General features: G+C 53.6%; 55 protein-coding genes (2 of these 55 only partly in view). 43 read left to right on the forward strand and 12 right to left on the reverse strand.

Going from position 1 to position 56799, the window contains the following annotated elements:
• Together HUO07_RS01640 and HUO07_RS01645 are read left to right on the forward strand one after the other, a co-directional pair.
• Window positions 1-136, forward strand: the final stretch of a protein-coding gene (locus HUO07_RS01640; protein WP_176302105.1) for a YihY/virulence factor BrkB family protein. 764 nt of this gene lie to the left of the window's left edge; only the last 136 of its 900 coding nucleotides appear in the window; the start codon falls outside the window, past its left edge; the stop codon is at window positions 134-136.
• 27 nt (window positions 137-163) lie between these two features.
• Window positions 164-439 carry an acylphosphatase gene (locus HUO07_RS01645; RefSeq protein WP_101147265.1) on the forward strand — a complete coding sequence of 92 codons (276 nt, stop codon included), beginning with the start codon at window positions 164-166 and terminating at the stop codon, window positions 437-439.
• A 48-nt stretch (window positions 440-487) separates the two neighbouring features.
• Here HUO07_RS01645 and HUO07_RS01650 read toward each other — a convergent pair whose 3' ends face one another.
• Window positions 488-1426 (reverse strand): D-2-hydroxyacid dehydrogenase, encoded by a 939-nt coding sequence (locus HUO07_RS01650; protein WP_176302106.1) that lies wholly within the window; start codon window positions 1424-1426, stop codon window positions 488-490.
• Window positions 1427-1662: 236 nt separating this feature from the next.
• Here HUO07_RS01650 and HUO07_RS01655 point away from each other — a divergent pair, with 236 nt between their 5' ends.
• The 13 genes from HUO07_RS01655 (at window position 1663) to HUO07_RS01715 (ending at window position 12669) form a co-directional block, all read left to right on the forward strand.
• Window positions 1663-1962, forward strand: a complete 300-nt coding sequence (locus tag HUO07_RS01655) for an FmdB family zinc ribbon protein (protein WP_008957987.1) — start codon at window positions 1663-1665, stop codon at window positions 1960-1962.
• Between the two features lie 65 nt (window positions 1963-2027).
• Window positions 2028-3809: an aspartate--tRNA ligase gene (aspS, locus tag HUO07_RS01660; protein WP_176302107.1), complete on the forward strand. Its 1782-nt coding sequence runs from the start codon at window positions 2028-2030 to the stop codon at window positions 3807-3809.
• 76 nt (window positions 3810-3885) lie between these two features.
• A complete protein-coding gene (ruvC, locus tag HUO07_RS01665) occupies window positions 3886-4449 on the forward strand; it encodes a crossover junction endodeoxyribonuclease RuvC (protein WP_101147268.1) in 564 nt (187 codons plus the stop codon).
• A gap of 112 nt (window positions 4450-4561) precedes the next feature.
• Window positions 4562-5170, forward strand: coding sequence for a Holliday junction branch migration protein RuvA (gene ruvA / locus HUO07_RS01670; protein ID WP_176302108.1), 609 nt, complete (start codon window positions 4562-4564; stop codon window positions 5168-5170).
• A 66-nt stretch (window positions 5171-5236) separates the two neighbouring features.
• On the forward strand, window positions 5237-6274 hold the full coding sequence (gene ruvB, locus HUO07_RS01675; RefSeq protein WP_176302109.1) for a Holliday junction branch migration DNA helicase RuvB: 1038 nt from the start codon (window positions 5237-5239) through the stop codon (window positions 6272-6274).
• A complete protein-coding gene (gene ybgC, locus HUO07_RS01680) occupies window positions 6271-6684 on the forward strand; it encodes a tol-pal system-associated acyl-CoA thioesterase (protein ID WP_176302110.1) in 414 nt (137 codons plus the stop codon). The genes ruvB and ybgC overlap by 4 nt, the downstream gene beginning before the upstream one ends.
• 58 nt (window positions 6685-6742) lie before the next feature.
• Window positions 6743-7438 carry a protein TolQ gene (gene tolQ / locus HUO07_RS01685; RefSeq protein ID WP_176302111.1) on the forward strand — a complete coding sequence of 232 codons (696 nt, stop codon included), beginning with the start codon at window positions 6743-6745 and terminating at the stop codon, window positions 7436-7438.
• A gap of 11 nt (window positions 7439-7449) precedes the next feature.
• The gene (gene tolR / locus HUO07_RS01690; protein ID WP_176302112.1) at window positions 7450-7887 is read left to right on the forward strand and encodes a protein TolR; all 438 of its coding nucleotides are present in this window, start codon (window positions 7450-7452) and stop codon (window positions 7885-7887) included.
• A gap of 13 nt (window positions 7888-7900) precedes the next feature.
• Window positions 7901-9070 (forward strand): cell envelope integrity protein TolA, encoded by a 1170-nt coding sequence (gene tolA, locus HUO07_RS01695; RefSeq protein ID WP_246286397.1) that lies wholly within the window; start codon window positions 7901-7903, stop codon window positions 9068-9070.
• Complete coding sequence (gene tolB / locus HUO07_RS01700) at window positions 9070-10356, forward strand: Tol-Pal system beta propeller repeat protein TolB (protein ID WP_176302113.1); 1287 nt, start codon at window positions 9070-9072, stop codon at window positions 10354-10356. The genes tolA and tolB overlap by 1 nt, the downstream gene beginning before the upstream one ends.
• A gap of 54 nt (window positions 10357-10410) precedes the next feature.
• Entirely contained in the window at window positions 10411-10956 is a 546-nt protein-coding gene (pal, locus tag HUO07_RS01705; protein WP_008957977.1) for a peptidoglycan-associated lipoprotein Pal, read from the forward strand.
• An 80-nt stretch (window positions 10957-11036) separates the two neighbouring features.
• Window positions 11037-11837, forward strand: coding sequence for a tol-pal system protein YbgF (gene ybgF, locus HUO07_RS01710; RefSeq protein ID WP_176302114.1), 801 nt, complete (start codon window positions 11037-11039; stop codon window positions 11835-11837).
• 70 nt (window positions 11838-11907) lie between these two features.
• Entirely contained in the window at window positions 11908-12669 is a 762-nt protein-coding gene (locus HUO07_RS01715) for a YciK family oxidoreductase (protein ID WP_176302115.1), read from the forward strand.
• A 44-nt stretch (window positions 12670-12713) separates the two neighbouring features.
• On the opposite strand, the gene HUO07_RS01720 is transcribed toward HUO07_RS01715, so the two are convergent.
• Window positions 12714-13382, reverse strand: coding sequence for an HAD-IA family hydrolase (locus HUO07_RS01720; protein WP_176302116.1), 669 nt, complete (start codon window positions 13380-13382; stop codon window positions 12714-12716).
• A complete protein-coding gene (gene ubiG / locus HUO07_RS01725) occupies window positions 13383-14126 on the reverse strand; it encodes a bifunctional 2-polyprenyl-6-hydroxyphenol methylase/3-demethylubiquinol 3-O-methyltransferase UbiG (RefSeq protein WP_176302117.1) in 744 nt (247 codons plus the stop codon). It lies immediately after the preceding gene.
• 148 nt (window positions 14127-14274) lie between these two features.
• Here ubiG and galU point away from each other — a divergent pair, with 148 nt between their 5' ends.
• The 7 genes from galU (at window position 14275) to HUO07_RS01760 (ending at window position 24579) form a co-directional block, all read left to right on the forward strand.
• Window positions 14275-15165 carry a UTP--glucose-1-phosphate uridylyltransferase GalU gene (gene galU / locus HUO07_RS01730; RefSeq protein WP_176302118.1) on the forward strand — a complete coding sequence of 297 codons (891 nt, stop codon included), beginning with the start codon at window positions 14275-14277 and terminating at the stop codon, window positions 15163-15165.
• Window positions 15166-15168: 3 nt separating this feature from the next.
• A complete protein-coding gene (locus HUO07_RS01735; protein ID WP_176302119.1) occupies window positions 15169-16461 on the forward strand; it encodes a nucleotide sugar dehydrogenase in 1293 nt (430 codons plus the stop codon).
• A 9-nt stretch (window positions 16462-16470) separates the two neighbouring features.
• Window positions 16471-17292, forward strand: a complete 822-nt coding sequence (locus tag HUO07_RS01740) for a GumC domain-containing protein (RefSeq protein ID WP_176302120.1) — start codon at window positions 16471-16473, stop codon at window positions 17290-17292.
• 148 nt (window positions 17293-17440) lie between these two features.
• A complete protein-coding gene (gene tamA, locus HUO07_RS01745; RefSeq protein WP_176302121.1) occupies window positions 17441-19294 on the forward strand; it encodes an autotransporter assembly complex protein TamA in 1854 nt (617 codons plus the stop codon).
• A gap of 9 nt (window positions 19295-19303) precedes the next feature.
• Entirely contained in the window at window positions 19304-23347 is a 4044-nt protein-coding gene (gene tamB, locus HUO07_RS01750) for an autotransporter assembly complex protein TamB (RefSeq protein ID WP_176302122.1), read from the forward strand.
• Between the two features lie 11 nt (window positions 23348-23358).
• Window positions 23359-23985, forward strand: a complete 627-nt coding sequence (msrA, locus tag HUO07_RS01755; protein WP_176302123.1) for a peptide-methionine (S)-S-oxide reductase MsrA — start codon at window positions 23359-23361, stop codon at window positions 23983-23985.
• Between the two features lie 63 nt (window positions 23986-24048).
• Window positions 24049-24579, forward strand: a complete 531-nt coding sequence (locus HUO07_RS01760) for a c-type cytochrome (RefSeq protein WP_176302124.1) — start codon at window positions 24049-24051, stop codon at window positions 24577-24579.
• A gap of 27 nt (window positions 24580-24606) precedes the next feature.
• Here HUO07_RS01760 and can read toward each other — a convergent pair whose 3' ends face one another.
• Complete coding sequence (gene can / locus HUO07_RS01765; RefSeq protein ID WP_176302125.1) at window positions 24607-25254, reverse strand: carbonate dehydratase; 648 nt, start codon at window positions 25252-25254, stop codon at window positions 24607-24609.
• Between the two features lie 186 nt (window positions 25255-25440).
• Here can and gorA point away from each other — a divergent pair, with 186 nt between their 5' ends.
• From gorA to HUO07_RS01785, 4 genes are all read left to right on the forward strand, one after another.
• The gene (gorA, locus tag HUO07_RS01770; protein ID WP_176302126.1) at window positions 25441-26823 is read left to right on the forward strand and encodes a glutathione-disulfide reductase; all 1383 of its coding nucleotides are present in this window, start codon (window positions 25441-25443) and stop codon (window positions 26821-26823) included.
• A gap of 276 nt (window positions 26824-27099) precedes the next feature.
• Entirely contained in the window at window positions 27100-27678 is a 579-nt protein-coding gene (gene ectA / locus HUO07_RS01775) for a diaminobutyrate acetyltransferase (protein ID WP_008957963.1), read from the forward strand.
• 109 nt (window positions 27679-27787) lie between these two features.
• Window positions 27788-29056 carry a diaminobutyrate--2-oxoglutarate transaminase gene (gene ectB / locus HUO07_RS01780; RefSeq protein ID WP_176302127.1) on the forward strand — a complete coding sequence of 423 codons (1269 nt, stop codon included), beginning with the start codon at window positions 27788-27790 and terminating at the stop codon, window positions 29054-29056.
• A gap of 90 nt (window positions 29057-29146) precedes the next feature.
• Window positions 29147-29536 carry an ectoine synthase gene (locus HUO07_RS01785; protein ID WP_008957961.1) on the forward strand — a complete coding sequence of 130 codons (390 nt, stop codon included), beginning with the start codon at window positions 29147-29149 and terminating at the stop codon, window positions 29534-29536.
• Between the two features lie 100 nt (window positions 29537-29636).
• Here the strand turns inward: HUO07_RS01785 and HUO07_RS01790 are convergent, their stop codons facing one another.
• Window positions 29637-30185, reverse strand: coding sequence for a DUF3833 domain-containing protein (locus tag HUO07_RS01790; RefSeq protein ID WP_176302128.1), 549 nt, complete (start codon window positions 30183-30185; stop codon window positions 29637-29639).
• Between the two features lie 228 nt (window positions 30186-30413).
• Here HUO07_RS01790 and HUO07_RS01795 point away from each other — a divergent pair, with 228 nt between their 5' ends.
• Genes HUO07_RS01795 through yidD form a run of 6 tightly spaced genes read left to right on the forward strand, consistent with a single transcriptional unit; the run spans window position 30414 to window position 35157 of the window.
• The gene (locus HUO07_RS01795) at window positions 30414-31250 is read left to right on the forward strand and encodes an ATP-dependent zinc protease family protein (RefSeq protein ID WP_176302129.1); all 837 of its coding nucleotides are present in this window, start codon (window positions 30414-30416) and stop codon (window positions 31248-31250) included.
• A 37-nt stretch (window positions 31251-31287) separates the two neighbouring features.
• Window positions 31288-32811: an inactive transglutaminase family protein gene (locus HUO07_RS01800; RefSeq protein WP_176302130.1), complete on the forward strand. Its 1524-nt coding sequence runs from the start codon at window positions 31288-31290 to the stop codon at window positions 32809-32811.
• Entirely contained in the window at window positions 32808-33806 is a 999-nt protein-coding gene (locus HUO07_RS01805; protein WP_176302131.1) for an alpha-L-glutamate ligase-like protein, read from the forward strand. The genes HUO07_RS01800 and HUO07_RS01805 overlap by 4 nt, the downstream gene beginning before the upstream one ends.
• A 58-nt stretch (window positions 33807-33864) precedes the next feature.
• Entirely contained in the window at window positions 33865-34305 is a 441-nt protein-coding gene (locus HUO07_RS01810) for a transcriptional repressor (RefSeq protein WP_008957956.1), read from the forward strand.
• Between the two features lie 28 nt (window positions 34306-34333).
• Entirely contained in the window at window positions 34334-34810 is a 477-nt protein-coding gene (hisI, locus tag HUO07_RS01815) for a phosphoribosyl-AMP cyclohydrolase (RefSeq protein WP_176302132.1), read from the forward strand.
• Between the two features lie 17 nt (window positions 34811-34827).
• Window positions 34828-35157 carry a membrane protein insertion efficiency factor YidD gene (gene yidD, locus HUO07_RS01820; RefSeq protein ID WP_176302133.1) on the forward strand — a complete coding sequence of 110 codons (330 nt, stop codon included), beginning with the start codon at window positions 34828-34830 and terminating at the stop codon, window positions 35155-35157.
• Here the strand turns inward: yidD and HUO07_RS01825 are convergent.
• Together HUO07_RS01825 and HUO07_RS01830 are read right to left on the reverse strand one after the other, a co-directional pair.
• Window positions 35154-35570, reverse strand: coding sequence for a SufE family protein (locus tag HUO07_RS01825; protein ID WP_176302134.1), 417 nt, complete (start codon window positions 35568-35570; stop codon window positions 35154-35156). The genes yidD and HUO07_RS01825 overlap by 4 nt on opposite strands.
• Window positions 35571-35620: 50 nt before the next feature.
• Complete coding sequence (locus HUO07_RS01830; RefSeq protein WP_176302135.1) at window positions 35621-36790, reverse strand: tyrosine-type recombinase/integrase; 1170 nt, start codon at window positions 36788-36790, stop codon at window positions 35621-35623.
• Window positions 36791-36990: 200 nt separating this feature from the next.
• Between HUO07_RS01830 and HUO07_RS01835 the strand changes: the two genes are divergently transcribed.
• Window positions 36991-38031, forward strand: coding sequence for a DNA-binding protein (locus tag HUO07_RS01835; RefSeq protein ID WP_176302136.1), 1041 nt, complete (start codon window positions 36991-36993; stop codon window positions 38029-38031).
• 75 nt (window positions 38032-38106) lie between these two features.
• Here HUO07_RS01835 and HUO07_RS01840 read toward each other — a convergent pair whose 3' ends face one another.
• Both HUO07_RS01840 and nfuA read right to left on the reverse strand, forming a co-directional pair.
• Window positions 38107-39795, reverse strand: a complete 1689-nt coding sequence (locus HUO07_RS01840; RefSeq protein WP_340162484.1) for a BCCT family transporter — start codon at window positions 39793-39795, stop codon at window positions 38107-38109.
• Window positions 39796-40009: 214 nt separating this feature from the next.
• The gene (nfuA, locus tag HUO07_RS01845; protein ID WP_176302137.1) at window positions 40010-40633 is read right to left on the reverse strand and encodes a Fe-S biogenesis protein NfuA; all 624 of its coding nucleotides are present in this window, start codon (window positions 40631-40633) and stop codon (window positions 40010-40012) included.
• A gap of 293 nt (window positions 40634-40926) precedes the next feature.
• Between nfuA and metH the strand changes: the two genes are divergently transcribed.
• From metH to HUO07_RS01865, 4 genes are all read left to right on the forward strand, one after another.
• The gene (gene metH / locus HUO07_RS01850; RefSeq protein WP_176302138.1) at window positions 40927-44622 is read left to right on the forward strand and encodes a methionine synthase; all 3696 of its coding nucleotides are present in this window, start codon (window positions 40927-40929) and stop codon (window positions 44620-44622) included.
• A gap of 54 nt (window positions 44623-44676) precedes the next feature.
• Complete coding sequence (locus HUO07_RS01855) at window positions 44677-45948, forward strand: MATE family efflux transporter (RefSeq protein WP_176302271.1); 1272 nt, start codon at window positions 44677-44679, stop codon at window positions 45946-45948.
• Between the two features lie 221 nt (window positions 45949-46169).
• Window positions 46170-47822: a nitrite/sulfite reductase gene (locus HUO07_RS01860; protein ID WP_176302139.1), complete on the forward strand. Its 1653-nt coding sequence runs from the start codon at window positions 46170-46172 to the stop codon at window positions 47820-47822.
• Window positions 47815-48363 carry a DUF934 domain-containing protein gene (locus HUO07_RS01865; protein ID WP_176302140.1) on the forward strand — a complete coding sequence of 183 codons (549 nt, stop codon included), beginning with the start codon at window positions 47815-47817 and terminating at the stop codon, window positions 48361-48363. Before HUO07_RS01860 ends, HUO07_RS01865 begins: the two co-directional genes overlap by 8 nt.
• A gap of 70 nt (window positions 48364-48433) precedes the next feature.
• Here HUO07_RS01865 and smrA read toward each other — a convergent pair whose 3' ends face one another.
• Entirely contained in the window at window positions 48434-49024 is a 591-nt protein-coding gene (gene smrA, locus HUO07_RS01870; RefSeq protein WP_176302141.1) for a DNA endonuclease SmrA, read from the reverse strand.
• A gap of 215 nt (window positions 49025-49239) precedes the next feature.
• Here smrA and HUO07_RS01875 point away from each other — a divergent pair, with 215 nt between their 5' ends.
• The 3 genes from HUO07_RS01875 to HUO07_RS01885 are packed head-to-tail and all read left to right on the forward strand — an operon-like array spanning window position 49240 to window position 50787.
• Window positions 49240-49719, forward strand: coding sequence for a gamma-glutamylcyclotransferase family protein (locus HUO07_RS01875; RefSeq protein ID WP_217908750.1), 480 nt, complete (start codon window positions 49240-49242; stop codon window positions 49717-49719).
• Window positions 49720-49777: 58 nt separating this feature from the next.
• On the forward strand, window positions 49778-50401 hold the full coding sequence (wrbA, locus tag HUO07_RS01880) for an NAD(P)H:quinone oxidoreductase (protein WP_176302142.1): 624 nt from the start codon (window positions 49778-49780) through the stop codon (window positions 50399-50401).
• The gene (locus HUO07_RS01885; protein WP_176302143.1) at window positions 50398-50787 is read left to right on the forward strand and encodes a DUF2069 domain-containing protein; all 390 of its coding nucleotides are present in this window, start codon (window positions 50398-50400) and stop codon (window positions 50785-50787) included. The genes wrbA and HUO07_RS01885 overlap by 4 nt, the downstream gene beginning before the upstream one ends.
• Window positions 50788-50794: 7 nt before the next feature.
• Here the strand turns inward: HUO07_RS01885 and HUO07_RS01890 are convergent, their stop codons facing one another.
• Complete coding sequence (locus HUO07_RS01890; protein ID WP_176302144.1) at window positions 50795-51481, reverse strand: cytochrome b/b6 domain-containing protein; 687 nt, start codon at window positions 51479-51481, stop codon at window positions 50795-50797.
• A gap of 237 nt (window positions 51482-51718) precedes the next feature.
• Here HUO07_RS01890 and pdxH point away from each other — a divergent pair, with 237 nt between their 5' ends.
• Complete coding sequence (pdxH, locus tag HUO07_RS01895) at window positions 51719-52363, forward strand: pyridoxamine 5'-phosphate oxidase (protein ID WP_176302145.1); 645 nt, start codon at window positions 51719-51721, stop codon at window positions 52361-52363.
• Window positions 52364-52426: 63 nt separating this feature from the next.
• Here pdxH and HUO07_RS01900 read toward each other — a convergent pair whose 3' ends face one another.
• Window positions 52427-55174 carry a GNAT family N-acetyltransferase gene (locus HUO07_RS01900; RefSeq protein WP_176302146.1) on the reverse strand — a complete coding sequence of 916 codons (2748 nt, stop codon included), beginning with the start codon at window positions 55172-55174 and terminating at the stop codon, window positions 52427-52429.
• 103 nt (window positions 55175-55277) lie between these two features.
• On the opposite strand from HUO07_RS01900, the gene HUO07_RS01905 reads away from it, so the two are divergent.
• Entirely contained in the window at window positions 55278-56219 is a 942-nt protein-coding gene (locus HUO07_RS01905) for a histone deacetylase family protein (protein WP_176302147.1), read from the forward strand.
• Between the two features lie 96 nt (window positions 56220-56315).
• Window positions 56316-56799, forward strand: partial view of a helix-turn-helix domain-containing protein gene (locus tag HUO07_RS01910; protein WP_008957936.1) — the 5' portion only. The gene runs 149 nt beyond the window's last position; the window shows 484 of its 633 coding nt (coding positions 1-484); it begins with the start codon at window positions 56316-56318; its stop codon lies beyond the right edge, outside the window.

Raw genomic sequence — 56799 nt, forward strand, 5'->3', positions numbered from 1 at the left:
GATCTTACTATGGGTCTACTACAGTTCGCTGATACTGTTGTTCGGCGCGGCATTTACACGCTCCTTACTACTACGCCGTGGTCGTCCACTGGTACCGCGTAATAGCGCAGTGCTAATTAAGCATGAGTTTGTGTAATAGTGTGTATGGTACGAGGAGGAAAGGATGACTGACTGCTGTGTACGTGCCTTGGTCACTGGTAAAGTGCAAGGTGTCTGGTATCGCCGTGCTACTCAAGAGAAAGCGCTTCAGCAGAGCCTTACCGGTTACGCTAAAAACCTGCCTGATGGGCGTGTCGAAGTGTTGATGTGTGGCCACTCCGATGCCATCAAGCTGCTGAGCGAGTGGCTATGGCAAGGCCCGGAGGGCGCGCAAGTTACCCACGTCGAACTTGAGGTTTTGGATAATTGCCACGCCCCTAGCCATTTTGCTACGCACTAGGGCCTAAGAAGGCCCTAGTGCTATCACATAATGCGCTAATACTTTTATTTAAGCACTTTTCCATTCACGGATATTATTCGCCGTCAGGCTGACAATATTCTGGCGTGCTTCCGGTGTAATCCAGGCGTTGTGGGGTGTTACGATTAAGTTGAGCGGCTCGTTAAGTGCATCGAGCAGTGGATGGCCGTCTCTGGGCGGTTCTGCAGGCAGTACATCAACGCCCAAGCCGCCCAGCTTGCCACTACGCAGCGCCTCTAGTGCAGCGACTTCGTCGATAACTCCGCCGCGGGCGCAGTTAATCAGCAGTAGTGATGGCTTTGCACTGGCCAGACGCTGTCGATTAATCAAATGCTTAGTGGCGTCACTAAGGGGGCAGTGAAGGCTGATCACGTCTGCTTCTGGGAGCAGGTCATCCAGCGCAGGGCGCTTATCATTGGCTTCATTACCCGGCCTGGCGGCGAAGGTCACGCGCATGCCAAACGCCTCCGCTAGGCGTGCCACTTCTGTGCCTAGTTCACCTTGCCCTACCATGACTAAATGTTTATCCGACAATTGCAGTGTCGGGTAGTCCTGCAAACAGAAAAAGGCGCTACGCTGCCATTCGCCTGCCGCGACATCACGCTGATAAAGCGGAAGTCGATTGGCTAATGTCAGCATCAGCATCAAGGTATGCTGGGAAACACTGGCGGTGCCGTAAGCCGCGACGTTTTTAACCTCGATACTCTGCTCTTTTGCCGTTTCAAGATCGATGTTATTAAGCCCCGTAGCGAGCACACATATCAGCTTGAGTTTAGGCAATTGCTGCAACGTTTCAGCGTCTAGCACCACCTTGTTAACAATGGCGATGTCGGCATTCGCTAGGCGTTCAAGTGCCTGCTGGGTGGTGCTTTGCTCAAACACCTCAAGATGTGTGACTGACTCTTTAATAGCGCTTAAGTTGATCCCAGGGCCGAGGCTTTGCGCGTCCAGTATTACTGCATGAGACATTTTATTCTCTCCATTAACTGCCGAAGGCTGCATAACCTTGCTCGGCAGGGGTCACAAAAGGGTATAATGGCGGCGCTTATCAACCGCAGCCTTGGAATTTATCCCGACTGGCCACATATTGGCAGCTTGGCAGCGTTTGTGTTCGCCACTGTTCTTTTCTTTCAGCACTTGGTCTTATAGGACTGGGTCTGTCAGTACTGAATCTGTCAGGGTTGAGCTTTTTAGGAGCCAATAACATGCCCATCTATGAATATGAGTGCAAGGCCTGTGGCCATCGCCTGGAAAAATTGCAAAAAATTAGTGCCGATCCGTTGAAGGATTGCCCTACATGCCAAAGCGATGGCTTGGAACGGCTGGTCTCGGCCGCGGGTTTCCGCTTGGCCGGCGGCGGTTGGTACGAAACCGATTTCAAAACGGGTAGCAAAAAGAACCTGGTTGCTGACGGTAAAACTGCATCCACAGAGACCGCTAAATCAAGTGATTCCAGCGCTACTCCCAAGAGCGTTACTCCCAGTGACAAAGGCGCCGCAGCATAACTGCGGCAGTCAGGGTCGGGACGCCCGCGACACATTAATTGCCACGTAACAGAACAGGATTTGACATGCGCAGCCATTATTGCGGCCAGCTAAACGAAACTTTGGTGGATCAAACGGTTACGGTATGCGGATGGGTTCATCGCCGCCGCGACCACGGTGGGGTAATTTTCCTCGACATGCGCGATCGGGATGGCATCGCTCAGTTCGTGGTCGACCCTGACACCGCCGAGGCGTTCGCCATTGCCGACCGTGCCCGCAGTGAGTATGTCCTGCGTATCACTGGACGTGTTCGGCTGCGCCCTGAAGGTACTCAAAATGCCACCATGCCCACAGGCATGATTGAAGTATTGGCGAAAGAGGTGGAAGTACTCAACACTGCGATTACACCGCCTTTCCAACTGGATGAGCATGGCAAGGTAGGCGAAGAGGTGCGCTTAAAGCACCGTTATATCGACCTTCGCCGCCCGGATATGATTGAGAAGCTGCGCTTGCGTTCAAGCATTTCTCATAACGTACGTGCTTATCTTGAAAGCCAGGGCTTCCTGGATATCGAAACGCCGGTACTCACCCGTGCCACGCCTGAAGGGGCCCGCGATTACCTAGTGCCAAGCCGCACTCACGCGGGAAGTTTCTTTGCGCTTCCCCAGTCACCACAGCTCTTTAAGCAGCTGTTGATGGTGGCCGGTTTTGACCGCTATTACCAAATCGCCAAGTGCTTCCGCGATGAAGATCTGCGCGCCGACCGTCAGCCTGAGTTCACTCAGATTGATATTGAAGCGTCGTTCGTGGAAGAGAACGACATCATGGGCATTACTGAATCCATGATTCGTCAACTGTTCCAAGATGTGCTTAACGCTGAATTGCCTGAATTCCCGCGTATGACCTGGCAGGAAGCGATGGATCGTTTCGGCTCTGATAAGCCGGATCTACGTATTCCGCTAGAATTGACCAATGTCGACGACCTGATGCAGCAAGTCGATTTTAAAGTCTTCTCTGGCCCCGCCAGCGCTGATGATGGTCGTGTCGCGGCGCTGAAAGTACCCGGTGGCGCTAAGCTGTCGCGTAAAGAGATCGACGAATACACCAAGTTTGTCGGCATCTACGGTGCCAAGGGTTTGGCGTGGATCAAGGTCAACGAGCGCGCTAAAGGGCTTGACGGTCTGCAGTCGCCGATCGTTAAGTTCATGGAAAATATCGTTGAAGAGTTGCTCGATCGGGTAGGCGCTGAAGATGGCGATATCATCTTCTTTGGTGCGGATAAGACCCGTATCGTCAACGAAGCCATTGGCGCGCTGCGCGTCAAGCTGGGCGCTGACCTTGAGCTCTACACTCAGGAATGGGCACCGCTGTGGGTCGTCGACTTCCCAATGTTTGAAGCTGACGACAATGGCCGCCTTAGCCCGCTTCACCACCCCTTTACCGCGCCTTCTTGCAGCCCGGAAGAGCTAAAGGCCGACCCAGCGAGCGCACTTTCGCGCGCTTACGATATGGTGCTCAACGGTACCGAATTGGGCGGCGGCTCTATTCGTATCCACGACCAAACCATGCAGAGCACTGTGTTCGAGATCCTCGGCATTGGTGAAGAAGAAGCTCAAGAAAAATTTGGCTTCTTGCTGGATGCGCTTCAGTACGGCGCGCCGCCTCATGGTGGCTTAGCCTTTGGTTTGGACCGCCTCGTCATGCTGATGGTGGGTGCTAAGACTATTCGTGAAGTCATCGCCTTCCCGAAAACCCAAAGCGCTGCTTGCTTAATGACGAATGCCCCAGGCGAAGTCAGTCCTGAACAGTTAAAAGATTTAAACATCCGTCTACGCCAGAAGGCCAAGCCGGAAGCAGCCACCGAATAACGTGGCTGGTTAAGTGCCTAACACCGACGCCCCGGCGTCGGTGTTTTTGTATAAAGCCCCAACGAGTTTCGACGACATGGATGAGAAAAAGCCTGCTAATCCTGTCCGTATCCTAGGTATTGACCCAGGGTCACGCGTGACAGGGTATGGGGTAATCGACGTGGTCGGTGTGAAGCCCTGCTACGTGGCAAGTGGTTGTATTCGCACGGCGGAAGGGGCGCTAGAACAACGGCTGGCACAGATTTATGCCGGTCTTAGCGAAGTCGTCGGTTTGCATCGGCCCAACCAAGTGGCTATTGAGCGCGTGTTTATGGCCAAAAACCCTGATTCGGCGCTCAAGCTGGGCCAGGCGCGGGGTGCGGCGCTTGTCTGCATGGCCAATCATGGATTGAGCCTTGCCGAGTACGCCGCGCGGCAGATTAAACAAGCAGTGACAGGCCAGGGCGGCGCGGACAAAGAGCAAGTCCAGCATATGGTGACCGCTATTCTGCAGCTTTCCGCTACTCCTCAGGCTGATGCGGCGGATGCGCTAGCGATTGCATTAACGCATGCCTTTAGTGGTTCTGTCTTTAGCAGCCATGGCCTACCCGCCGCGCCAACACGGGCCCGTCGTCGCTCTACCGGTCGCTGGCGGCTGTAGCGGTTGCTCTGCGTGTGGCTGAACTACTGGTCACCTGTACAGAGTCGCTTTATAGTAAACGTCTGTTTTCACCCTCTTGTTTTATCATTTCAACACCTGTGCGAGCGACTTTATGATTGGACGTCTAAGTGGCCAGTTACTGGCAAAGCACCCCCCCTGGATTGTGATCGACGTTCATGGTGTAGGCTATGAGCTGGAAACCTCGATGAATACGCTGGTAGCACTGCCTGCCGTCGGTGAAAGCGTTTCATTATTTACTCATCTAACAATTCGTGACGATGCCCATTTGTTATATGGGTTTGGTAGAGAGCACGAGCGGGCGCTTTTCCGTGCGCTGATCAAAGTTAATGGGGTGGGGCCCAAGCTGGCGTTAGCGATTTTATCAGGTATGGATGAAGACGCCTTTATGCGCTGTGTGCGTGATGATGACAGCAAGGCGCTGACAACGCTTCCGGGGGTGGGCAAGAAAACCGCCGAGCGGCTGATTATCGAAATGCGTGACCGCTTCCCCGAATGGGAAGATGGCAGTAACGCACTACTGCCTCTAGAGGCCGCTAATGGCCGAGCATCCGCCCGTGATAGCCTTGCCGATGCAGAAGCCGCCTTAGTCAGCTTGGGGTACAAGCTGACTGAGGCATCCAAAATGCTCGCCGACATTGACCCTAATCAGTCCACCGAAGCACTGATTAAAGCCGCGCTCACCCAACGCATGAGCGGCTAAGCGAGCTCGTATTAGAAAACGTCAATCGACACTGTCATTTTGTAATCGTTATTAAGAAGAGCACTTATGCTAGAACACGATCGGCTGATCGCCGCTGAGCCCGAACAGGGGGAGGTGCGTATTGATTATGCAATTCGCCCTAAGCGGCTGGATGACTATATTGGCCAGCCGCGTGTCCGCGAGCAGTTGGAAATCTTTATTGGCGCTGCACGGCTGCGTGAAGAGAGCCTGGACCACACGTTGGTATTTGGTCCGCCTGGGTTAGGTAAAACGACACTCGCGCATATTATTGCCACCGAGATGGGGGTCGGAATGAAGTCGACCTCTGGCCCGGTGTTGGAGCGGGCGGGGGATCTCGCTGCCATGCTGACCAATCTTGAGCCTGGCGATGTGCTTTTTATCGATGAAATTCACCGTTTGTCGCCGGTGGTCGAGGAAGTGCTTTACCCCGCCATGGAAGATTTCCAACTGGATATTATGATTGGCGAAGGGCCCGCGGCACGTTCTATTAAGCTGGATCTTCCTCGCTTTACGCTGGTGGGGGCAACCACCCGGGCCGGTTTGTTGACCTCTCCGCTTCGTGACCGGTTTGGGATCGTCCAGCGGCTCGAGTTTTATAACCTCGAAGAACTGACCGAAATTGTTTCTCGCTCAGCGCGATTGCTGGGTGTAGAAACCAGCCAAGAAGGGGCGATTGAAGTTGCCCGCCGCTCGCGTGGAACGCCGCGAATCGCTAACCGGCTGCTACGGCGTGTACGTGATTACGCAGAGATGAAAGGTAACGGCGTTGTGGATGTCGCCATGGCCGATGCCGCACTCAATATGCTCAATGTTGATCACCACGGCCTGGATCATATGGATCGGCGGTTACTGCTGGCCATGATCGATAAATTCGATGGTGGGCCGGTGGGGATTGATTCGCTATCAGCTGCTATCAGTGAAGAGCGCGATACGATCGAGGATGTCATTGAGCCCTATCTGATTCAGCAGGGCTTGATAATGCGCACGCCACGCGGGCGCGTCGTCACTCGTCAGGCGTGGCTGCACTTTGAACGTGTGCCCCACGAGCAGGCGACCGACATGGAAGGGGAGCGCCGTCCGTGAGTGATTTAGCTAACAATAGTTATCGCCTGCCGCTGCGTGTTTATATGGAAGATACTGACGCAGGCGGCATTGTCTACTACGTTAACTACTTGAAGTTTATGGAGCGAGCGCGTAGCGAATGGCTGCGCCAATTGGAGCTAAATCAGCAAACGCTGCTAGACGAAGGCACACAGCTAGTGGTATACCGCTTGGCCTGTCACTACGCTAAACCGGCTTGCCTCGATGACATGCTGGAGATTAGTACTCATGTCACTGACATTGGGCGTTGTCGAATGACATTTGAACAGCAAGTTTGGCGTAATGAGGAACTCCTCTGCTCAGCGACAGTCGAGATAGCCTGCTTGAGCGTCGAGCGTATGCGACCTAAAGCATGGCCAGAATCGCTTAATAGTTTGATACGGGCCTCTTAACCAAGAGGTCATTCACTGCGTCGGCAATACCGACCCTAATAGATTGATGAGGGCACCTGTGAACGATAACACCATGTCCATTCCCCACTTAATAATGAATGCCAGCACCGTGGTGCAGCTGGTTATGTTGCTACTGTTGGTGGGGTCGATCCTCTCTTGGGTGGTGATTTTCCAGCGTAGTATTGCAATGCGTCGTGCCAAGCAAGAGTACAACCAGTTTGAGGAGTCTTTTTGGTCGGGTGTCGACTTAAATGAACTCTACCGTGAAATTCCCGCTGATGATCCACGCCATGGTGCCGAGCATATTTTTCAAGCAGGGTTTCGCGAGTTTAACCGCTTAATGCCTAAAACCCGGGATGCAGATACCGTATTGGAAGGCGTGCAACGCAGCATGCGCGTTGCCTGGTCGCGTGAAGAAGATCGTCTAACCCAACATCTGGTGTTTCTGGCGACGGTTGCTTCTGCCAGCCCCTATATCGGTCTTTTCGGTACCGTATGGGGCATCATGGGGTCATTCCAAGCACTGTCACTGACCCAACAAGCGACGCTCGCAACGGTTGCTCCCTGGATTGCGGAAGCATTGATCGCAACGGCTATGGGTCTGTTTGCGGCTATCCCGGCGGTGATTTTTTATAATCGACTGTCCAATACATCTTCTCGCTTACTCGGCAAATATGAAGATTTTGCCGAGGAGTTCCACGCTATCCTGCACCGTAATTTACAAGGTCGTGATGGCAAGCCAAGCGCGGGTTAAGGGAGACAGCCATGCAAGGACCTTTCAATCGCAGTGGTAAAGGCAAACCAATGGCGGAGATCAATGTGGTCCCTTTCATTGACGTCATGCTGGTACTACTCGTTGTGTTTATGATTACGGCGCCCATGTTAACCCAGGGCGTACAAGTTGAATTGCCACAAGTCACCTCTCAACCTATAGAGACGCAGGAAGATAATGACCCCATTGTCATTTCGGTTGATAGCGAGGGTGCGTATTTCATCACGTTGGGGGAAGACTCCAACTCAGTCTCGCTGGACGAGATGGCCGCGCGGGTAACCACGATCTTAGAGCGACGCCCCGGCACGCCAGTAATGGTGCGTGGTGACCGCAATGTGGCCTATGGACAAATTGTTGTCTTGATGAGCACGTTACAAGGCGCTGGTGTGGCTAACGTGGGGCTGCTTTCTGAGCCGCCGCAAGATGGGTAAGGGCAGCGCGCACATGGCAGTAAATTCACCACGTGATCCTCAAGATGTCGGCTATAAGTGGCCGACTGTTCTGGCGATAGCCGTGCACGTTGCGATTGTCGTGTTTAGCTTAATCAGTTTGCCGACCCGCAACGCGGAGCCCGATAGCTCTTCGATTGTTCAGGCGACGCTGGTGAGTACGGAAACGTTTACCGATCAGGCTCAGCAGGCAACGGAACAACAAGCGGCGATGAATGCACCGGCTGAAGCGCCTACTGAGCCCGATGCACCAGAAGAGCCGTCGGCCAGTGAACAGCAAGCCGCTGCCGAACAGCAAGCGGCCGAAGAAGAAGCTGCCCAGCAGGCAGCCGAAGAGGAAGCGCAAGCATTAGAAGCCGCGCGCGAGGCAGCTGAAGCAGAGGCAGCGCGCCGGGCTCAAGAAGTGGCAGAGCAGGCTGAGCAACAAGCCGCTGAAGCTGCCGAACGTGAGGCCGAGGCGGAAGCCGCTGCTGAGCGTCAACGTGAAGTCGAAGAGGCGCGCCGCCAGCAAGAGGCTGCCGAGCAGCAACGCCAGGAAGAGGCCGAAGCTGAACGCCAGCGTGAAGCAGAGGAACAGCAGCGCCGCGAAGCGGAAGAAGCCGAACGTGAGCGTGAAGCGGCAGAACAACAGCGCCAGGAAGAAGCAGAAGCCGAGCGTCAACGTGAAGCAGAAGAAGAGCGTCTTCGTGAAGAGGAGGCGGCTCAACGAGAGCGCGAGGCAGAAGCTCAGCGTCAACGCGAAGCGGAAGAGCAGCAGCGCCGCGAAGCCGAAGCGGAGCGCCAACGCCAGGCCGCAGAAGCAGCAGAGGAGGCTATGCAGCGACAGCTGGCGGGTGAGGCAGAAGCCGCGGCCAATGCTCAGCAGGCCGAGCAGGCAGCCAACAGCTTTATTAATATTGTCCGTCGCGCTGTTGAACAGGCGTGGTTGATTCCTGCCGGTGCAAGTGATTCGATGAGTGCTACCCTACAAGTGAGGCTAGGACCGTCTGGAGAAGTATTGGCAACATCGGTCGTGACATCCAGCGGCGATAGTGCTTTTGACCGGTCTGTGATGCAGGCCGTGGAACATGCTGCACCGTTTGGTGAATTGCGAGATTTACCAGCCGATCAGCAGCGTAATTTACGTCAGTTTAATCTGCGATTTACTCCGGGGGATGTTCGCTGATGCAAAGCTTGAGCAAAGTGTGGTTGTTCTGTGTGCTGCTGCTAGTCAACACTGTGGCGAGTGCCGATTTAACCATTGAAATCACGCGAGGTAGCGACCAAGCGTTGCCTATCGGCGTAGTACCGTTCGCCGGTTCAGACGGAATGCCCGAAGATGTTGCACAGATTGTCCAAGATGATCTTGAGCGTAGTGGCTATTTTGACCCGCTAGAGCGTAGCGCGATGTTTGAACAGCCCAATCAATCTGAGGATGTTCAATTCGATACTTGGCGTTCATTAGACGTACGCTACTTAGTTGTAGGTAGGGCAGAGCAGACCAACGGCGGTTTTGAAATTCAGTTTGAGCTGATGGATATTAGCGGTCAGCGACGGATGATTGGCGAAACCGTGACGGTGAGAGGTAATGACCTGCGCGGCGCCGCTCACTATATCAGTGACCAAATCTTTGAAGCGATTACTGATATTCGTGGTGCGTTTTCAACTAAAATTGCCTATGTCACCGCACAAGGTATTGGAGACAACATGCAGTTCGGCCTGTACGTTGCCGACGCTGATGGGCGCCGCAGCGAGCAGGTATTGACCTCGGACGAACCCATCATGTCGCCCGCATGGTCACCTGATGGCACTAAGCTTGCTTATGTCTCGTTTGAAACTGAGCGCCCAGCTATTTACATTCAGGATGTAGCAACGGGACAGCGGATAAAAGCAACGTCATTTGATGGTATCAATGGCGCGCCAGCGTGGTCACCTGATGGTCGTCGTATCGCGATGTCTCTTTCCAAAGACGGCCAGCCAGAAATTTATATTATGGATGTGGCTAACCGCTCAGTAGAGCGTATTACCAATAACAACAGCATTGATACTGAGCCTGCTTGGTCACCCGATGGTCGTCGCTTGCTGTTTACCTCTGATCGTAGTGGTGGCCCCCAGCTTTACCAGTACTCAATGGGCGGTGGAGAAGCCGAACGCTTGACGTTTACGGGTAATTACAATGCGCGCGGTCGCTACTCACCAGATGGCGAGCAGATATTCTTGATCCACCGTTCAAGCAATGGTTATCAAGTGGCAAAGCAAGATCTAAGCGGTAACCGCTTGGTCGTACTTAGTGAATCAACAAGAGATGAATCTCCTAGTGTTGCGCCGAACGGGACCATGGTAATCTTCGCTACCCAACAGGGTAATAGTGGGGTGCTAAGTGCTGTTTCTGCCGATGGCCGCTCATCCTTTAGACTGCCATCAGCACAAGGCGATGTACGTGACCCAGCTTGGTCACCCTTCTTAAATTGATCAACGACATTGATTAATATCGAAATTTTTAGTTTTCAGGCAAGGAGTCTGATTATGCAACTTAAACCGTTGGCTCGCTCATTAGCAGCAGCGCTATCTATCGTGGTAATCGCTGGCTGTTCCAGCACCGGCGGAACCCAGGACGGTGACTCGTACGGTAGCCAGGATGGCAGTACTACCGGTTCCAGCACCTCTGGTACAGGTACGGGAAGTCAATATGGTTCTTCCTCAGGCTCTGGTTCTAGCTCAGGCCAGCAGGCTGATTCGCGTATTCCAGAAGTACGCACTATCTATTTCGATTACGACCGCGATACGATCAAGAGCGAGTATGAGTCTGTCGTAATGTCGCATGCACGTTACTTACGTGCCAACCCGAGTGCTCAGGTGGTTCTGCACGGGCATACGGATGAGCGCGGCACTCGTGAATACAACATGGCGCTGGGTGAGCGTCGTGCTAACGCTGTAGAGCGCTTCCTGAACATTCAGGGTGTGTCTCCTTCACAAATGAGCGTTGTTAGCTATGGTGAAGAGCGTCCGGCCGTTAATGGCCAGGACGAGAGCGCCTACTCGCAGAACCGTCGTGTTGTATTTAACTACTGAGCATTTAACGATTGAATGCTTAACCACTGATGAATTCGGCGTGCGGCTTATCGCACGCCGTTTACGTCTACGGAGTCATCATGAATCACAGTCTCAAGCGTTACGTTGAGAGGCTGTGCGGTGCGGGAGCCTTAGCGCTTCCGCTGTCCGTATTGCCTTTAATGGCCGTCGCTCAACAGCCGCTCGTCCAAGATCTTTCCAACTCTGGCTCTTCCAACAGCAGCTTCTATCAGCAGACGCAACGTCAGGAAGCCTCCAGCGGTAATCTGGTGTTATTTAACCAGGTACAGGAGCATCAGCAGGAAATCCAGCAGCTGCGCGGTCAGATTGAAGAGTTGCGTCATCAGTTAGAGCAGCTACGTCGTCAATCACAGCAGCAGTATCTCGATATTGAAGACCGGCTGATGAGCAGTGGGCCAACGCAGATTGAGCAATCTACCCCAGCGGTTGAACCCGAAGCTGCCGAGGAAGTGGTTAACGCGCCTTCAACTAGCAATGTGAGTGAAGAGGCGCAAGCCGATTACCAAGCGGCCTTTGCACATGTTCAAGCACGCCGTTTTGAGGAAGCTATCGCGGCGTTTGAAACCTTTGTCAATGATCATCCTGATACCAGTTTAACGGCCAATGGCCACTATTGGCTGGGTGAGCTGTATTCGGCTGAAGGTGAATTGGACGCTGCTGACCAAGCGTTTAGCCGTGTCATTGACGAGTATAGCGGTAGCAGCAAAGTACCTGATGCGATCTATAAGTTAGGTTTAGTGAAAGCGCGTCAAGGCGAAGCGGAACGTAGCCGTGAGTTACTTGAGCGAGTGCGTGACGACTACCCGCAAAGCAGCGCCGCGGGCCTTGCCAGTGACTTTTTACGCCAGTCAGCAAGTTAAATTTTGCTCTTTATAGCTTTTATGAATAGTTTTTATGAACAGCTTCTAAGAATCGTTTCAAGGAATCAGGATGAGCTGCAAGATCGACTATCAACCAGCGCCTAACCTATTGGAAAATCGCATCGTGTTGGTAACCGGCGCAGGAGACGGGATTGGCCGTGCGGCAGCGTTAAGCTATGCCCAGCATGGAGCCACCGTGATTCTATTGGGGCGCACCATTGCCAAATTAGAGCGTGTTTACGATGAAATTGAAGCGGCAGGCGGGCCTCAGCCAGCGATTTTTCCGCTCAATTTTGAAGGCGCTACCCTCAAAGATTTTCATGATATGGCCGAAACGCTGGATCAGGAGTTTGGCCGCTTAGATGGCTTGCTGCATAACGCTGGGCTATTAGGTCGCATTACGCCATTTGAGCAATATAACCCTGAGCTATGGCAGCAGGTGATGCAGGTCAATATCAATGGGCCTATCTGGATGACCCAAGCGTTATTACCACTACTGCAACAGTCTGAAGATGCCTCGATAATCTTCACTTCCTCTAGCGTTGGCCGTAAAGGGCGAGCCTACTGGGGGGCTTATTCTGTCTCTAAATTTGCCACTGAAGGCTTTGTCGAGGTATTGGCTGATGAGCTGAATAATCAGTCACATATTCGGGTGAATTCACTTAACCCCGGCGCCACACGCACCCAAATGCGGCGTACGGCGTTTCCTGGTGAAGATCCCTTCACACTGCGTACGCCAGAAGAGATTATGCCGACCTACCTGTGGCTAATGGGGCCAGACAGCGCAGGCACCAGCGGGCAAAAGCTAGATGCCCAACCTCCCCGCACATAACCGTTTGTTTTGAAAACCGCGTCGATGCCCGCCATCATGCTTGTCTAGAGCTTGAACTCGCCTAGGGCATCGACCAGCGCTGCACACTCTTCAAACCAAATATCAGCGGGCCACTGCTGGTAGTCATCCTCTTCGCTGATATAGCCATAGCCAACCGCGACGGCGGTCATACCGGCGGCGACGGCGGCCTCCATATCCCGTACATGGTCACCGATGTACCAGCAATGTTTAGGGTCAACGCCAAGGCGTCGGGCAGCTTCCCAAAGCGGTTCAGGCGCTGGCTTTTTAACGCTGAGATCATCCGCACATAGCAGTGCGCCAGGCTGTAGCAGCAGAGCTTCTAGTAGCGGCAAGGTATAGCGGCGCGGTTTGTTGGTGACAATCCCCCAAGGCCGCTGATCGCCGTGCCACTCTTGTAGCCACGCATCAAGCGGCGAAAAAACCCGGCTGTGTACCGCTACAGCTTGCTCATAAGCATCAAGTAGAAACTGGCGTGCTTGAGTGTGTCCCTCAGCAGAGGCCTCTAAGCCCAGCGCTAGCGTAACCAGCGCACTGCCGCCATTAGAGACTTGGCGGCGAATTACCTCAAAGGGTAGCGGCGCTAACCCATGGTGAGCACGCAGTGCATTGGTCGCTTCTGCCAAATCGGGGGCCGTATCTACCAACGTTCCGTCCAGGTCGAAAAGTATTGCTTGAGGTGCTTGCATCGACATTTAATCGCTTACCTTGCGGCAGTACATCATGTAATTGACCGAGACATCATGGCTGACCAAGCGGTAGTGGCGGGTAAGCGGGTTGTAGGTTAGTCCCGTCTGTTCACGCACTTCTAAACCGCTGTGGCGAGACCAAGCCGCCATTTCTGAAGGGCGAATAAATTTTGCATAGTTATGCGTGCCTCGTGGCAGCAGCTTAAGCACATATTCGGCGCCTAAAATAGCGAACGCGTATGACTTGGCAGTCCGGTTTAACGTAGAGAAAAACACATAACCACCCGGACGCACGAGGGCGCTGCAAGCACGAATGACAGAAGCAGGATCCGGCACGTGCTCCAGCATTTCCATGCAAGTCACCACATCGTAAAGACCAGGCTTCTGAGCGGCCATGGCCTCCACACTGATATGTTGGTAATCAACTTTTACGCCACGCTCTTCGGCGTGCAACCGGGCCACTGCTAACGGCGCTTCACCAAGATCAATGCCCGTTACCGTCGCACCGCGGTGGGCCATTGACTCGCTTAGAATGCCGCCGCCACAGCCTACATCAAGCACTTTTTTACCCGCCAGCCCCGCACGCGCATCAATAAAGTCAAGACGTAAGGGATTAATATCATGAAGGGGTTTGAATTCACCCTGCGGATCCCACCAGCGGCTAGCAAGAGCCTCAAATTTGGCGACTTCTGCTGCATCGACATTGTCTTGATAGTGATGAGCAATGCTATCCTGTGGTGTCGCTTGCATAGTGTGACTCCCATAACTTTTGAACATTTAGCAAAATATTGACGTGTAGCCACTTGTTCGCCGTTGCGAGGTGGTATCCATCCACGCCTTCAGTATTATGGACATTCTAACCACTCCTGTGTCGGAACGCATGAAAAGGACCTCTTCTATGATTCGTAAAGCCGTACTTCCTGTTGCCGGGTTTGGTACCCGCTGCTTGCCAGCGTCTAAGGCTATTCCCAAGGAGATGATTACGATTGTCGATAGGCCGGTGATCCAGTATGTCGTTGAAGAGGCAATTGCCGCTGGTATCCGTGAGATTGTGCTGGTCACTAGTAGCAATAAAAGCGCTATCGAAAATCACTTCGATACCCATGCTGAGCTGGAAGCTAGCTTGGAAAAAAAGGGAAAACATGAGCTTCTGACAATGTTGCGCAATATAGTGCCTGACGACGTCAGCATTATTAGCATTCGTCAGGGCGTGCCGTTAGGGCTAGGCCATGCAGTGCTCTGTGCCCGTCCCATCCTTGGCGACGATGAACCTTTTGCGGTGCTATTGCCCGATGTGTTGGTCGATAACAGTGCCAACTCAGCAACGGACTTGGCCGGTATGTTAGCGGCCTATGATCAGCATCAAACGGCTCAATTAATGGTAGAAGAAGTCGCCTGGGAGCAGGTAGAAAAATATGGCATCGTGGCGCCAGCAGGGGATGTACCTGCAGCGAACGCGTCAGCCGATTTAGCCGGCATGGTGGAAAAACCCAAGCGTGATGCTGCACCCTCGAATTTAGCGGTCATAGGCCGTTATGCGCTACCAGGCCATATTTTCTCCATATTAGAAAAAACACCGCCCGGTGCCGGTGGTGAAATTCAGTTGACCGATGCGCTGGAAACACTACGAGAACAGATGGGCGTCCAGGCATATCGTATGCAAGGGGTTACCTACGACTGTGGGCAGCCCTTAGGTTACCTTGAAGCCACACTCGCCTATGCGCGCCGTCATCCTGAGTTTGGAGAAGCTTTCCAAGCCCTGCTGTCACGATACCACCAGGGAGAGTAACGCATGCGGGTGTTACTTTACGGCAGCGAATTAAGCGCAGCGACGGCAGCCGCTGCGCTGGCTTGGGTGGGGCATCAGGTTCAGTGGTTACCCCACGCTGATGCGCCTTGGTCAGTGCTTTCTGAGGTGGACTGGTTACGCAGTGAACCTCATTTAATGACACATCTTGAGCAGGGCTTAGCTGAGGGTACTCTGCAGCTCATTGAGCAAATAGATGATGCCGCCATTCCAGAGGTGATTTGGATGGCGTTATCACCCTCACAGCGCAGTTCGGCCAGCGCACTACTTGAGAACCCGTTATTCGCGGATCAGCACGATATTGTGCTGGTTAATAACTCGACGTTTCCAGTAGGTGAGACCGAGCGCCTGCATACGTTAATGGGTGCTCAGCACTCCAGTGTGGCACTGCCCGATACGTTAGAAGAAGGCCGTGCATGGGACTCTTTCACACGCCCAACCCGACGCTTGCTAGGCTGCGATGATGCGACGGGAGAGCAAGTCACCAGAGAGCTGTTACGCGCCTTTAATCGGCGTAGCGAAGTGTTTCAGTGTATGCCTCGCCGCGCTGCGGAGTTAACCAAGCTGGCCATTAACGGCATGTTGGCCACGCGTATCAGTTATATGAATGAAATCGCCGGTTTGGCTGATACTCTAGGCGTGGATGTAGAACATGTCCGCCAGGGGATGGGAGCCGATTCGCGTATCGGGTTTGAGTACCTGTACCCTGGGTGCGGTTTTGGAGGCCCTAATTTCTCCCGCGATTTGATTCGCTTGGCCGATGTGCAGCTGCAGAGTGGCCGGTATTCAGCGCTGCTTGAGCAGGTAATGGATATTAACGAACAGAAAAAAGAAACGCTGTTCCGCAAGCTGTGGTCCCATTTTTCCGGCGAAATGGCCGGAAAAACCGTGGCGATTTGGGGAGCTGCGTTCAAGCCCGGCACTGCACGCATCGACCACGCGCCCGTATTAACACTGCTTGAAGCACTTTGGGCGCAGGGAGTTAAGGTTCAGCTACACGACCCAGCCGCCGTACCAGCTCTCCATGCCCTGGTAGGCGAGCGCGAGGATTTACGCACCTTTACCCATGACCCCTACCAAGCCTGTGCGGGCGCCGATGTACTGATGCTGGTAACAGAATGGAAAACCTATTGGAACCCAGACTGGCATCGGCTGGGCTCGTTATTAAACGCTAAGCTCGTATTAGATGGACGCAATATTTACGATCCTGAATTTGTTGCCAGCTGTGGATTAATGTACCGCGGGATAGGCCGTCGTGCTGACCCAAAGACTCTCTGAGGAACTGTTATGCCAGACGCCACTGCATCCTCTCGTATCGTACCCGATGTGGATCAAAGCTTGACGGCGCAGCATTTGCGCCACCGAAAGGGGCCTACTTTGTGGCCGCTATGGCTATGCTTGTTATTAATCATTGCCCTACTGGGTGCGGCGGCGGCTGGACTTTGGTACGAACGTGAACGACTGTTAAATGAGTTACATCGGGTAAGTGGCGAAGTGTCCAATGTTCATGCTCGCTTGGATTCGGATGACACCGATGTACAAGATACGATAACCTTTGTACAAGCTCAGATGTCGACGCTCTTTCAAGAGCAAGAGCAGCTGTCCATTGCACTGACCGATACTCGCGAAGAGTTGTACAGTTTGCTAACAATGAATGAGGACATGGCCTCTAGTGATTCGATCAATTCATTGCTGCAGCAGTTGAACCAGCTTAATGAGCAAGCTGAGTTGCGCGACAGTCAGTTGTTGGCGATGCGGGAATCATTGAATGCCCTGGAACAGGCTGGTACCTCAGGACGGCAAAACTTGATTGAGGAAGTGTCCCATCTTGAGCAACTGACCGAACAACGCCTGTCCGTACTGGACAGTCAGATCAGTAACATTAGTAGTGATTGGGAAGAGCAGTTATCAGCGCAAAGAAGCGCCATTGAGTCGCGCTTCTTTGCGCTGGAGGCTTCTATTGCTGAGGTTGAAGCGTCACCGGATCAAGATGCTTTGACGGCATTAGAGCAGGAATGGTCGGAACGTTTGAATGCACTAGAGAGTGATGTTCGACAAGTCCGTCAGGCACAGCTTGCCTTTAGTGCCCAGTTAGAAATGCTACGTTAAAAAGGTAGCCAAGATAGTAGGGTAGTCAGGATAGTTGTATAGCGTTGATACATTCTAGTGCCGAAGAATATTCTACAAGTCGTTGAAATAACTAGGTGTTGAAATGACTAGGTAATGAAGCCGCTGATTTAGGTTAGGATAAAAATGTATGGGAAGACAACGGCGATGGACTTCAGCCACCGGTCGCACAGTGTTGGTAGTACTACCACTGTTATACGCATCACACGGGGCATGGGCGTTAGAGGCGAACATCACGGGTGTTTCCGATGAGGTCGAAAGTAATATTCAAGCCTATCTGCAGAACGTAGAGGCTGAGCAATACACCGAAGCACGTTTAGAAGGTGAGGTTCGTCAACGTACTGAAGAAGCCATGCGTGTGTATGGTTATTATGAGCCTGATATAACCTTTGAGCACACTGGCGACGAGAGAGTCTCGCTTGAGATTGAACCAGGGCCTCAAATTGAAATTGAAATTTTATCGATTAATGTCGAAGGCGACGCCAGTAACGACCCACCGTTTCAACAAGCAATAGAAGACTTCCCACTGGAAGAGGGCGACGCACTGCGGCATGCTCCGTGGGAGCGGCTGCGTGGTCAGTTTTCTGGTTTGGCTATCGAGCGCGGTTACTTTGACTGGGGCTTTACGGATCGGCGTATGGAAGTCCGACCGTATTTACAAAGTGCGCGCCTCTATATGAATTTTGACAGTGGCCCACGCTACCAGTTTGGAAAGACTTCAATAACGGGTAGCCACATTGAGATTGACCGATTACTCCGTATACAGCCGTTTGAAAGAGGCGATCCCTATCTAGCGCAAACGCTGGCTGACTATAACCAATCGCTTTCAGAAACCGGCTGGTTTAGCTCAGTGTCAGTGCGGCCGCGGCTTGAAACAGCGCAAGAGCTGGCGATGTCTCCGTCTGGTGGTGGAGACGCCTGGTGGAGCGAGGCGACTGCTTCCCAGCCAGAGCGCCCACGAGTCACCGGTGCGGCTTTAACCAGTGCTCTAAGCATCAATAAGCCCAGTGATACGCAGTTACCTATTGATGTCAGTGTAGAGCCTGCTGATCGCCACCAGTTTGAAGTCGGCATTGGCTACGCAACCGATGTGGGGCCCCGTCTGCGTTTTGGTTGGGAGCAACCATGGATCAATCGCTATGGTCATAGTCTTGACCATGACCTCTATGTATCCTCCCCAGAGCAGCGGTTTACCGGGGTATATAACGTTCCGCTAGAAGACCCGCTGCGCGATAGCTACCGGCTGCAATACGGTATCCGTAATATTGACGATAGCGATACCCAATCATTAGAAGGCACCGTTGAAGTAGCTCGGCGCTGGGAGTTTGATAACGATTGGGTTCAAACTCTGTACTTCCGTACCACTTACGAAGACTTCGAGCAGGGGGGCGACGCCGATCAAGTATGGCTGTTTTATCCAGGTATTCAGTGGTCACGAACTCGAACACGTCCTCAGCGCTTTCCGTTGTGGGGCGACCGTCAGCAGCTCTCTTTAGAGTACTCGGATAAGGTTTGGGGGTCGGATGCGCAGTTCACACGCGTTACGGCCGATACGGAATGGATTCGCACTATTGGCAATGATAACCGCTTCCTGGCGCGGGTTAGTTTAGGCGCCATCGAAACCGATGACTTTGCCAAAATCCCACCTTCGTTACGCTTTTTTGCCGGTGGCGACCGCAGTGTGCGCGGCTACTCCTATGAAAGCCTTTCGCCACGTAATGAAGAAGGGCGGCTCCGGGGCGGCCAGCAACTGCTGACTTCGACCCTTGAGTATCAACGGCGTGTTACGGGGGATTGGTGGGCAGCCACCTTCGTGGACAATGGTAATGCGTTTGATAACTGGGGGCCTAACGATTTGAAAACAGGCGCCGGCGCCGGGGTGCGCTGGGTTTCACCGGTCGGGCCAATTCGCTTTGATATCGCACATCCTTTTGACCACGAAGACGATTGGCGTTTGCACTTTTCCATCGGCCCGGAATTCTAGGAGAGAGATTTGCCTCAGGTTGAAACAGCGACATCTGATAAGCGCCAGCGACTATCACCCAAATACCGTACCTGGCTTCTGTTGTGGAGCCTTTTACGCCTGATTATCGTATTGCCAATTTGGCTGTTAGGGATTGCGGCGCTGCTTGTTGGGGTAGCGTTATCGCCCTGGGGCACTGGTGTGTTGCTCTCGCAGGGGGAGCAACGAGACTTATTCACCTATGCACACCATGAAGGTGGGCTGCTTGATCATTTTCTGATCGAAGATTTTCAACTGCAGCTGGGGGAAACCCGTATTACTGTGGATGAATTTGAGCTTGCGTGGGCGGATGACTGCGTCCTGTCGGGCCGGTTATGCATCGACACCCTCCGCGTGGTAGGCGCAGATGTTCGTTTAGGCGCATCGGGCGAACAGGAGCCGCCGCCAGAAGAAGAGGGGGCGCCACTCGCTATTCGTTTCCCTTTCCCGATCGAGCTACGTTCGCTACAGCTTGACGATGTCAGCCTGCGTCTTGCCAGCGGCACCGAGGTCGCGTGGCGCTCGTTAAGCTCAGCGGCTGTTGCCGAAGGCAACCAAGTGCGACTTGAGCCGACCCGCCTGGAGCAACCGCGCCTTTATTTGCCGCCATCGGCGGGGGTGTTACTAACGCAAGCCACTGAAACACCTCTTTCTGCTGAGGCTATCGATGCCGCTATATTGCTCCGCGAAACGCAAGACGAAGCCGTACTGGCAGTAGAGTCTCCTGAAAAGCAGTTAGAAGCACGAGAACGGCTGGAATTACCTGCCATTACCTTGCCGGTGGATATTCAAATACCCGAATTTACGCTTAACGATTTTCGCCTGGAAGGCGCCACGGAGTATCAAGTGGAACACCTTCAGCTTGGCCTGATGACCGAGGGCGACCGCGTTGAGTTAACCGAGCTTGCTGTCGTTACCCCAGACGCAGAGGCTGAATTAACCGCAAAGGTGACTTTAAGCGATAATTACCCACTTGAAGCTCGTTTGAGCGTAGAACTTTTTTTAGCTGAGAGGTTTCCTGAGCTCGATGGCGAAACCTTGGCGTTAACGCTTTCTGGCCCACTCGATGCCCTTGAAGCACAGTTGGAGGCATCCGGCGCGGTAAACGCGTCGTTAAATGGACAAGTAGACGCGCTAGCCCCAACGCTGCCATTTCAAGTGCAGTTACAAAGTGACCAGGTCCAGTGGCCGCTCGCCATTGACGAAACGGCGCAAGCCGACGGCGATGTGGCCACCGACCCTTATGTGGTCGATGAGCTGGATTTACAGATGACCGGAAGCCTGAGTGAGTATAGCGCTCAGCTCGCGATGGCCGTTGAGGGCCCCAGCGTGCCGCGTACCCAGATTAACGTCAGCGGTGAGGGCGACCTAGAACGCTTTAGCTGGGAGCCGCTTACTCTGGCCGTAGGTGAAAGCTCCCTGCGCAGTGAAGGCACCGTTAGCTGGCTAGCTCCCTTGCAGGTTAATGCGAGTATCCGTTTGGATCAGTTCGACCCTTCCCACTTCGTGGATCAGTTAGACGGCAGTCTGAATGGCGATATTGAGTTTTCCCTGTTCCAGCAAGAGAGCCCGCAAGGTGCTGTGTGGGCTGTCAGCGTACCCAATTTGGCAATTGATGGTGCCCTGCGCGACTACCCCCTAACACTGCAGGCAGCTCTGGACGCCAACAGCAATATGGAGTTGGATATTAAGCAGTTGCTGTTTACCCAGGGGGATAACCGTCTGGAAGCGGCAGGCCAAATCAGCGAACAGGCGATGTCGTTAAATGCCGACATTGCGCTACGTCAACTGCAAACCCTCTCGCCGGATCTGGCGGGCAACATTGTGGGAACGCTGAAGGCTAGCGGTAGCTTTGATCAGCCGCAATTGCTTGCTGATTTACAAGGTGATGGCGTGCGTTTCGGCGAAAATCGCATTGAACGGCTCACGCTTAATACCGATGTGCAGGGAATCGATGACCCTACCCTTGATGTGCAACTGGCTCTACAAAATGTCAATGCCGGTGGCCAGGCGCTGTCTACCATGAACGTAAATTTATCCGGGCGCCTCTCAGAACATCGTCTTGAGCTTAATGCCCAGGGTACGGACAACAACGTATTAAGTCGCGCGCAACTCGCCTTTGATGGGCGTTTTGATCAGCCGAACCAATTGTATCAGGCTCGGGTAACGCCACTGGAAATCGATTCCGAAGCTGGCGATATTCGCCTTGAAGCACCCTTGGATCTCCGTTACAACTTGGCTAGCGGTCAGGCGAACCTTTCATCCTTCTGCCTACGTCGTGAGCAGGGCGGCTTGGTCTGTTCTGAAGAGGAAATAAATGCTTCGGCGCAACAGGGCAGCGCCGTCCTTTCATTACGTGAAGTGCCTATGGAGATGCTGGAGCCTTTTTTACCCGAAGAGTGGCAGTTAGAAGGCGACACAACGGCGGATCTCAACGTTAATTGGCGCCAGGGCGGTGCACAGTGGCAGGCAAATCTACAGGTGCGAAGTGAACTCGCAGTCACTGCTATCAATGATTATGGTCAGCCCGTACAACTTCCAGAAATCAATTTAGATGCCCAAATTGAGGCTAACCAAGCACAAGCGGATGCCAATGTAACGCTTTCCCTTGCCGAGGCAGGCGATCTAAACCTGGATTTATCGATCAATGACCCACTAGGTGCTGGCGAGCTAGAGGGGGAGCTGCGTGCAAACGATGTTTCACTGCAACCTTATCGCCCTATGCTCGTCGGGATGGATCAACTGGAAGGGGATCTGACAGGTAGTGTACAAATTTCGGGCACTACCGCTCAGCCTGGCTTGCAGGGCCAGCTTGGGTTGCGTGATATTCGTGTTAATGGTCCTGATATTCCAGTAGATGTACAAGATGGAAAGTTGCTGGTCTCCTTTGACGGGGAGCAGGGCGATATTGACGGTTATCTGGCGGCCGAGCGCGGGCGTTTGGAAATCACCGGTGATGCTTACTGGCCAAGCGGTGACGATTGGCGCATTGGCGTCGACCTAAATGCTGTTCAAGAGCCTATTCTGATCGTATTGCCACAGTTTGGTCGTCTTGAAGCTGCGCCTGATGTTCGTGTTCGTGTGACCCCAGAAAGGCTGCAAGTAAGGGGAGACATCAACTTACCCTGGGCAAGACTGGAAATTGGCGATATGCCATCGTCGGCCGTTACGCCTAGCGGTGATGAAGTGATTATCACCGAACGCGATGATCGGCAGGCAGAAATTGAGGCACAGCGTGCTGCCGCCAATGGTGATGAGCCTAGCGCTGCAGATGAACTAGCCGCTACCGGCATGGCCCTTGATGTGCTGGTAACGCTAACGCTGGGCAGTGATATGCAGCTATCGGCCTACGGCTTAGAATCCGGATTGGGAGGTTCATTAGAAATTCGCCAAAGTGGCGGTGCATTACAGCTATTTGGCGATGTCAATTTAGTCGATGGGCGCTTCCAGGCGTTCGGTCAAGACTTGGTCATTCGCCGCGGTGAACTACTGTTTAGCGGACCCCCTGGGCTACCTACCCTCGACTTTGAGGCCATCCGTAATCCCGACGTTACCGAAGATGACGTTATTGCTGGCCTGCGTGTCACCGGTAATGCCGAAGCCCCCAATGTACTGATCTTCTCCGAACCAGCAATGGATGAAACACGAGCACTTTCATATTTACTACGGGGCCGCGCCCCGGACGCCTCCAGTGGTGGGGTGGATAGCGCACTGACGACGGCGTTGATTGGTATGTCGTTAGGACGCACCGGTGGCGCAGTTGGCTCGATTGGCGAGGCTTTCGGCATTGACGACTTAACCCTGGATACCACCGGCGCAGGCGATGACAGCCAAGTCGCTGTCAGTGGCCAACTGACCGACGACCTTAGGATTAGTTACGGCGTGGGAATTTTCTCGCCGATTGCAGAACTAACACTACGCTATACGCTGTGGCGTAATCTTTACCTTCAGGCCGTATCGGGTACCAATCAGGCGGTTGACTTGATCTACACCTTTACCCGTTCCGGTGACCCAAAAATCTTACAGCAGCAATGAGTGAGGGCGATATGTCGCTATTTTCTTCTTCAAGTACCAGTCGTGTACTGCCTGGCCGTGATACCCCTATAGAGACCAGCGATGTTCACACCATCAACGGGCATTCGTTGCATCCACCGTTTCCAGAGGGCCATGAAGAGATTGTGCTAGGAATGGGCTGCTTCTGGGGTGTTGAACGTCTGTTTTGGCAATTGCCCGGCGTCTATGTAACCGCGGCAGGTTATGCCGGCGGTGAAACGCCCAACCCCACCTATGATGAGACCTGCACAGGGCGTACCGGCCACACCGAGGTGGTGAGGGTAGTCTACGATCCAAAGCAAGTCGACCTGGAAACGCTACTACAGGTGTTCTGGGAACAGCACGATCCTACCCAGGGAAATCGCCAGGGCAACGACATTGGATCGCAGTATCGTTCGGCCATCTTCACCACCAGCGAGGCACAGCAAGCAGCCGCTGAACAGAGCGCGGCTGCCTATCAGCAGGCACTCGACAAAGCGGGCAAAGGGCAAATCACGACCGAAATAAAACCGCTTGAAGCGTTTTATTACGCAGAGGCTTACCATCAGCAGTATCTCGACAAAAACCCCAATGGCTACTGCGGCTTAAAAGGCACCGGCGTGACGTGTCCGATAGGGTAAAAGCTCATTTTTTATCAAAGTTAATTTAACCAAGCTAGCCAGCGCATTATAAAGGAAGCCATTATGCAGCAGCGTTATCACCGAAAGCGGGCTTTCCAGCGTAGCGCGATAAGTAGTACTTTGGCGCTGCTACTATGTGCGCCGTTAATCTGGGCGGGCGAGGAGGCCACTAGCGAGCTTTCGATGCCTCAAACCGTTGGCGACACTCAGTTCGCCAGCGAGCGTGATGCAGTGATGTGGCGCCAGCAAGAGCTCAAAGATATTGAAAGCCTGGTTCGTCAGTTGCGTTTTGACTTAATTAACAATCAAGATGTAGAAGCTGCGGCCCCGCGATTAACGGAACTCCAAGAGCGTGCGACTGCCCAGCAGCTACTGCCTGCCTTCATTGCAGGTACGCATGGCGGTGGTTCTGAGGCGCGCTCCTCTATTTGGGAAGAGTGGAGTGAGTTTGCCGCTGGCTTTACTGACCTTGAGGATAAAATCACTCAATTGGTTGAGGTCGCCGAACAGGGGGATACCCGTAATACAGCGAGAGCACTTTCCGAGGTAGGCGCTAGCTGCAAGAGCTGCCATCGCGCCTACCGCTACGACTAGCGTCTCAGTAGGCGCTCAAAGAGAGACTTAATCGCCTGATTGTATGCGATCAATACGGTAAAGCGTTTCCACTTGCTCTAAGCCACTGATGGTGCAATTCAGGTCTTTAACGCGACCATCGCTTAAACCGTAAACCCAGCCATGTACCGAGATTTGCTGCCCACGCTGCCAGGCGCGCTGCAAAATCTTGGTACGGCACAAACTATTCACCTGCGCTTTAACGTTGAGTTCGCACATACGGTCAATTTGATCTTCCAGAGGAAGATGGTCTAGCGAATCACGGTGACGGTTGTACTGTTCGCGAACCGAATGTAGCCAATAATCGACCACACCGCATTCGCCACCCATCATGGCGGCCTTAATGCCCCCGCAACCATAGTGTCCGACAATCATAATATGGCTGACTTTAAGTACATCCACCGCGTACTGAACCACCGACAGGGCGTTCATATCCGTATGGTGGAGCAGGTTCGCTACATTGCGATGAACGAACACTTCCCCAGGCGGCAGCGCAATGATTTGATTGGCGGGCACACGGCTATCCGAACAGCCAATCCATAAATAGTCTGGGTTTTGCTGACTTGAAAGCCGTTTAAAGTAGTCGGGGTCCTCTTCGCACATGCGCTCAGCCCAGGCACGATTGTTATCGAGTAGCGTCGCAATAGAGTCAGACATAGAGTCTCCAGCAAAATTAAATAGAGTTAAGTCGCTGATCGAGAAGCGAAATAATAAATCTTAGTCAGTATAAAGGATTGGGCAGTATAAAATAGCAGCAAATGGTTTTAACCTCCCCCGACAGCCAGGTCAATATCCTTGTTTGGCCGTCAGGGGTAGGCATTTTTAACTTCACAGGAGTAAACGATGGCAGACGTTCCCGAATACGAATATGACCTCCTGGTGATTGGTGCAGGCTCCGGCGGCGTGCGTGCTGCGCGTATGGCAGCCGCCACCGGTGCCAGAGTAGCGATTGCCGAAGACCGATACCTGGGCGGTACCTGTGTCAACGTTGGCTGTGTGCCCAAAAAACTTTACTCATACGCCGCCCATTTTCATGACAGCTTTGATGACTCGGCCGGTTTTGGCTGGCAGTTGCCTGGCCCGGCCAGCTTTGATTGGGCGACGCTGCGTGATAATAAAATAAGCGAAATCAAACGGCTAAATGGTATTTATCAGCGCATGCTGGAGGGCGCCGGGGTAACACTTTTTAATGCACGGGCTCGGCTGGCTGATGCGAATACAGTGACGTTGAGCGGAGAGCATGGCGATATTTCGATAAGCGCAGAAAAAATCCTTGTGGCCACGGGCGGGTGGCCATGGGTACCCGATTTTCCGGGTAGTGAATATGCGCTGGACTCCAACCAGATCTTTGATCTTGATACGTTTCCCAAGCGCTTTCTGGTTTTGGGTGGCGGTTACATCGCGGTCGAGTTCTCCAGTATTTTCAACGGGCTTGGTAGCGAGACACACCTTATCTACCGTGGCGAACTGTTCTTGAAAGGATTTGATCAACAGGTTCGTGAATTCACCTGTGCCGAAATGGAAAGAAAGGGGGTCAACCTCCACTTCAACACCAATATTGAACGTATTGAAGCCACCCAGAATGCCTACAACGTTTATCTCACCGATGGGCAGGTAATGGAAGTCGATGTGGTGCTGGCGGCAACTGGGCGCAAAGCTAATATCAAAGACCTAGGTCTGGAGGCGCTGGGTATTAATCTGGATGAGCAGGGCAAGATTCCTGTCAACGAGCGTTTTGAAACGGCGCAACCGTCGATCCTTGCGCTAGGCGACTTAATCGCTGGCCCAGAACTAACGCCAGTGGCCTTGGCAGAAGCGATGCAGCTGGTGGATGTCCACTATGCCGATACCGTCCCCCAGCCGCTCGATTACACCACGATTCCAACCGCCGTTTTTTGCCACCCTAACATCGGCACGGTAGGGCTTTCCGAAGAGGCGGCTCGAGAAAAGTTCACCAATATCCGCGTTTATAGCACCAATTTTCGGGCCATGAAGCACACCTTGTCGGGTAGCCAAGAGCGCACCTTAATGAAATTGGTGGTAGACGATGCCACTGATGTGGTGGTCGGCGCCCATATGGTGGGCGACGACGCAGGTGAAATCATTCAGGGCATTGCTATTGCGGTAAGGGCAGGCCTTACCAAGCATGACTTTGACCGCACTGTGGGTATCCACCCAACGGGAGCAGAAGAGTTCGTCACTATGCGTACGCTCACGCGTACTTGACCCGTTGCTTATATTGCTTTGCGACGAGCGCTGGATGCCCGTGAAGGCCGTGCATGTGAAGACAGTTTTGGGTGTGCCCGTTGGCACGCCTTTTTTTGTCGGCGAGTTGGGCTATTCTAAATCAGTAACGACGGATCTGAGCGCGAGCAGATAGCTAACAAGCCGTCTCTCATAACAAAAAATTATGGAAAGTAGGGTGGTGAATAATATGGTTTTTGAATTGCTCATAATCAGCTGTTATAATGATTATCAAATTCGCTACAGCGAAGCATAACTATGAGTACGCCCATACAACCGTTTACCCCCTCTGCTGACTTGGCCAGGCCTACAGTAGCCGATGCCGTCGTTGGTCATGCAGAGACACCGCTGTTTATTCGCAAACCTAATGCGGATGATGGCTGGGGAGTGTACGAGCTTATCAAAGCCTGCCCGCCGCTGGATGTGAATTCTGCCTACGCCTATTTGCTACTCGCTACACAGTTTCGTGATACCTGTGCAGTCGCTACCAATGAAGAGGGTGAAATCGTTGGTTTTGTATCGGGCTATGTGAAGGATAATGCCCCGGATACTTATTTCTTATGGCAGGTAGCCGTCGGCGAAAAAGCACGCGGTACAGGGCTTGCACGCCGCTTGGTCGAGGCAATCATGTCGCGCCCCGAGCTTGACGATGTGCATCACCTTGAAACCACGATCACGCCAGATAATTTAGCCTCTTGGGGCTTATTTCGTCGCTTGGCCGCGCGCTGGCATGCGCCGCTCAATAGCCGCGAATACTTCTCTACCGAACAGCTCGGAGGGGAGCATGACCCGGAAAACCTGGTTCGTATCGGTCCGTTCCAAACAGACCGCATCTAATACGTGTGTTTAACCATAAACAGCACGTAGTGAACATACTGTTTTTCCCGCTCATGTTGCTCCGGGCTAGCAACGCCTAATGGCAAAATGATTGACCAAGGAGGTCGCAATGCAGACCCAGACGCTTGAACGCATGGAATCCAATGTACGTACTTATTCTCGTTCATTCCCGGTGGTGTTTACCAAAGCGCAAAATGCGCGCCTAACCGATGAGAACGGCCGTGAGTACATTGATTTCCTCGCCGGCGCGGGCACGCTTAACTACGGCCACAATAATCCGCACATGAAGCAGGCAATGATTGATTACCTGTCAACAGACGGTGTTGTGCACGGTCTGGATATGTGGACCAATGCCAAACGCGATTATTTAGAAACGCTTGAAGAAGTCATCTTCAAGCCACGCGGTCTCGACTATAAAGTACATCTACCGGGCCCGACTGGCACTAACGCTGTCGAAGCCGCCATCCGTTTGGCCCGTGTTGCTAAAGGCCGTCACAACATCGTGACATTCACCAATGGCTTCCACGGTGTAACGATGGGCGCTTTGGCTACCACCGGTAATCGTAAGTTCCGTGAAGCTACGGGCGGCATCCCAACTCAGGGTGCCAGCTTCCTGCCCTATGATGGCTACATGGGCGAGCATACCGACACGCTGGATTACTTTGAAAAACTGCTGGGCGACAAATCTGGCGGTCTGGACGTTCCCGCTGGTGTCATTATTGAGACCGTGCAAGGCGAGGGCGGTATCAACGTGGCAGGCCTGGAATGGCTGAAGCGTTTAGAAGGTATTTGCCGCGCCCATGACATTCTGCTGATTATCGATGATATTCAGGCAGGCTGTGGTCGTACCGGTAAGTTCTTCAGCTTTGAGCATGCAGGCATCACGCCAGACATTATTACCAACTCGAAGTCACTCTCTGGCTTTGGCCTGCCATTTGCGCATGTCTTGATGCGTCCAGAACTGGATAAGTGGAAGCCAGGACAATATAACGGCACCTTCCGTGGCTTCAGCTTAGCGATGGTGACAGCCACCGCAGCGTTAAAAAAATATTGGACCAACGATACCTTTGAGCGTGATGTTCAGCGCAAAGGACGTATTGTAGAAGAGCGTTTCCAGAAGCTTGCGGCACTGCTGACTGAGAGCGGCATGCCTGCCACTGAACGTGGGCGTGGTTTGATGCGTGGCATTGACGTGGTATCTGGAGATATCGCCGATAAAATTACCAGCAAAGCTTTTGAGCACGGCTTGATAATTGAAACCAGTGGTCAGGACGGTGAAGTCGTGAAGTGTCTGTGCCCACTGACCATCAGCGATGAAGACCTGCTGAAAGGCCTGGATATTCTGGAAATGTGCGTGAAAGCTGTTGCTAGCGAGTAATTTGGCGTTAGGATAAAGCGTCAGCTCACACCCGTTTCGTAGGGAAACTGCGGCTAGTAATCGCTAGCCGCTATGCTATGGAGTACTTCTATGATCGTTCGTAATCTCGAAGAAGCGCGCAAAACAGAACGCCTAGTCACCGCTGAAAACGGCAATTGGGATAGCACACGTCTTGTTTTAGCCAATGATAACGCTGGCTTCTCGTTTCATATTACCCGAATTTTTCCCGGCACTGAGACCCACATTCATTATAAAAACCACTACGAAGCGGTGTTTTGCTATGAAGGTGAAGGCGAGGTGGAAACCCTGGCCGACGGTAAAATCTGGCCGATCAAAGCAGGCGACATTTACCTGCTAGATCAGCACGATGAGCACCTGCTACGCGGTAAAGAAAAAGGAATGACAGTTGCTTGCGTCTTCACGCCGCCGATTACCGGCAATGAAGTCCACCAGGAAGACGGTTCATACGCAGCAGAATAGAAACGCTATTTAGAAAGAAATTATGAAATCGTCAGCTTGAGATGAAAAAAGCAGCCTGCTGAATAGCGGGCTGCTTTTTTAGCTAGGTGCCGAGTTTTGTCTATTGACCTGTATTCTCAAAGGTTTTCTCAAAAACTAAGGTGATTTCACCCAGCGTTAAGCCAAATTTTCGCATAGCCGTTCGATTGATCAAGCGGCCATCCGGTTGCAGGTACATCCAATCATCCATGGTGAACGTAATCATCCGCCCGTCGATAGCAATCTCTAACGGGTATCGCATATGGAAAGCATGTCCATATTGGCGAGCTTTAACGTGTCCCTCCACGTCGCTGGCGGTGCCAACCCAGTGATGCGCGTCGATACGTTCAAACGTCCATACCCGTCGGTCGGTTTCACCATCTGAAAACACGAAGGACTCATCCAGCGTTAGTGTATCGGCCTCGTAGGTGCCCTGGATTTCCACCGTGAAGCGGCGCTGTACCTCACCAGAATAATCCTGCACCATGCCCCAGGCTCGCGTAGTCCCGGTAAAGTACTCGGCAATATCCAAGCGGGGCTCTGAATCAGCGTAATCTTCGATATCAACACCCACACAGCCAGTCAGCAGGAAGAGCAGTGTGAAAAAGCTTATGCGCAGCGAATGGATCATGGCATCATTTCCTATATTAAAATGGGCTCAGGTACAGCTATGGTAAAATATTTTAACAGCATATAGCAGCTAAGCTGTTGTAGCCACTGCGTCTTTCTCGGGTTCGCTTAATATATATTATGTTAAATAAAGTAAATTGTGTGTCTGAATAATCGTGATGACGTTGGACACTAGTCGCCCATCTCCTTATTATTCCCTCCACCTATTTGTCCAAGGATATCTCTCGTTATGCGCCCAGGTGTTTTGTGGCTAATAGCTAGCTTGTCGCTTTCAATCGCTGGCTGTGCAGCAACCCAGCCAGAAACGAATGAACCGCCTCCCCTAAGCGAAGCGTCTTTCAATACTCGTATCCTTGAATTAGAGAGCCAATTGGCGCAGCAATGCGACACCGGTTCTGAGCTTCAGACACGCCAGCTTGATCAGCAGCAGATACTCACTGCCGACGTGCGTGAAGTCGGTAGTTTGTTACGTTCGTTACGCCAAGATGTTCAGCAGTTAGAAGCCCGTGGTGAAGAACCTGTCATCATCCGCGAAGAGTGTGAAGTTGATGAAACGCTAAGCACGAAAACGCTACTGGGTCGTAGTGAATGGGTTGGTTTTCCAAGCCTGGGTACCTACCTCAAGGCGCGTGTCGATTCAGGAGCCAACACCTCATCGCTGTCGGCCGACGAAATCACCCGCTTCGAGCGTGACGGTGAAGACTGGGTGCGTTTCAAACTAGCGCTAAACGACGACGATGTGGCCGTTGAGTCGCAGCGTGATGAATGGGTAGAGGCGCCTATTGTTCGTCGGGTTCGTATTCTTCAAGCTTCTGGTGAAGAATCCCGCCCGGTTATTTCATTATTAATGACATTGGGACCTATCCGCGAAAACGTTGAGTTCACGCTGAATGACCGCTCACATTTAGAGTATCCGGTGCTACTGGGCCGGCGCTTTTTAATGGATATCGCGGTAATAGACGTCGCCGATACCTACTTACATGACCGCCCCGAGTTTCCTGGTGGCGAGCCAGCCGATCAAGCTGCTGAAGATGAAGCAGTTGATGACGACGATACAGAAGAGTAACGCTCTCCCCTGGCGCTTTACGTAGAAAGGAATCTCCATGTCACGGTTAATGTTTTATATCATTGTCGGCTTGCTGTTGGTCGCGGGCATTGCCACCAGCGTACATCGCCATGTGCAGTTTGAAATCCCCTGGCTGCCCGGTGAACAACGCCAGGTCTGGGAAATTGAAGCGGGCATAAACTTCAATGCTCAAGATGGCCCTGTGCAAGTCGACTTGGCACTGCCTTCTCATCAGGCGGGCTATCGTGTATTAACTGAAAATACAGCATCGTCAGGGTATGGCTTGGCCTACCAAGCAGATGAACTAGGCCGTACCGCTCAGTGGACGATTCGCGAAGCGGCTGGCAGCCAAACGCTGTACTACTCTGTTCAAATGCTGGTATCGCAAGATGCCCAGGCACCGGTGCAAACGCCGCCTGAAATGACCCCAATCACGCCATGGGAAAGTCCTTATGACACGGCGGCTAGCCAGCTGATCGAACAAGCCTGGGCTCGCAGCGCCAATAACGCGACGTTTGCCCGGGAGCTGATCCGAGATGTGAATGGTGAGCGCCAGGGCGAAAACGCGCGTCTTCTGTTATCTCAGGAAAACCCAGCGGCATTAGTGGTCCGCTTGCTTAACCAAGCGGGCGTATTAGCGCGCGAAGTAAGCGGCCTGCTATTGGAAGATGGACGTCGCCGCCAAACACTTAGTAGTTGGATCCAAGTGTTTGACGAGTCTGGTGAACAGTGGTCAATTTTTCACCCGCTGACAGGCGAGCAAGGCAAACCTGAAAACCTACTGTTGTGGGAAACGGGCGGTCGAGCCGTTTTAGAAGTACAAGGGGGCACCAACTCTCGGGTCACCTTCTCAATGATGACCCATGATCAGCCGGCATCAGCCGCGGTGCGCAACCACTATTCCGAGGACACGCTGCTGAATTTCTCCATTCATAGCCTGCCGTTGGAAGAACAAGCGCTATTCCAGACCATTCTGCTGATTCCGATTGGCGCGCTAATGGTGGTGTTTCTACGTGTCTTGGTAGGCATAAAGACATCCGGTACTTTCATGCCGGTTTTGATCGCCCTCGCCTTCATTCAAACCACCCTGCCCACTGGCCTGATCGGCTTCCTGCTTATCGTCGCGGTCGGGCTGATTATCCGTAACTATCTCTCTTACTTGAACTTACTGCTGGTGGCCAGGGTCTCCGCGGTTATCATCACGGTGATCGCGATCATTTCTATCTTTACTGTACTGGCCTATCGCATGGGGCTGAGTGCTGGCTTAACGATTACCTTCTTCCCGATGATCATCCTTGCCTGGACTATCGAGCGGATGTCGATTTTATGGGAAGAGGAAGGTCCTAAACAGGTATTGATCCAGGGTGGCGGCAGCTTGATTACCGCCGTCCTTGCCTATCTGGCGATGAACAATCCCTGGGTACGCCATATCACGTTCAACTTCTTAGGCGTGCAGTTGATACTCATGGCGTTGATCTTGCTGCTGGGTAATTACACGGGGTACCGACTGTTAGAGTTACGCCGCTTTAAGCCAATTACTGATGATGAGAAACCGTCATGAGTTGGTTCAACAACTGGACGTGGCCCACGCGCTTGCGTGATAAAGGCATCATTGGCATGAACCGGCGCAATATCCGCTACATAGGCCGTTATAACAGCCGCCGGCTCTATCCTTTGGTGGACGACAAGCTTAAGACCAAACTGCTTGCCCAGCAGTATGGGATAACGTCGCCAGAACTGATAGGCACTGTCACCACTCAGTTCGGGGTTAAGCACATCGGTGAAATGCTCACGGGTCATGCAGGCTTTGTTATCAAGCCTGCTAAAGGTAGCGGTGGCAAAGGGATTTTGGTGATTGAAAAGGTCGAAGATAATGCCTTTATCAAGCCAAGTGGTGCCAAGCTAACCCTCACCGATGTTGAGCGACACGTCTCTAATATTCTTTCCGGCCTCTACTCATTGGGCGGCTCGCCCGATGTGGCGGTGATTGAAACGCTGATCAATTTTGATGAAAGCCTGATGGATTACACCTACGAGGGGGTGCCCGATATCCGGGTGATCGTCTTTAAGGGCTATCCCGTTATGGCCATGATGCGGCTTTCCACCGCCGCCTCTGATGGCAAGGCAAACCTACACCAGGGCGCCGTGGGCGTGGGCTTAAACATTGCAACGGGGGCTGCACTACGCGCCGTACAGTTTGATCGGCCCTGCTTCAGTCACCCGGATACAGGGCACGACCTGGCAAGTTTAGTGGTGCCTCAGTGGGAAACACTGCTGAACCTGGCGGCGGGCTGTTATGAAATGACCGGCCTGGGGTATCTCGGCACCGATATGGTGTTGGATCGCAAGCATGGACCGATGCTGCTTGAACTGAATGCACGCCCCGGCCTAGCCATTCAAATGACCAATGGGGAAGGTTTGCGCCGTCGCCTGGATCTAATTGAGCGGCAGCCGGATGGCGTGCCTGCCAAACAGCGTGTCGCCTTTTCCCAACACCATTTCGCGCGGCAAAGTGAGCTGGTAGAAAGCCCTGACACCGCCTCCTCCAGCGCGTAGACTGGCGATAAGAGCCTATTGACGAGAGCCTAGGCTAACCACGTTCAACGAGTTGTCCATGACCCAAGCGAATACACTACTGCAGCAGGCGGAGTCTCAGTGCCACATCCGCGGCGTTCGTTTCACGCCTATACGCAGGCGCGTGCTAGAGCTGATTGCCGAAAATGGTGGTGGGCTGAAGGCGTATGATCTGCTGGATAAGCTGTCTACCGAACATGCGGCGGCTCGGCCGCCGACGGTTTATCGGGCGCTTGAGTTTCTGATTGACCAGGGCTTGGTGCATCGCATTGAGTCACAAAACTCTTATGTGGCCTGCGCGTGCCCTGAGCATGTGCATGGTTTTCAGTTGCTTATTTGCCGACACTGCGGTTACGTAGAAGAGCTGCATTTAGATGAGATCAGTGATCAACTGGCGGCTCTGGCAAACAGCCAAGGGTTTAACGTTGAGCGCCAAACCATAGAGCTGCAAGGGCTCTGCCAGGATTGTCGAACAAGCTGATGTATTCAATAGCTAGCGAGTAGAATGTATGTCCCGTTTTGACCAAGTAGCTCCAGACGCCCTTTTTAAGCAGCTTGAACGTGCCACCCCTGAGGATAGCCTGCCCGCTATTGCAACCCTGCTAACGGCTGTGCGCTTTAATGCCGATGGTTTAATCCCTGCGATTGCCCAGCAGCACGACTCCAAAGAAGTGCTAATGATGGCGTGGATGAATCGTCAGGCGCTAGAAGAGACGCTAACCACTCAGCGGGTCTGTTACTACTCGCGCTCACGGGGAAAATTGTGGCGCAAAGGGGAGTCATCGGGCCAGCAGCAACAGCTTGTGTCCGCTGCCCTTGATTGCGATGGTGACACCCTGCTTCTGCAAGTTGAGCAAACGGGACCCGCTTGCCATACCGGCCGTCGTAGCTGTTTCTATATTGGCGTGGCCGAAGAGCAGGCATCGATTACCAGCACGCCGCTAATCGATCCCGATGAGCTCTACGGCAACAAAGCCTCTTCCTAGCCATGAAGCGCCTAGCCATGAGCCGCTGGCTAACATCACTGCGATCAGCCCTGCGCTGGGCATTAACAAGCGTGATGATTGGCTGCATTAAAACCTACCAATATACGCTTAGCCCCCTTTTGGGCCCGCGCTGTCGCTTCTGGCCCAGTTGCTCGTCTTACACCATTGAAGCAATTCAGGTGCACGGGCCGATAAAAGGTGGCTGGATGGCCGTGAAGCGTATCGTCAAGTGCCACCCAGGCAGCGCTGGCGGCATGGATCCAGTACCTGGCGGCCGAAGCGAGCAGCTTTGCCGCGAGGACGAAGATGCATCCTCATCCTGTTGCAGCGACCACCATTCCCGCTAGCGCTGGTGTGCCACCTGATAGATCTTTTCAAGCATCGCATGTAAGCCGTTGCTACGGGTTGGCGAAAGATGCTTATCCAATCCCAAATCAGCTAAAAAGTGCGGTTCGGTAGCACGAATCTCTGCTGCTGAGCGGTCACTATAAATGCGTAGTAATACGGCAATCAGGCCTGACACAATAGCGGCATCGGACGTCGCCTTAAAAATCAGCTTATCGCCCTCCTCTTCATGCCGCATCCATACATTCGACTGGCAGCCCTGGATTTTAAACTCCTCGACTTTCCAATCGTCAGGGAAGTCAGGCAGCTGTTTGCCCATATCAATAATGTACTGATAACGATCCATCCAGTTATCGAATATCTCGAAATCTTCAATCAGCTCTTGCTGGGCCAGTTCGGCGCCGGAAGTGCTCATGGTATTTCCTTCTAAATGGGTAATGGCTACTGGTATAGCTATTAATGAAGCTATGAATCTGCCCCATTATAACGAGTCAATGGCGAATTGCTTAACCGATGACGCTGCTGTTCTTTATGCCACTCAATGTCTTCGGTATGCAGATAGCGTGACGTGGTATCGAGACGCGCATGACGCGCGCTTTCAGCCAAATGGCGCAGACTAATGCCCGACTGAGCCTGATGGGTAATCGATGTATGCCGTAACCAGTGTGGCGTTGCCTGACGCAGCGCGTTGACATGCTGCGATGCGCCGTCCTCCTCTTCAAGCGCTAGGGCTGCCTGCTGAAACGTTGCCCGAATCAGTCTATAAAGCTGGTTGTGGCCCAAACCGCGTTGCCCATCCAGGGCGCGTAGAGCCGGTGTATTATGCTCAAGCTCGCTAGGCTGGTCAGGCAAGCCTAGCGCCTGGCGCCACTGGCGCAGGCAGGCCAGCATATCGTCGGGCAGCGGAATCCGCGCCACCTTGCTGCCCTTACCTACCACGCTCCACCACCAACGCCCTTCGCTGCGCTGGAAATCGCCCATGCGCGCGTCTGCCATTTCACTGATACGCGGAGCAAGTAGATAGGCAAAACCAAAGATAAAGCGTCGACGCGCCTGCTCAAAAAACCTTCGACTCCCCTCTTCCACCGCTAACGGCTCATTGAGCCACTGCCAGAACCACGCCCATACATCGCTCTCCAGGTAACGCTCAATACGCGGCGCCTGATTGTTCAAGCGCCGTGATTTATCACGCATCAGGCGAAACGGGTTATGGCTAACCCATTCGGCTTCTACCAGCCAGGCAAACATGCCCTGCAGAATCACTAAGCTCTGACGCCGACTGGCGGGCGATAAAGGCCCACGAAACGGCCGCCACGCTGGGTGCGCGCGGGGCTTGGAGGGCCCTACCCACTGATCACTGGGCTGAGGGTCGGCAAGGAACAGCTCAAACCGGCGCAGCGCTTCTCTATGGATATCTGCCAGCGTAAGTCCTTGGCTATTCAGCCAGAGTAAAAGCCGCTCGGATTCCCGGCGGTACGCTTTCCAGGTTTGTGGGCTGTCAACGTACTCTTCAAGCCAAGCCATCACTGCCTGAGCATCATTTTGTGCCGTAATTCTGACATTAATCTGCCCGCTTACAGGCCTGTGATCGAGCAGCAGCGGCTCCACTCCGCCCGGTGTTAACGCAGTTGGCATGTATTATTCCCTGAGCAATCGATGTTCTCTATGTGCCAGAGTGTGCCTTTGCAGCAGTATAAATTCAAGATAATAAGGGTAATCTTGAATTTATAGTCTATTTGATAAATAAAATTACGTATTATGTAATACGTAATAATTGCTTTTTAAACCTTAAGTACCGACAATGGCGGCTATAAAATTCCCAGCAAGGATGTCATATGGCCCGCAACGGCATTCAGTACAGCGATGTTCAACACGCCATTGATGAGTTGCTCGCCCGTGGTGACACACCCAGCGTGCAGCGTATCCGCGATGTGCTGGGCACTGGCAGCTTTACAACGATTAGTGATCACTTCCGCCTTTGGCGCAGCGAGCGCGAAAAAAATCGTGATGTGCCGCCACCCAAAGGTGTGCCGGAAGTGGTCGTCACCATGGCCAGCGAGCTGTGGCGTGAGGCACAAAACGTGGCCAATCAAACGCTGCTCCACTACCGCGAAGATGCCAATCGACAGGTAGAGGACGCTCAGCGATTAGCGGAAGAAGCTAAACAGCAGGCGGCAAACGCCGAGCAGCGTGAAAGCGCCCTGGCCGAGCACTTACGTCACATTGAGCAACGAATGGAGGCACTTAATCGTGAACTAGCCGCCAGCCAAACCAATGAACGCCACTGGCATCAGTTGGCCGAAGCGTCGCAAGGAGAGGCCAAACAACTCAAGCAAGTTCAGCAACAGTTAGAGAGTCAGGCAGAAGCGCAGCGCGAAGCCCATCACCTTGCTCTCAACGAACAGCAAGCAGCCTGGGAACAGCGGCTGTTACAAGAAGAGCAGCGTCACGAAGCGGCTGAAGGAAGATTGATGGCGATGCTGGATAGCGCCCAGCAGGCGCGTGCGCAAGAAGAAAAGAGCTTCCAGAAACGGCTCCAGCAATCAGACCAGCGGATTGAAGGATTGAGCCAAGAGCTAAAATCCAAGCAGCAGGCATTGCATCAGCGGCAGTTGGAAGCCAGCGAGCGGGATCAGCAGCTTAGTGAGGCTCAGCAGCAAAACAGCGTACTGGAAAAGCAGCACCAAACACTCGCAGAGCAGTTGGAGGAAGCGCAGTCGGCGTTAAAGCACCAAGCGCAACGGCATGCCGATCAGGAAACAGCGCTACAACAAGCCTGGCAAGAGAAGCTCTGGGCACGGATGGAAGCACTCCAGCAACAGTTAGCTGATTTACCCTCCTCACTGGAAGATAAGCAGCCATCATCAAAGCGTTAATGTTGCTAGCAACAGTTAGCCAAAAAAAAGCCACCTCGCTTGAGGTGGCCGATAAGCGGAATCTATCTTGCTCGTTTAAGGCGTGTTCGGCTTAACATCATTACTGCTCAAACCGTCACTGCTAGCACTAGCTTCGCCGTTATCATCCGGTAGCTCCCAAGTACCCTCTTTTGTCCACGGGTCATTTTCGGGAAACTCTTCAATATTGATTTCCGGGTCGTTGTAGTCAGGCTGGAAGCGCAGATCATATTTCGCCGCTCGCACCATAGAGATCATCAGCAGCAGCGCGATAACCAACAGTGGCACGCCACTAACGATACTGGCCGTTTGCAGTGTTTGAAGCCCACCTAAGAACAACAGTGACATGGGCAACAAAGAAAGCGTAAATGCCCAGAAAAGGCGGTGCCAACGGGCTGGCTCTTGATTAACATTTTTCTCTGCCGCGGAGGACAGGATATAAGCAATGGAATCGAACGTGGTGGCAGTAAAGATGGAAAGCAGCACCACCACCGCTAACGTCACCAGCCATGAGAGCGGCAGTTCGCCTAATACAGCATAAAACGCTGCATTCGCCGACTGGTCGTTCATGATCTGGATAACATCCAGCGCACCCGAAAGCTGTAGATAGAGGCCATAGTTGCCCAAAATCACGAAGAACAGCGCGCAGCCAAGTGAGCCAAAAAAGATCGATCCAGCCACCATGGTCTTGATCCGGCGCCCTTTGGAGATCCGTGCGATAAATAGCCCTACGGTAGGGGCAAACACTAGCCACCAAGCCCAGTAGAAAATCGTCCAGTTTTGCGGAAAGCCACTGTCTTCAAAACCATTTAAATTGCCAAACGGCTCAGTCCAGGTGGCCATCTGAACGAGATTGCTTAACATCAGGCCGAGTGAGTTTAGGCCGGTATCCAGAATAAATACCGTTGGCCCCATCGTTAGTACAAACAGCAGTACCGCCAACCCTATCCACATATTAATATCAGAAAGTATTTCGATACCGCCTTTTAGCCCCCGCCAGGCGCTGACGGCAAACAGTGCGGTAGTACCTACAAGTACCCCGACCTGACTCAGGGCATTCGGCGTAAAACCAAATAGCCCACCCAGGCCTTCATCAATCAGTGGCACTAAAATACCCAGTGACGTGGCACCGCCGCCCAACATGCCGAAAATAAATAGGATATCAATTACGTTACCTAGCCAACTACGGGCGAGCTTCTCACCCAGCACTGGGCGGATTGCCTCACTGATGCGCAGCACCTTGTGCTTGCGCACGTGTAGGAAATACGCCATTGGCAGCGCAGGAACCAAATAGATTGACCACGCGATAGGTCCCCAATGGAACATGCCGTACGTAGCAGCCCAGGCGGTCGCTTCTTCAGAAAATGGCTCAAGATGAAATGGAGGGTTCTGCAAGTAATACATCCACTCGACCATTCCCCAGAAAACCACCGCACCACCGATACCGGCAGCGAACAACATGGCACCCCAAGAAAACAGCGAGAATTCGGGTTCGGCGTCCACATCGCCCAATTTAATTTGGCCGATATCGCTAAACACGATGTAAAACATGAAGCCTAGTGATGCTAGCCCCATCGTTTGATACAAGACACCAAAATTCTGAGTCACAAACCCCTGTGCAGCCATTACCCATACTCGCCCCATCTCGGGGAAAAGTATTAATGGAAGCGTCACTGCTAACAAAAGCCCTAATGAGCCGAAGAAAATCGGCTTATGGATATTGGCAAATGTGCTGCGAATGTTAATGTTCCTAACTCCCTATTCTCTTGTCTATCTAGCTATCCAATCAGCTAGCCAAATGAGCCCAGCGTTATACTGATGCCAAGCGTGAGGCTTTATTACACGACTCTTGCGTTGAGCACAGCTGGAATGTTCAACGTACTTTGCCGCAAAGCTATAGATGCGCATAAAAAAGCCCAGCACGTGGCTGGACTTTTCTGATGTGGTATTGCGTTTAGATTTAGCGGTAGTAGGCGTTGGTGGTGTCAGTATGGTCGGTTACATCGCGAATGCCCGCAAGCTCCGGGATGCGCTCCATCAATGTTTTCTCGACGCCATCTTTCAGGGTTAAATCAACCGCTGCGCAGCCCTGGCAACCGCCGCCAAAAGCTAAGACAGCGTATTGCTGCTCAGTCAGCTCAACCAGCTTGATCTCACCGCCGTGGGCCGCGAGCCCTGGGTTAATCTCGCTGTAAAGCACGTAATTAATGCGGTCTTCAAGAGGGCTGTCCGCATTTACCTTGGGCATCTTGGCGTTGGGCGCCTTGATGGTTAGCTGGCCGCCCATGCGATCGGCATTGAAATCTACCACCGCCTCTTCCATAAAGGCCAGGCTGTTTTTGTCGAGATACACATTGATCTTCTCGAGTTCTAACAGCACATCCGTCGGCTCTTCTTCACCTGGACGGCAGTACGCCAAGCAGGTCTCTGCGTAAGGCGTGCCCGGCTGGGTAATGAAAATGCGTACAGCGATACCTTCAACGTTCTGCTTTTCCAGCAGTTCTGCCAGGTATTCTTGCGCGCTATCGGTAATATCAATACTTTGGGTATCGATATTGGTATCTGTTTCGCTAGTCGTGGTCATGAGGGCTGTCTTCCTCCCGTGGTAGTGGCGGACGCCACTTCACATGTCATTTGTCACTATGGTAAGCAAAACGGCGCGCTGACACAATCCCGACTGTTTTAGTAGACTATTTAAATGCTGTTTCTCAAACGCGTGTAGTGATTGTCTTAGCTTATGCACCGTATAGCGCTCCCTGGGGGCGCCTTTTGCTATGCCTTTTGTTATCATTATGCGCCTTATTACGACAGATACTGCTTTTCCGACGATAACAACATCCCCTTTGACGACTGTGACGCTGGAGAACTCCCCCTGCCATGGCTGATAGTGCTTTGACCGCAACCCTCACCCAACGCCTTGCCGAACGTATCCTAATTCTGGACGGCGGCATGGGCACCATGCTGCAGAATGCCCAGCTGAGCGAGGAGGATTTTCGTGGCGAACGGTTCAGTGACTGGCCCTCTGATCTCAAAGGCAACAACGACCTGCTCGCGCTCACCTGCCCTGATGTTGTCACGCGGATTCACCGCGACTATTTAGAGGCCGGTGCGGACATCATCGAGACCAATACTTTTAACAGCACCCAGCTGTCTCAGTCCGATTACGGTATGGAAGCGCTGGTGGTGGAACTCAACCGCGAGTCAGCGCGTCTCGCCCGCGAGGTGTGTGATGCTGTTGCCGCCGAAACCGGCGTGCCCCGTTATGTCGCTGGCGTGTTAGGCCCCACCTCGCGCACCGCGTCGCTATCGCCGGATGTTAATGACCCGGCCAAGCGCAATGTCACCTTTGATGAGCTTCGCGAGAACTACTACGAAGCCGCGGAAGCTCTTATTGCGGGCGGTGCCGATCTGATCATGATCGAAACCATCTTCGATACGCTCAACGCCAAAGCGGCTATCTATGCCCTGGAAGAGCTGTTTGACGCTCGCGGCGAACGCTTACCGGTAATGATCTCCGGCACGATTACCGATGCTTCAGGCCGTACCCTATCCGGCCAAACCACCGAAGCGTTCTGGAACTCGGTGCGCCACGCCCAGCCGTTATCCGTTGGCTTGAACTGTGCCTTAGGCGCCGAAGAGCTTCGCCCTTACCTGGAAGAGCTTTCATCCAAGGCCGACACTTTTGTCTCCGCGCACCCCAACGCGGGCCTGCCCAACGAGTTTGGTGAGTACGACCAAACACCGGAAGAGATGTCCGAGATCGTCAGTGAGTTCGCATCTAGCGGGCTGGTCAATATTATCGGCGGCTGCTGTGGCTCCACACCTGAACATATTCGCGCGATTGCTGATTCCGTTCGGGATATGGCGCCGCGCTCTATTCCCGAGCGCAGCCGCGCCTGCCGTTTATCCGGTCTTGAGCCGTTCAATATTGAGGCCGACTCACTGTTCGTCAACGTAGGCGAGCGTACCAACGTCACCGGCTCGGCGCGCTTCAAGCGCCTGATTGTAGAGGAAGACTTCACCACCGCCTTGGAAGTTGCCCTTGAGCAGGTAGAGAACGGCGCCCAGATCATCGATATCAATATGGACGAAGGCATGCTCGAGTCCAAGGAAGCCATGGAGCGCTTCCTTAACTTGATCGCCGGTGAGCCCGATATCGCCCGTGTGCCGATCATGATCGACTCCTCCAAGTGGGAGATCATCGAAGCCGGCCTGAAGTGCGTTCAAGGCAAGGCGGTGGTGAACTCCATCTCGCTCAAAGAAGGCGAAGACGCCTTCCGCGAACAGGCGACCAAGTGCCGCCGCTTTGGTGCTGCCATTGTGGTGATGGCGTTCGATGAAGAGGGCCAGGCAGACACCTTTGCGCGAAAAACCGAAATTTGTCAGCGCGCCTACCGCCTGTTGGTCGATGAAATTGGCTTCCCCGCCGAAGATATCATTTTCGACCCGAACATCTTCGCCATCGGCACCGGGATCGAAGAGCACAATAACTACGCAGTCGACTTTATCGAAGCCACTCAGTGGATTCGCGACAACCTGCCCCACGCCATGGTATCTGGCGGCGTTTCGAACGTCTCGTTCTCGTTTCGTGGCAACAATCCGGTGCGCGAAGCGATTCACTCAGCGTTTCTTTATCATGCGATCCGCGCTGGCCTCACCATGGGGATTGTTAACGCGGGCCAGCTCGCCGTTTATGATGACCTCCCCGCCGAGCTGCGCGATGCCGTTGAGGATGTGGTGCTCAACCGCCGTAGCGATGGCACTGAGCGCCTGCTGGATATTGCCGACAAGTACAAAGGCGACGGCAGCGGCGCTCCCAAAAAAGAAGACCTTGAGTGGCGCAGTTGGCCGGTTAACAAACGTATTCAGCATGCGCTGGTTAAAGGGATTACGGTGTATATCGAAGATGACACCGAAGAGGCCCGCGCCCAGGCTGAGCGCCCTATCGAGGTCATCGAAGGCCCGTTGATGGACGGCATGAATGTCGTCGGCGATTTATTTGGCGACGGAAAAATGTTCCTGCCTCAGGTGGTCAAGTCCGCACGAGTCATGAAGCAGGCCGTGGCCTACTTGATTCCTTATATCGAGGCTGAGAAAAGCGAAGAGACCAAAGCCAAAGGCAAGATCGTCATGGCCACGGTCAAAGGCGATGTGCACGATATCGGTAAAAACATCGTTGGCGTTGTGCTGCAGTGTAATAACTACGAAGTAATTGATCTGGGCGTCATGGTGGCCGCCGATAAGATTCTGCAGGCGGCCAAAGATCACAACGCGGATATTATTGGTCTTTCCGGGCTGATTACTCCGTCGCTGGATGAAATGGTGCACGTGGCTAAAGAGATGCAACGTCGCGGCATGGATCTCCCCTTATTGATTGGCGGTGCCACTACCTCTAAAGCGCATACCGCGGTGAAAATAGAGCCGCAGTACGAACACCCAGTGATTTACGTTACCGATGCCTCGCGCGCGGTGGGCGTTGCAGGCCGTTTGCTGGCCCCCAACCAAAAAGCCGCTTATGTCGCTGAAATTCGCGAAGAGTACGAAAAGGTGCGTGAGCGTAATGCCAAGCGCCGCCCCAAAGCAGCGGACCTGGACTACACCCAGGCGCGCAAGCGTCGCTTCCGCACCGACTGGAACGCCCATACCCCAGCCGAACCCAATATGCTGGGGCTAAAAACGTTCGACGACTACGATCTTGAAGAATTGATCGAGCGCATCGACTGGACGCCCTTCTTCATGAGCTGGCAACTGGCGGGCAAGTATCCCAAGATTCTTGACGACAAGGTGGTAGGTGAAGCAGCCCGCAATCTGTTTGAAGACGCCAAAGTCATGCTGCGCAAATTGGTTGACGAGAAGCGCGTGCAGGCCCGCGGCGTCATCGGACTATGGCCCGCTAATAGCGTGGATGATGACGTAATCGAGGTGTATGCCGACGAGTCGCGCAGCGAAGTCATTGAACGTCTTTTCCACATTCGTCAGCAAACGACGAAAGGACGCGACGGTATCTGCTACAGCCTGGCCGATTTCATTGCCCCAAAAGAGAGCGGCAAACCCGACTGGATTGGTGGTTTCGCGGTCACTACCGGCCACGGTGTCGATGAGCTCTCCAAAGCGTATGAGGCGGCTGGTGATGACTACAATGCCATCATGGTGCAGGCATTAACGGATCGCCTGGCGGAAGCCTTTGCCGAACGTATGCACGAACGCGTACGCAAAGAGTATTGGGGCTATGTGCCAGATGAAACGTTAGACAACGATGCTCTGATTGCCGAGAAATATCAGGGCATCCGCCCTGCCCCTGGCTACCCCGCCTGTCCGGATCATACCGAAAAAGCAGCACTCTTCCGGCTGTTGGATGCGACTGAAAATACCGGTCTAGCGCTAACCGAAAACTTTGCCATGTGGCCTGCAGCAGCGGTTTCCGGCTGGTACTTTGCCCATCCACAGTCAAAATACTTTTCGACCGGCAAAATTACCCGCGATCAGGTCGAAGCAATTGCTGCACGTAAGCAGATGCCGCTTGAGGAGATGGAGCGTTGGCTCTCACCGGTGCTCTCCTACGACCCGAGCTGATTAGTGCTGTTGGCAAACCGCCATCGCAAGGTGATCCGCCTTGCCTTCCCGATTATGTTGGGCATGCTGTCGCAAAGCGTGCTCAACTTGATCGATGCTGCCCTGGTAGGCCATTTGGGTGAAGTGGCGCTTGCCGGTGTGGGGGTGGGCGGTTACATCATGTTTATGCTGAGTGCGGTGGTGTTTGGCCTCTCTTCCAGTGTCCAATCACAAACCGCGCAGCGGGTGGGCGCGACCCAAGCAGAGCTCTTCCACCCACTGCAGTCGGGCCTGCTTATCGGGCTTGCGGTTGCCCTGCCGCTTTCACTCTGGGCTTGGTGGCAAGCGCCGCTACTGATTGGCTTGATTACTCAGGCCGAGGAGGTGCAAAACGTTGCCATCAGCTATTTCCGCTGGAGAGTTGTGTCACTGACCGCCATCGCGCTGGTGCTCTGTTTTCGTGGCTACTGGAACGGACGCCAACAGACACACCTCTACTTGCTTATCATTGTGGCGGTTCACCTGCTCAATGTGGCGGTCAGTGCGGGGTTGATCTACGGCCTGGCGGGTTTGCCTGACATGGGGCCAAGTGGCGCTGGTGCCGGTACCACGGTGTCACTGTTTGTGGGATTGATAGTGTGGTGCTGGGTAAGTATAAAACGCGCTTCTACTCAGCCATTTTTGACACATTTGCCATGCTTGGTCACCCTGCGTACTACTTTGACGCTTGCCGTACCCCACTCAACGCAGCAGGTTTTGTTTGCAGCGGGCTACGCGGTACTATTTTGGCTATTAAGCCAACTGGGCACGGCCAGTATCGCGGTTGGCCATGTACTGATTAATTTATCGCTGCTGTTGATTTTACCAGGAGTGGGAATAGGCGTTGCCGCCATGAGCTTGGTCGGCGAAGCGCTAGGCCGAGACGCCCAGCACGAAGCTCACCGCTGGGGGCTGGATGCACTGCGCGTTGCTTGGCTGCTACTGCTGGTGTTGGCACTTCCCATGCTCATCATGCCCGAGCATGTATTAAGCCTATTTTTCAATAATGACGAACTAGTTGCCTTAGGAACACTGCCGCTGCAGTTAACCGGTGTAATGATTGTGCTTGATGCCGCTGCCTTAGTACTTGCCCAGGCCTTGATGGGCGCGGGGGCTCAGCGCACCGTCATGCTGCTGACGCTGGGAATGCAGTGGCTATTTTTTCTTCCCCTGGCTTGGTGGGTCGGGGTTGGCCTGGGGTATGGCATATTGGGTATCTGGCTGATACAGCTACTTTACCGCTTGATAAACTCGTTAGGATTCTTATGGGTATGGCAGCGTCGCCGCTGGCTGATGCTACCTGTTTAACCCTGTTGTTTAAGACTGTTGCTTAAAGCTGTTGTTTAAAAACCGTGCTTCAAACCTGGCTTTTTATGGGGCCGCCTTTGCTTTACCATTCTCTAAATAGCTTTTAGTGATAAAAAGATAATTATATATTCTTTTGTAGAATATGACGCCCGCGTTAAGGTGACGCTACATTAACGTCCGTCTCAACGTGACCATTTCGCTTTTTAGCAGGATCGTGCCACATGTACCGTTATGATATTCACGACCAAACACTGGTTGATGAGCGTGTCGCTCAGTTCCGCGACCAAATGGAACGCTACCGCGCTGGGCGTTTGGGTGAAGAAGAGTTCCGCCCATTAAGGTTGCAGAACGGCCTCTATATTCAACGCCATGCGCCTATGCTGCGTATTGCAATACCTTACGGCATGCTGGCGGGTAATCAACTGCGTGCCCTGGCTGAGATTACTCGCCGCTATGACCGTGGTTACGGCCATTTCACCACGCGGCAGAACCTTCAGTTGAACTGGCCTGCCCTTGAGGATGTGCCGGATATCCTGGCCGACCTGGCCAAGGTGCAGATGCACGCCATTCAGACCAGTGGCAACTGTATCCGTAACACCACCAGCGACCAGTTTGCTGGTATCGCCAATGATGAAGTGGAAGATCCGCGCCCCTGGTGCGAGCTGATTCGTCAGTGGTCTACCCTGCATCCTGAATTTGCCTATTTGCCGCGTAAATTCAAAATCGCCGTCAGCGGTGCCGCACAAGACCGCGCCGCGATTCAGGTACACGATATTGGCCTACGCCTATGGCGCAATGCTGATGGCGAGCTGCGCATTAAAGTTTTGGCCGGTGGTGGGCTTGGCCGCACGCCAATGATTGCGGACGTGGTACGTGAAGACCTGCCCTGGCAGCACCTGCTGACCTATCTGGAAGCCTGTGTGCGGGTTTACAACCAGTTCGGTCGTCGTGATAACAAGTTCAAAGCGCGGATCAAGATTCTCGTCAAAGCACTGGGCATCGAAGAGTTCCGCCGCCGGGTTGATGAAGAGTGGGCGCACCTGAAAGATGGCCCGCAAACACTCAACCAAGCAGCGGTCGATGCGGCCAAGGGCCACTTCCCCGAGCCGGAGCGTCGCCCGGTGGCGGAAAACGCCAATGAAGCGTTTGACGAACTGCGTGCTGAGAATCGCAGCTTCGCCCGCTTTGTGACCAATAACGTCTCGGATCACAAAGTGCCTGGCTATAAGGCGGTAACGCTTTCCCTGAAGCGTCGTGAACATGCGCCCGGCGATGTGACTGCTGATCAGATGGAAGCCGTCGCCGATTTGGCTGATCGCTACAGCTTTGGTGAAGTACGCGTTACCCACGAGCAGAACTTGGTGCTTTCTGATGTGCCGGTCGATGAGCTGGAAGCGCTGTGGAAAGAACTTGATACGCTGGGCATGGCTAATCCTACGGTGGGTACGCTTAACGATATTATCTGCTGCCCTGGCGGCGACTACTGCAGCTTGGCCAATGCGGTGTCTATTCCCATCGCACAGGCGCTGCAGGAGCGCTTCGAAGACCTGGACTTCCTTTACGACTTGGGGCCGCTGGATCTGAACATTTCCGGCTGCATGAATGCCTGTGGCCATCACCACGTCGGCCATATCGGCATCTTAGGCGTCGATAAGAAAGGCGAAGAGTTCTACCAGATTTCCATTGGCGGTAATTCCACTGATGATGCGTCACTGGGTAAGATTCTAGGCCCTTCATTTTTCCGCTCTGATGTGCCGGATGTCGTCGAAAAAATATTAGAAGTCTACGTGGCGCAGCGCCATGAAGACGAGCGCTTCCTGGATACTTACCGCCGTATTGGCTTAAAACCCTTCAAGGAGCGTGTTTATGCCTAATAAAGCCAGTGAGACAACCGCTGAACCCGTTGAACAGACGCCAGTGCATGTTGATCATCTGATTGCCAACGGCGAGCTAGCGGCGGAGAACGCTTGGTGTGTCTCCTACGATGCAGAAGCACTTCCCGAACAGCGCCCGGCATTTGTACCGCTGACGCTGTGGCAAGCCAATCAGGAGGATACCGAGCTGGCGCCACTGCTCACCAGCGACACCGAACTAACGGCCGAGTTGGCACAACAGCTTGGCAGCGCTCAGGCCATTGCGATTGACTTTCCTGCCTTCACCGATGGGCGTGGCTACAGTCTGGCGCGCCTGCTGCGCGAGCGCTACGGTTACGAGGGGGAAGTTCGTGCCGTGGGCGATGTGCTGGTAGATCAGCTGGACTACATGCGACGCTGCGGGTTTTCGAGCATGGCATTGCGTGATGATCAGCACCCAGAGGATGCCCTGCGTGCGCTAAGCTTTATCAGCGTTCGCTACCAGCCTGATGTGGAAGAGCGTCAGGCGCTGTTTGAACGCCGCTTAACCGCTAGCGAGTAGTTTTAAAATGACGTAAAAGGGCAGCTTCGGCTGCCCTTTTTGCTGTCCTTTTGACGGTTAGGCTAGCAGATTAGCCTCGTCGCTTCTGCTGGCGCTCGCGGTTATTGGCTTTGGCACGGTCACTCTTGCGCAGCATGACCCAGGTGGCGCCTAGCCCCCCTTCTGAAGACTGGGCGGATACATACGCCTGGACTTCCTCAAACTGGCTGAGCCACTTGGCAAGATAGGAACGCAGCACGTTGGCAGGACTGTCGATTTCGCGCCCCCGGCCATGAACAATCATGACTGAGCGCAAGTCATGGGCATAGGCTTCCTGAATGAACGGGAACAGCATTCGGCGGCACTCACTCAAGGGTCGACGCAGCAGGTGCAGCTGTGATTGAACGCTATAACCGCCGTGCCTTAATTTATCGACCACCCCTTGCTGAATACCCTCACGCCGATACTCCATCGGGTCGAACGGAGGAATCAAATCGACAAAATCATCGGATAGAAAGTTGCGCGCCCCCATCTCCTCTTCCGCCCATTCACGGCGAGCCAGCTGCGCCTCAGAAGGCCTTTTGCGATTAGCGCCAGGGTCTGCACGATTGCTTGGTGGTAGTGGCTTAACATCGCCGATTAGATCACGAAAATCCATATCATCACGAAGTGGCTGATTCATTGCAGGCTCCTCCGGCAGGATCAAAAGACCATCTGTGTTACATAGGTAGCCTAGCAAATCTGGCCCCTTTGCTTAAGCAGATTAATAAGTCGACAGCCCAGTGCTTGAAACATAGGGCTTTATAAATAGAGCTTAAATTGTAGAGCTTGTTTTCACCAAGTTGGCGCGCCAAGCTATGCAGCCATTTTTTCACCATCAATCAGAGGCGCTTTGGTTTGGCTATAACGGTGTGGCTTAAACGTCTTTTTATTATCGGTGGCGTGGGGTTGCTCAGCCTAGCGGGATGGCTATGGTTAACCATGCTGAGCCCGTGGTTTTATGACCGCCCGGAGAACCTGGCCGACATCGAACAGCGCCCTCATCAGGTCTTCGTTTATGGCACGCTGCGTTACGCGCCCATTCGCTTTGTGGTTATGGGCAGTTTCGGCGACCCTGAAAAGGCCACTCTGGAAGGGTACCAGCGCGATGGGCTGGACCTTTCCCCCCAGCCTGGGAGTGATGTAGAAGGCCTGCTGCTCCATGTGGATGCTGATGAACTGGCCCGCCTTGACCGCTATGAACGACTGGGTATTCGTTATGAGCGAATGGAAATCACCCTCAGCGATGGCAGGCGCGCCTGGGTTTATCTACGTTTACCGACGCTAGAAAATACGTTTGTACCAGACGCGGACTTACCAATAGCTCTGGTACCATAGGCAACCATGTTATGTGCTATTCGCGTGACAGCTTCCATGATCCTAGCCAGGAATAATGATGAGTGAAATGACTCCGTACGTTTTGGTGCTCTACTACTCCCGCTCAGGGGCAACGGCCACCATGGCGCAGCAGATTGCCGCAGGTGTAGAAAGTGTGTCCGGCATTCAGGCACGCTTGCGCACAGTGGCACCGGTTTCAACCACCTGTGAAGCCGTCGATCCCGAGATTCCTGAACAGGGCGCGGTGTATGCTGACTTAGACGATTTACGCAACTGCAGCGCACTGGCGCTCGGTAGCCCAACACGGTTTGGCAACATGGCCGCGCCGCTGAAATATTTTATCGACTCCACCAGTAGCCTCTGGATGAACGGTGCACTAATTGACAAGCCCGCCTGCGCGTTTACCTCGACATCGAGCCTGCACGGTGGCCAAGAAAGCACACTGCTAACCATGCTGGTACCACTCCTGCATCATGGCATGGTCTATGCCGGCGTGCCGTATAGTGAAACCACACTGCTGGAAACCCACACCGGCGGCACACCCTACGGTGCCAGTCACTTGGCCGGTACTCGCAGTGATCGCTCGGTGGATGAGCACGAGCGCGCGCTATGCGTGGCCCAGGGCAAACGGTTAGCGCGGCTCGCCCTTGCCCTGCACGCTATGCGTCAGGAGGCATTATGAGACAGTGGTTAGAAGACGTAGAAGCCCGTCATGGGATTGATAAGCTCACACAGCGAACCCGCCAACTGGTGTTGGCCAGCTTTGCTATTTTATTGGTGCTGGTTATTTACCGAGGCTTTCTAGTACAAGGCGACGAGTTTAACTGGCGCCCGGTGTTAGCCTTTGTCCTGCCCCTGGTACTGTTCCTGCCTTCCATCATTGGCCAGCGAGCCCGTGGTCATGCGTGGCTGGCATTTGTCAGTCTGCTCTATTTTACTCAGGGGATAATGTTGGCAACGTTGCCTGGGCAAAGTATGCGCGGGCTTCTAGAAGCGGCCGTTTCGCTGGCTCTATTTACTGGGTGCATGGGCTATGCGCGCTTCCGTAGCCGTCAGCTACGTCAATAAATAGCGTTTAAAACCAAAACCATACGACAACGCCAGCAGCTATTAGCAGAGCACCCAGCGCTCGTAAACGCAGCATGGAGGCAGTTAACGGCTCATTGTGAGCATCGGTCGGCTGCTGGTGAAAGCGCTTGGTACCTCCCAGCATCGCCGCTAACAGCGGCTCTCCAAGCAGCCGATGTACCACCAGCCCGACCAAGTGCAGCCCAATCAAGATGATCAAGAGATCGCTATTCCACTGATGCAAGGTTCGCAACTGGCTGCTAGCCCCTTCCCCAAACAAGCCATAGAGTGGCGCCTGAAAAAAGATGTCGTCGCTCAAAAACAGACCGCTGACTGCTTGAAAAGTGAGCGAGAGCAGCATGATCATCACCATCCAGCCGCCTAACGGGTTATGGCTGGCATAAGCACTCGGCTGTCGCTGGATGAGTGCCTTTGAATAGGCCATTGTTTTAGCTGGTGGATACAAAAATGTCTTGAATCTCGCATAGACACTACCCAGCACGCCCCATACCCAGCGAAATACAAGTAACCCAAGTATCAGATAACCTGCCTGAGCGTGTACCTCCATGGGAAAGAGAAAAGGCGCGCCGCTGGTCTTGGTGGTATAAAATGAGATCAACACTGCCAGCACCAATCCCCAATGAAACAGGCGCATCCAACTATCCCATACTTCAATTGCTACCTTGCCACGCATAGCCCTTTCCTCTATCAGCAGTGATGAGCTAACCGGTGGTGAGCCCGTATGGGTGAGACAGCTTCGCATTAATTCTAACTTTCTCATAGAATGCGGGACAGTTAGTCGCAACCAAGTTTGTCTCTACCGGAGAAGTGACCGTCGTGAATAGGTGCGTTAAACATTCATTGATGGCGATCACTTGAGCTTTAAAGGCAGACCAGCGAACATGGAATAAATTCAAGGGAGAAGCATTCGATGACACGTAATATAGCCGATATCAGGCGTGATTATGAAGGCGGCAGGCTTGATGAATCCCAGGCACCTGACGATCCATTCGTGTTATTCGATGAGTGGTTCACTCTTGCGCTGGAGAAAGAGGGCAAGGATGGTAATGCCATGACGCTTGCCACCGTTGACAGTCAAGGCAGGCCCCATGCCCGGGTAGTACTGCTAAAGGGGTTTGATGAGCGTGGCATGGTCTTTTTTACCAATTACCATAGCCATAAAGGTAGCGAGTTGAGCAATGTACCCTTCGCTGCCATGACCTTTTGGTGGCCTTCGCTGTCTCGGCAGGTGCGTATCGAAGGCCCCGTTGAGCCAGTATCTGCCGAAGAGTCTGACGAGTATTTTGCCAGCCGCCCACGCGGCAGCCAGCTGGGTGCGTGGATTGCGACTCAGAGCGTTGTGATTCCCGATCGCAACTGGATCGAAGAGCGTCAAAACCGTTTCGAGCAAGCCTATGATGGTCAGGACATCCCTCGCCCTGTCCATTGGGGTGGCTATCGCGTCGAACCGGAAATGATCGAGTTTTGGCAGGGCCAGCCTAGCCGCCTGCACGATCGGCTGCGCTTTGAACGCCGCGATGGTGGCGAGTGGGGCCGCTTCCGGTTGGCGCCATAACGTAACGATACGCCTAAGGCCTGACGATAAAAACGCAGGCCTTTTAAGTTGTTAGCCCGGCGCTTAGTCCGGCAAGCTTTCCAGGCGGTGCCGCTGCCACTCGCTTTCGGGTTCGTTGAGACGCAGCACGGCATCTATGACCTGCTCTTCCATGTTGTAACGGCTCTTGAATCCCAGGTGTTTCATCAAGGCCCGCATCGGGTGGTTGTCGACCATGATTTTTCCGATCATTTCCAGCGTGCCGATGTTAGTGCAGTAAGCAATCATCTTTTTCATCAGCAGGCTGCCAATGCCCAGCCCCTGCAGGTCATCTCGAATGATGATCGAAAACTCGGTACGGATATTGTCCGGGTCGTTCCATACCCGCACTACCCCTAGCATTTCTTTGCTGCCATCTTCGCTCAAGTGTTCGGCGATAAACGCCATCTGGCGGTCATAATTGATATGCGACAAGATCGACAGATCGCGCTGAGTAAGATTGGACTTATTGTGGAAGTAGCGAAAGCGAATACTCTCTTCCGACAACTGGCGGTGGAAAGTGGTAATCAGGTGGGCATCTTCGGCGCGAATTGGTCTTACTTCTACTTTCCAGCCATTTTTGAGTGTTACCCATTCACGCAGCTCTTCCGGATACGGCATGATCGCAAAACGCGACGGCGTACCAAGATCCATGGCGAAATCCACAGCGACCATGCCATCGCGATTAAGCAGCAATGGGTTCACTTCCAGCCCACGCAAATCGCCCAAATCCGAGGCCATCTGCGATAGTTTCACCAGCATTTGGCACAGGTGCTGTATATCGCGTTCAGGGTCCGCGGAGTGTTCTCGGATTAGCGAAGCGGCATGGGTTCGGCCCACCACATCGGCTGCCAGGCTCATATTAAGCGGTGGTAGCGCTACTTGGCGGTCAGCCAGTACGTTGACCTTGTAGCCGCCGATACCAAAGACGATCAGCGGCCCAAACACAGGGTCGCGAGTAATACCTGCGCAAATTTGCATCGAGTGTTTGCCACGCTGCATAGGCTGCAAACAGTATTCACGGATCGCGTACTCGGGGAATTTCTCGGCTACCTTGTCGCCCAGTCGCCGCACGCCTTCAGCTACCTGTTCGGGTGTTTCCAAATCCTGCAGCAGGCCTGCCGAAATTTTATGCGGGTGTTTACGGTAGCGGTAAGGGCGGCAGTTGCCTTCATGAACCACCTTAAGCGCTTTGGTGCCGGGGATTTCTGTCGCGCGGGCAAGCGCTTCGTCCGGGTTCGCCAGATAGACGCTCGGCGCGGTTGGAATGCCATACGCCTCAAGCACCTGGGCGGTTTCCGAGTGGGTTAGCGTCTGCCTACCCTGCTCTTTTGCCCCTTTGATCAACGTGCGACATTGGGCACGAATTTCCGGACTGGTTGAAAACGGCAAACTGGGAGGGATCTCCTGCAACAGCGCCTGAACGCGTTGGTAAATCACCATATGCATAAACGCCTTGACCGCTTTTTCAGGCGAAATATAGGTCGGAATTCCGGCCAGATTACAGGCGTGTCTGGCGTTGAGTGCCTCTTTTAGGCCCATCCAACTAGTCAGCAGGTTACGGCGAAACTTCTTGCGATTATCGATTAAGGCCTGGGCCGTCACCAGCGAAGGGGCCATGCGGGTGGGGGCATGAACCACTAACACGGCGTCTACGTTGGCGTCGGACGCGACAATCTCCAGTGCCTGGACAAACCTCTCGGGTGAGGCGTTACCGCCCAGGTCCACCGGATTCTCGCCTGGTTTACTCATATCGACTTCGCTACGGTGTAGCGCAGCCTGGGTTTCGGCGCTAAATTCAGCCAATTTGCCGCCGGCACTGATCAATTTATCGATGGCCAGCATGGCAGGACCCAAACCATTCGAGACAATCGCCAGGCGGTCGCCCTTCAGCGGCTTCATTCGCGAGAGGGTTTCCAGCGCGTCGAGCAGTTCGTCGGAGTCATCAACCCGCACAACGCCCGCACGGGCAAAAGCGGCATCAAACACCACGTCGCGGTTGGCGATACCAGGCGTCGGTGCCATGCCGGAAATATCCGACTCTGGTGTACGGCCGCTTTTGATGGCCAGCACCAAACGGTTGCGTGAGGCGTCACGTACGGCGGTCATAAAGTGCTGAGCGTCACTGATCCGCTCCAGATGCAACAATATGGCTTGCGCGGGAGAAAACTGGTTAACGTAATCGATTAAATCCGGCAGCAGCACATCAACGCTGTCGCCAACCGTAATCAGATGTGAAAAGCCGACATCCCGCCCCGCGGCCCAATCTATCATCGCATTGGCAAGCATACCGGACTGGCCAAGGTAGGCGACCTTACCTGCCTTCACCGGCTGACTGGCATACGAGGCGTTGAGTTTTTTACCCGGGACAATCAGCCCCATGCACTCCGGGCCCAGCACACGAATACCGGAGACGCGTGCCGCACTCAGCATGCGTTCGCGAATCGAGCCCTTGTTGCCCTTGTCGCGATCCAGATAGGCGCCTCCGGAGAGCACCAGGGCAGCCTTGACGCCGTGCTGACCAAGCTTTTTGATCAGGTCAGGCACGCCCTCGATAGGCGTGCAGACCACAGCCAGATCAGGTACCTCAGGCAGTTCACTCACCCGGCTCACGCAGGGGGCGCCGAATACCAGCGGGTACCCCTTGAGATTGACCGCCCAGAGCGCCCCCTTGAAGCCGCCCTCTTGAATATTTCTCAGCACTAAACCGCCCAGCGATGAGGGCTTTTCAGAGGCGCCAAACACCGCTAGTGTATGAGGTTCAAAGAAATGGTGTAAAAAGCGCGTGCTCACGAATGAGTCTCCCCTGACTAAATAGCGGCTGTACGACTTATTGACACTGTCGCGTAGGGCATGGAGGCGATTAAGGTGGCATCAATAATAATGGAGCGTTTGAATGATTACCGCCTACCTTACCCACCCAGACTGCTCATTGCACCATATGGGGCCGGAGCATCCCGAAAGCCCTCAGCGTCTGGAGGCTATTCGCGCTCGCCTATCGCTTGCTGGTCTATTACAGCAGACCATGCAGGCAGATGCCAAAGAAGCCTGCGAAGAAGCCCTGGCTAGGGTACATCCCTTGCGTCATCTGCGCGCCCTGGAAAAGTGCTTGCCCAGCGAGGGCATTGTTACGCTAGATAGCGACACTATGATGAACCCTAACAGCCTGAAAGCCGCGCGCGTGGCTGCGGGGGCGGTCATTCGTGGTGTTGACCAGGTATTTAAACGTCAGGCGGATAACGTATTTTGTGCCGTAAGGCCGCCCGGCCACCATGCCGAAGCCAGCGATGCCATGGGGTTCTGTTTTTACAACAATATTGCCGTGGGCGCGGCTCATGCCAAGGCCAAGTATGGCGCCAAACGCATTGCGATCCTCGATTTTGATGTTCATCAGTGCAACGGTACCATCGATATCTTCAAAAATGACCCTGAGGTGCTGATCTGCACCAGTTTCCAATACCCGTTTTACCCCTGGCGCTATTTGCGCAGCGAGTGGCAAAACGTTGTCAATACGCCGCTGGAAGTGGGTAGCGACGGACGCGAGTTCCGTCGCGTAGTGGAAAACCATTGGCTGCCCGCTCTGCACGCCTTTAAGCCTGATCTCGTCATGATTTCCGCTGGGTTCGATGCCCACCGGGATGACCCAATGGGGGATCTCTGTTTGGAGGATGAAGACTTCTATTGGGTAACGCACTTGGCAATGGAGATCGCGACACTCTATGCCGACAATCGCATTGTCTCGGTTCTTGAGGGGGGCTATAACCCTAAGTCGCTGGCCAGTGGTGTAGAGGCGCATCTCAAAGCGCTGTTGGGTCTGCCCTTTGCAGAGGTCCCCTAGTGCTGGCATCTGATTGGCAACCACTCTTGGCGGCCTGAAGGCTGTGATATCATGGGCGACTTCCAGCCCAAGCCAACGCAGCCAATTTGACAATTTATGACCGCTACTTCTGAACAGCATGCCGCGCTGCGTATCGCATCGGGAAGCAAACCGTTTGTTGAGCCGCTGCGCCTGGGCGAACGGCTCAAGCAAATCCGTCTTGCCAATCAATGGACCCTGGAAGACGTTAGCCAGCGCACGGGGCTTGCCCGCTCGACGCTCTCTAAAATCGAGAACGATCAGGTTTCCCCTACGTTCAGCGTGGTACAGAAGCTGACCACCGGTCTTAACATCGACCTCCCCCAGCTGCTGACACCGCCCAAGCGGGAGCGTTACACCATGGGGCGACGCGATTTAACCCGGAAAGGAAAAGGTCAGCTGCACCCTACTCCGACCTACGAGCACGAGTTGCTGGGGCATCAGCTAGCCCAAAAACGTATGATTCCGTTCAAAACCATTGTGCGGGCACGCAGCTTTGACGAGTATCACCAGTGGGTGCGCCATGATGGCGAAGAGTTCTTGATGGTGCTGCATGGCGACA

The sequence above is a fragment of the Vreelandella maris genome (assembly GCF_013371085.1).
Classification (GTDB): Bacteria; Pseudomonadota; Gammaproteobacteria; order Pseudomonadales; family Halomonadaceae; genus Vreelandella; species Vreelandella maris.

What these genes read in the sequence shown, in the direction of transcription:
- HUO07_RS01645 (WP_101147265.1), top strand. Translation starts at nt 164, where the DNA reads ATGACTGACTGCTGTGTACGTGCCTTGGTCACTGGTAAAGTGCAAGGT.
- HUO07_RS01650 (WP_176302106.1), bottom strand. Translation starts at nt 1,426, where the DNA reads ATGTCTCATGCAGTAATACTGGACGCGCAAAGCCTCGGCCCTGGGATC.
- HUO07_RS01655 (WP_008957987.1), top strand. Translation starts at nt 1,663, where the DNA reads ATGCCCATCTATGAATATGAGTGCAAGGCCTGTGGCCATCGCCTGGAA.
- aspS (WP_176302107.1), top strand. Translation starts at nt 2,028, where the DNA reads ATGCGCAGCCATTATTGCGGCCAGCTAAACGAAACTTTGGTGGATCAA.
- ruvC (WP_101147268.1), top strand. Translation starts at nt 3,886, where the DNA reads ATGGATGAGAAAAAGCCTGCTAATCCTGTCCGTATCCTAGGTATTGAC.
- ruvA (WP_176302108.1), top strand. Translation starts at nt 4,562, where the DNA reads ATGATTGGACGTCTAAGTGGCCAGTTACTGGCAAAGCACCCCCCCTGG.
- ruvB (WP_176302109.1), top strand. Translation starts at nt 5,237, where the DNA reads ATGCTAGAACACGATCGGCTGATCGCCGCTGAGCCCGAACAGGGGGAG.
- tolR (WP_176302112.1), top strand. Translation starts at nt 7,450, where the DNA reads ATGCAAGGACCTTTCAATCGCAGTGGTAAAGGCAAACCAATGGCGGAG.
- tolA (WP_246286397.1), top strand. Translation starts at nt 7,901, where the DNA reads ATGGCAGTAAATTCACCACGTGATCCTCAAGATGTCGGCTATAAGTGG.
- tolB (WP_176302113.1), top strand. Translation starts at nt 9,070, where the DNA reads ATGCAAAGCTTGAGCAAAGTGTGGTTGTTCTGTGTGCTGCTGCTAGTC.
- pal (WP_008957977.1), top strand. Translation starts at nt 10,411, where the DNA reads ATGCAACTTAAACCGTTGGCTCGCTCATTAGCAGCAGCGCTATCTATC.
- ybgF (WP_176302114.1), top strand. Translation starts at nt 11,037, where the DNA reads ATGAATCACAGTCTCAAGCGTTACGTTGAGAGGCTGTGCGGTGCGGGA.
- HUO07_RS01715 (WP_176302115.1), top strand. Translation starts at nt 11,908, where the DNA reads ATGAGCTGCAAGATCGACTATCAACCAGCGCCTAACCTATTGGAAAAT.
- HUO07_RS01720 (WP_176302116.1), bottom strand. Translation starts at nt 13,382, where the DNA reads ATGTCGATGCAAGCACCTCAAGCAATACTTTTCGACCTGGACGGAACG.
- ubiG (WP_176302117.1), bottom strand. Translation starts at nt 14,126, where the DNA reads ATGCAAGCGACACCACAGGATAGCATTGCTCATCACTATCAAGACAAT.
- galU (WP_176302118.1), top strand. Translation starts at nt 14,275, where the DNA reads ATGATTCGTAAAGCCGTACTTCCTGTTGCCGGGTTTGGTACCCGCTGC.
- HUO07_RS01735 (WP_176302119.1), top strand. Translation starts at nt 15,169, where the DNA reads ATGCGGGTGTTACTTTACGGCAGCGAATTAAGCGCAGCGACGGCAGCC.
- HUO07_RS01740 (WP_176302120.1), top strand. Translation starts at nt 16,471, where the DNA reads ATGCCAGACGCCACTGCATCCTCTCGTATCGTACCCGATGTGGATCAA.
- tamA (WP_176302121.1), top strand. Translation starts at nt 17,441, where the DNA reads ATGGGAAGACAACGGCGATGGACTTCAGCCACCGGTCGCACAGTGTTG.
- msrA (WP_176302123.1), top strand. Translation starts at nt 23,359, where the DNA reads ATGTCGCTATTTTCTTCTTCAAGTACCAGTCGTGTACTGCCTGGCCGT.
- HUO07_RS01760 (WP_176302124.1), top strand. Translation starts at nt 24,049, where the DNA reads ATGCAGCAGCGTTATCACCGAAAGCGGGCTTTCCAGCGTAGCGCGATA.
- can (WP_176302125.1), bottom strand. Translation starts at nt 25,254, where the DNA reads ATGTCTGACTCTATTGCGACGCTACTCGATAACAATCGTGCCTGGGCT.
- gorA (WP_176302126.1), top strand. Translation starts at nt 25,441, where the DNA reads ATGGCAGACGTTCCCGAATACGAATATGACCTCCTGGTGATTGGTGCA.
- ectA (WP_008957963.1), top strand. Translation starts at nt 27,100, where the DNA reads ATGAGTACGCCCATACAACCGTTTACCCCCTCTGCTGACTTGGCCAGG.
- ectB (WP_176302127.1), top strand. Translation starts at nt 27,788, where the DNA reads ATGCAGACCCAGACGCTTGAACGCATGGAATCCAATGTACGTACTTAT.
- HUO07_RS01785 (WP_008957961.1), top strand. Translation starts at nt 29,147, where the DNA reads ATGATCGTTCGTAATCTCGAAGAAGCGCGCAAAACAGAACGCCTAGTC.
- HUO07_RS01790 (WP_176302128.1), bottom strand. Translation starts at nt 30,185, where the DNA reads ATGATCCATTCGCTGCGCATAAGCTTTTTCACACTGCTCTTCCTGCTG.
- HUO07_RS01795 (WP_176302129.1), top strand. Translation starts at nt 30,414, where the DNA reads ATGCGCCCAGGTGTTTTGTGGCTAATAGCTAGCTTGTCGCTTTCAATC.
- HUO07_RS01800 (WP_176302130.1), top strand. Translation starts at nt 31,288, where the DNA reads ATGTCACGGTTAATGTTTTATATCATTGTCGGCTTGCTGTTGGTCGCG.
- HUO07_RS01805 (WP_176302131.1), top strand. Translation starts at nt 32,808, where the DNA reads ATGAGTTGGTTCAACAACTGGACGTGGCCCACGCGCTTGCGTGATAAA.
- HUO07_RS01810 (WP_008957956.1), top strand. Translation starts at nt 33,865, where the DNA reads ATGACCCAAGCGAATACACTACTGCAGCAGGCGGAGTCTCAGTGCCAC.
- hisI (WP_176302132.1), top strand. Translation starts at nt 34,334, where the DNA reads ATGTCCCGTTTTGACCAAGTAGCTCCAGACGCCCTTTTTAAGCAGCTT.
- yidD (WP_176302133.1), top strand. Translation starts at nt 34,828, where the DNA reads ATGAGCCGCTGGCTAACATCACTGCGATCAGCCCTGCGCTGGGCATTA.
- HUO07_RS01825 (WP_176302134.1), bottom strand. Translation starts at nt 35,570, where the DNA reads ATGAGCACTTCCGGCGCCGAACTGGCCCAGCAAGAGCTGATTGAAGAT.
- HUO07_RS01830 (WP_176302135.1), bottom strand. Translation starts at nt 36,790, where the DNA reads ATGCCAACTGCGTTAACACCGGGCGGAGTGGAGCCGCTGCTGCTCGAT.
- HUO07_RS01835 (WP_176302136.1), top strand. Translation starts at nt 36,991, where the DNA reads ATGGCCCGCAACGGCATTCAGTACAGCGATGTTCAACACGCCATTGAT.
- nfuA (WP_176302137.1), bottom strand. Translation starts at nt 40,633, where the DNA reads ATGACCACGACTAGCGAAACAGATACCAATATCGATACCCAAAGTATT.
- metH (WP_176302138.1), top strand. Translation starts at nt 40,927, where the DNA reads ATGGCTGATAGTGCTTTGACCGCAACCCTCACCCAACGCCTTGCCGAA.
- HUO07_RS01855 (WP_176302271.1), top strand. Translation starts at nt 44,677, where the DNA reads ATGTTGGGCATGCTGTCGCAAAGCGTGCTCAACTTGATCGATGCTGCC.
- HUO07_RS01860 (WP_176302139.1), top strand. Translation starts at nt 46,170, where the DNA reads ATGTACCGTTATGATATTCACGACCAAACACTGGTTGATGAGCGTGTC.
- HUO07_RS01865 (WP_176302140.1), top strand. Translation starts at nt 47,815, where the DNA reads ATGCCTAATAAAGCCAGTGAGACAACCGCTGAACCCGTTGAACAGACG.
- smrA (WP_176302141.1), bottom strand. Translation starts at nt 49,024, where the DNA reads ATGAATCAGCCACTTCGTGATGATATGGATTTTCGTGATCTAATCGGC.
- wrbA (WP_176302142.1), top strand. Translation starts at nt 49,778, where the DNA reads ATGAGTGAAATGACTCCGTACGTTTTGGTGCTCTACTACTCCCGCTCA.
- HUO07_RS01885 (WP_176302143.1), top strand. Translation starts at nt 50,398, where the DNA reads ATGAGACAGTGGTTAGAAGACGTAGAAGCCCGTCATGGGATTGATAAG.
- HUO07_RS01890 (WP_176302144.1), bottom strand. Translation starts at nt 51,481, where the DNA reads ATGCGTGGCAAGGTAGCAATTGAAGTATGGGATAGTTGGATGCGCCTG.
- pdxH (WP_176302145.1), top strand. Translation starts at nt 51,719, where the DNA reads ATGACACGTAATATAGCCGATATCAGGCGTGATTATGAAGGCGGCAGG.
- HUO07_RS01905 (WP_176302147.1), top strand. Translation starts at nt 55,278, where the DNA reads ATGATTACCGCCTACCTTACCCACCCAGACTGCTCATTGCACCATATG.